This is a genomic window from Enterococcus sp. 12C11_DIV0727, from assembly GCF_002148425.2.
Classification (GTDB): domain Bacteria; phylum Bacillota; class Bacilli; order Lactobacillales; family Enterococcaceae; genus Enterococcus_L; species Enterococcus_L lemimoniae.
Window position 1 is genome coordinate 470,514 of record NZ_CP147248.1, and the last position, 57,671, is coordinate 528,184.

Sequence of the window (57,671 nt, forward strand, 5' to 3'; positions counted from 1 at the left end):
TACGACTTATTTACATACGAGACCGAAATTGATTGGCGGTACTCGTGCAGTCTATAAATAAAAAAGCGGAAGAGCAAACCTGTAAATAGAAGGTTGCTCTTTCGCTTTTTTTAGTAAGGTAGTTATTTTTTTCTATAGACTTTGATCTCAAAGATAGGTGCGTCAAAACTAATTTCAGCTTCATCGATCATCAAACCTAGCAGGTGATAATCTTCTTCTTCATGATGCGTTAGCCCTAATAATTCATCATAATAAGATTCAATACTTAGATCTCTAGGTGTGTTTAGCAATTCCAATAAATGTAGGACACTGTCAGGCTCTTGCTCTGTTTTCCCTTGGATTTCAACTGAAAAACCTTCAGATGTAAAGTTTACGCCGATCTGTATTTCTTCAATATCATTGGAAAAAAAGTAAGTTAATAACTCATCTACGATTCTCTTAGCTTTGTCTCTCTCTTGCATGTTGTTTCACCTTTCTAATCTGTAAAATATTATCAAGTAATGGTACCATGACCGCTGCTACAAAACCAGTAGAAAATCCATTATTATAAAGATTTAAGCCACCATGTAGATAACTGACATTTGTAACTAATGACATATGTAAAAATCCAGCAATCAAGCCAAAGGTAATGCCATAAAATCCAGCAATTGGAGCCAAGCCTGTAGCGAAGATCCCAGCAAGGACCACAGTAGTTTGATCCACTGCAAAAACAGAAGAGAATTGTGCTGTAAAAAAGACACTGACTAATAAAGGTAAGCTGTTGAGAATATGATTACCAAAAGCACTAAAACCAACTGCTGATAAAATTGCCCCAACAATTGGGCCATTAAGGGTAGAATGGCTAAATTGAGTATACCCAACGAGTAACAACCCCATCAAGGCCATATTCATCATAGTTGCTCCGATTCCTGCAACAGAAATAAAATCAGTAATCAATTTACCAGAGGTTTTGCTGATCTCCTTCATGCCTTTTAATGAAAAATGATTGACAACAAATCCAACAAAAAACATTAAAAGAAATAAAAAAAGTAAGAAAAAAAGAAGTTTGGTATGATAAGCAGTTGAAACTAAATTTTTCCCTTCAATTTTCCAACCAAACATCCTTAAGATACCAGTAAACATCATTGCAATAAGCCCAGATGTAAAACCAACATTGTACAAGGAAAATCCTTGATGAAAAGTAAGGACGTGAGAAGCTAAAGGAGGTAAAATCAATCCAATGAAAACGCCTACGAAGCATCCTAAGGGAATCGATTGTACCAATGGTAAAGAGATGCCAAATGTTAGATAGCTAATGATCGGAGAAAGCGCACTGCCAAACAAACTAACCACAATAAATTGAGAAAAAGATTTTTTCACAATTTTGGCATAGCAAAGTCCACCAATAATAATTGGAATCGAATTATATAGATTTTTTCCAAAAAAAGAACAACCAGATACCGTAAATAATGCAGCAATCATCGGTCCGTTGATTGGAATTTTTTCTTTTTTAGCAAGAAGGACGCTAATTAGAGTGAGTAGACCACTATTTACAAAGGCACTACCAAAGGTGCCAAGTTCAATGTAATCAGTCAGTAGATTGCTAGGGGAGGTTAAAATGCGAGTCATACCAGCCCATAAAGTAGTCACAGGCTCACTTAAAAAACCGATCATGATCAGAATCAAGCAATAGCCAATCAAAAAATAATAGCTTCTATTTTTTTCAGCCATATTCGATTGTTTTTTATCAGTATGTAAAAAAAGTGTTTGGCTGTTATTTTTAGCCATAAAAAATACCTCCGTTATTTGTCAATAGTGTAACTATAGCGTGTAAATAGTTCATCGGTCAATAACATTTTAGAAAAATCTGACAAATTATCATGTTTTTTTGATATAGCCATAATTATTGAGAAAATGAGTGACTAAAAGAGTGTAAAATAAAAGAATAAATAAAAAAATAAAATGATAAATTATCTCGTGGATAGCTTGAATTATGAATAGTAAAAGTTTCTACTAAATAAGGAGTGATTATTTTGGTTAGAAAAAAAGTATATAAAAAACAACATATTTTAGCAGCTGCTGAAGATTTGTTGATAGAAAAAGGTTTTTCTGCTATCACAGCAAGAAGGGTTGCCGAGTATATGGGGATTTCAACGCAACCAATCTATTTGGAATTTAAGAACATGGAAGAATTGAAGCTGACGTTGTTAAAAACAGTGTATGAAGGTTTGGAAAGGGAATTTTTTTCTATTGCACGAACGTCAAACAGCCTAGCAAATTTCGGTATCAGCCACATTGAGTTGGCTAGAGCAAAAAGCAATCTGTACATAGCTTTATTTGTAGATCAGCATTCATATGGCAAGGAGTTACACCAATTGTCTTTTAATTCCTTCAAAAAAACAATCCAAAGTGAAGTAGAGTATACTAATGTATCTCAAGAACAGCTAGAAAATGTTCATTTGAATTTATGGATAATTGCTATTGGAATGGCAACGTTAAGTATTTCTGGAATACTCAATAAAACGGAAGAACAACTCATAGCTGAATTCACATCTATCAAATTAAAGCACAATGCGACCTGGAGCTAAGCCACCAACTACTTTCTATAGTTATATCTAGTAAGTATACTAGTAGGATCGCTGAATAATAAAAGAGAGTCTGAGAACATTCTAGGCCAAAAGTCTTAAACAGAGTTCATCTATTTGACCGATTTTTTTTTGTTATTTCATTGCTAAAATGAGCTTATCAAATGAAATTTGGAGGAATTATCGTGAAAATAATCAAAACAATCGTTGTACTTGCTTTACTAGGAGGAGTTGCTCTTTTTGGGGCTAAACTATATACGCAAAATCAATCGGACGAACTTTCTGGTACGATCGACCAACTAAACCCACTCGTTACCAAAGGGGAAGTCTATGTTAAAACAAAAAAAGCCGATAGTATCAATAGCTACGGCATTACAACATATAAGCAACAAGCTGTAGATAAGGATGGGAAGAAAAAAGAACTAACGTTTACAGCAGATCACGAGTTGATCACAGATCGCTACCTAAAAATTTACAATAAAGGTGCACATGTTGAAACCTATGAAGAAGTTTCTGAAGAGGTTATCCCAGAAAAAGCCCTACAACAACTGAAGTAATAAAAGTACTGCCAACTATACCTCTGAAGAGATAGTTGGCAGTACTTTTTAGTGATCAATTCGTTCAAATAGCCTGAGGTATAAAGTCGATTGTACATAAATCGTTATGATGAAAATGAATTGTCGCTTGGATGCGCCCATCATCAATTAATTTTTGTGCAGTGTCTTTTACGTCTTCTTGGTCAAATTGCTGAAAATTGATTACGTTTGCTACAAAATGAGGAGATTTCCGATTGGAAGCCTCAAGTATGAGCGTTTCAATTTGTGGATTAAACGTCATGTGCTTTCACCTCTTTTGTCAACAGTACCACTTTATTTCAAAATTGGACAGTAATATTCGGTTAGATGAGGATAGGGAAAGAGTTTTTTTCACAATCAATCTGTTTGTCAATCATTTTTATAAGATGCATAGGCGTTTTTACTCGTTAATAGCGTTAGCTTCTTATGAGATGAGTCAGCTAATTGTTGTAATTCAAAAAGATTTTTTTCCTCAAAATGATGGTTCCAGATAAACATCATTTTTAATATATGAATAGTAGGTTTATAATGAGCTGTTTCTTGGTTCATTTTTTGTTTGATAAAGCGGTGAATAATACGATATAGACGAATACGATAGGGAGGCAGTAAGACAAAAATTATGTCTGCGGAGGCTATCGCAGGCTTGATCCAATTCTTAGTTGTCGTACCTTCGATAATCCAACTATCCTGTGCTAAAATGTCTTGGAGCTGTCGGGAAGATTCTTCTTCAGGGTAAGGTCGGTCTCCAGCAGGTCGGCGATCCCAAATAAGATTGTCTAGTTCGTAGTAAGGGATCGTCATTTTAGTGGATAATCGTTTTGCAAAAGTGGTTTTACCGCTGCCAACTGGTCCTGCGATCATTATTTTTTTCATGAGTAACCTCCAATCTGAAAGAAAAAAAGAATGGCACTGGTACACCATTCCTTTAAATGTTTATTTTTTTGCTTCTTGTAAAATGTTTATTTTTTCGATACGGATATCTTTTTTAGGCTTATCTTGTTCGGCTGTCTCAGCAGCAGCGATTTTATCTACAACGTCCATACCTTTAGTCACTTGACCGAAAACAGTATGTTTGCCATCTAGGTGAGGAGTACCACCCTTTTTATACGCGTCAATGATTTTTTCTGGATAATAATCCTTCAATAAGCCATCTGACATATCATCGCTATTTTGAACTATAAAGAATTGACTACCATTTGTCCCATTTCCTTGTGCATCCTTACCCGCATTAGCCATAGATAAGGCACCTCTGATATTATAAAGCTGATTAGAAATTTCATCATCAAATGAACCATTCCAAATACTTTCTCCACCAGTACCATCTCCTTTAGGATCGCCACCTTGAATCATGAAGTTTTCGATAACACGATGGAAAAGGACATTATCGTAATAGCCATCTTTGGCATGAGTTATAAAGTTCTCAACTGTTTTTGGTGCTTGTTTTGGAAATAGTTTGATTTCAATTGATCCCTCAGTAGTTACCATTTCAACTAAATCTTCATCTTCGCTGACTGTTTCAGAGAGTTGAGGCAATTCCAATGCGTTTAAATCAACAGATTCAGATGTTTTTGTTTCAGCAGCAGATGAGTCTGCGGTCTTTTTCTCATTTTTAGGTCCACATGCTGTGACTAATAGTAATGAAGTTATAAGAGCTGTGGTAGCTATGAATTTTTTTGTTTTCATAAAGTTAGATCTTCCTTTCAAAAATAGTTACATCTCATCATAACAAATCCTCATTATAACTACCAGTCCAAATCAGAAATTTTTAAGATTCGGAAAAGGTGTAGACCACTTTTTCTTATTCTGCTATAATGAAAATGGATACATTATAATCAATACAAATCTTAGGAGGCAGTAATCATGGGAAAATTAGGTATTTCGATTTATCCAGAACGTTCAACTTTTGAAAAGGACAAAGCATATTTAGACTTAGCACATAAATACGGATTCAAACGTGTTTTTACAAGTTTACTTCAAATTACAGAAGATAAAGAAAAGGTCTTAGCAGAGTTTAAAAGAGTCGTTGATTATGCCAATAGTCTTGGAATGGAAGTCATGGTTGATATTAATCCTGCCTTATTTGAACAATTAGAGATTTCTTATGACGATTTATCATTTTTTGATGAAATGGGTGCTTACGGGGTACGTTTAGATGTTGGGTTTACAGGTGCTGAAGAGGCGCGCATGACACGTAATCCATATGGCATCAAAATTGAGATCAATATGAGTTCAGGTACAAACTATGTTGACAATATCATGAGTTATTCACCAAATACAGATAATTTACTAGGCTCACATAATTTTTACCCACATCGTTATTCTGGTCTAGGTTATGATCATTTTGTTTATTGCTCTGAAAAATTTAGAAAATATAATTTAAATACTATGGCCTTTGTTAATTCCCATGACGCAACCTTTGGTCCTTGGCCAACGCAAGATGGTTTATGTTCTTTAGAAGATCATCGTGATTTAGAAATCGCCACTCAAGTGAAACATTTGGTGTTAACTGGCTTGATCGATGATATTTTAGTAGGAAATGCTTATGCATCAGAAGGGGAATTAAAAGCGATGGCTGAGGCCTTTAATGCAGAATATCCGTCTGTGAAAGTCGACGTTGCTCAAGATATCAGTGATGATGAAAGAGAAGTTTTATTCACAAGTCTTCATAGCTATCGCGGCGATCGTTCAGAATATATTTTACGTTCAACTATGACCCGAATTCACTTTAAAGATCGCGCGTTCCCTGCGCATAACACAAAAGACATGACAAAAGGGGATGTCTTGATCGACAATGTTGATTATGGACAATATAAAGGCGAAACTCAAATCGCTTTGAAACCAATGAAGAATGATGGCCGAGTGAACGTTGTTGGTCGGATCTCTGATGATGAGCTCTTCTTGTTGGATTTCTTAAAACCTTGGTCTAGTTTCAAATTAATTGAAAATAATAAATAAAAAATAATAAATCCAAGTAAAAATTTCACATGACTTTTACTTGGGTTTATTTTTTCTTCCTTAAGAATGTTCAGGTATACTGTAAAGCACAAGCGTCTTCGTTAAAATAGAAAGAAACGAGGTGAGTTTTATGGAAAAAGAATTAAGTATTTTATTGGCAAAGCTTCAAGGAATCGCTCAAACGGGAAAAAAATATGGCAAAGATATATTTGATCAAGAACGATATGAAGAACTTTCTCAAGTGACAAAACAGTTAATGAGCACACTGTATCCAAGTTTATCAGATCAAGTATTAACGATTCTTGTTGATCAAGATGAAGGGTATGCAACACCCAAAGTCGATATTCGTGCAGTCGTTTTTAATCAAGCAGGAAAATTATTACTGGTAAAAGAAAAAAGTGATAACTGTTGGTCTTTACCGGGAGGTTGGGCAGATATTGGCTATTCACCAAAGGAAATAGCTGAAAAGGAAACAATGGAAGAAGCTGGAATATCAGTGAAGGCGGAGCGGTTGATTGCCGTATTAGATATGTCAAAACATGATTTTCCTCCTGCATTGACATATGTCTATAAATTTTTCATTCGATGTGAGGCTGAAAATGAAATACTAAAGCCAGGCATAGAAACGAATGATGTTGGTTTCTTTTCACTACAAGAGATTTATTTACTGCCACTTTCTAAAGAACGGAATATCATCGATAATTTTGAGATGATTTTTGCAGACGAACGATCGAAAGAAAATGTTGTTATTTGTGATTAATATTGCGAAAAATCCAATAAAACATTATACTATTTAAGAATTTGAAAAAAGCTAGTATCATTTTTTGACCAGATAACCTGTTGGTTAATGATACTTTAAATGGGGAGTAATGGGATGAATCGCATAGTAAAAATTTTGATCGCTATCGTTGTTTTAATTGGCATTGTATTGACTGGAGCAGGCATGTATTTCTATAATTATGCTGTTGTACCGTCACAAAAAGATTTCTTAGCTGGAGATACGCCAGGAACAGATGTTGAAGTGAAAACGCCAGAAGAAAAATGGTTTAAAGAAGAAAAGAATCGTTCATACTGGGAGTTAACATCTAAGGATGGCTTGAAATTAAAAGCAATCTATTTGCCGGCAGAAGCAAAAACAGATAAAAATGTTATTATGGCGCATGGTTATATGGGCAGTGCCGAAACAATGGCCAGTTTTGCTAAAATGTATCATGATTGGGGCTATAATGTCTTAGTACCAGATGCTCGTGGACATGGCGAAAGTGAAGGGGATTATATTGGTTTTGGTTGGCCTGAGCGCAAAGATTATCTTCAATGGATTGATAAAGTGATCGCCGAGAATGGTAAGGACGCTCAAATTACTTTATATGGAATCAGCATGGGTGGCGCCACTGTAATGATGACTAGTGGGGAGGATTTGCCAATCAATGTTAAAGCGATTGTTGAAGACTGCGGTTATTCTACTGTTAACGGAGAACTCGCTTATCAATTGAAGGATATGTTTAATTTACCAGCCTTTCCGTTGATCCCAGTGACAAGTCTGATTACTAAAATTCGTGCTGGTTATTTCTTTGGCGAAGCAAGTTCAGTTGCACAATTGAAGAAAAATAAAGTACCGATGTTGTTTATTCATGGCGATGCAGACAAGTTTGTTCCATTTGAAATGTTAGATGAAGTATATGAAGCAACTGATGCACCTAAAGAAAAATTCGTTGTAAAAGGCGCAGCTCATGCAAAAGCTTATACAATTGATCCAAAAACCTATAAAGAAAAAGTTAGTAGCTTTTTAACAAAATACGTAAATTAACGATGAGAGCGGGACGAAACTAAAGATTAGTTTTGTTTCGCTCTCTAAACCCGATTAAACGGGGAGAAAAAGCAGCTACTACGCTTCAATCATATTGTTGTAAATTGCTGTGAATCACGAAGAACAATAGAATTCGATGATAAACAGTACCTACTTGGCACGAAGGACGAAGTGATTCGATGATGCATAATACAAGGTGTCTGAAAGACACGTAGCTTCCTTTGTCTATAAGCACTAAAGAGTGAAGGCATCAGAAATAAACACTTTTGTCTCGGCCTCTTTTAGAGCAATAGTCTATTTTAGCTAATTTTATGATTTCACTATACAGCTGCCAGAATTCTTTGATATGATAATAAAAAGAAATGAGGTAAAATAGATGGAAGAACAAATCATTGACTATCTCCATTACTTACAAATAGAACGAGGACTTTCTCTCAATACAAGGAAGAGTTACGAACGAGACTTACATAAATACAGCACGTTTCTAAACGAGCAAAAAATCGACACTTGGCAAAAAATCGATCGGTACACAATTATGGAATACCTACAAATGCTGCACAATCAAAACAATTCCTCTGCAACGATCATCAGAATGATTTCAAGCTTACGTGGATTTCATCAATTTCTAAGGCAAGAACGGATCACAGATCATGATCCAATGCAGCATATCGACTCACCTAAAAAGGCTCAAAAGCTACCTAGCACGTTATCTGTTGAAGAAGTCACTTTGCTGATTGAAACACCAGATACGTCTAAACCTTTAGGGATCCGGAATCGAACGATTTTGGAAGTAATGTATGCAACAGGGTTGCGGGTGAGTGAGTTAGTAGACTTGAAAATTGGAGACTTACATCTGTCGATTGGATTATTACAGACCATTGGTAAAGGGGATAAAGAACGAATTATTCCACTAGGGGATTATGCGATCAAGTGGATCGAAAAATACTTAGAAGAAGCGCGTCCAGTTTTGATAAAAAAAAATCAAAACGAGACTCATCTATTTGTCAATCATCATGGAAAACCGTTGTCTCGTCAAGGAGTCTGGAAGAATCTGAACCAAATTGTTGTGGCGGCTGGAATCCATAAAAATATCACACCGCATACACTACGCCATAGTTTTGCCACGCATCTGTTAGAAAATGGTGCTGATCTGAGAATTGTCCAGGAGCTTCTAGGTCATGCTGATATTTCTACAACACAAATCTATACACATATTACCAAACAACGGATGGCAGATGTCTATAAACAGCATTTTCCAAGAGCCTAATGAGGCTAAAAAAGAAAGAAGGTGAGGTCATGTTAAACTATTATCGAAAAGAGCAACGCAAGATTGCAATGGGACTATTAAGTTTTCACCAAAAATTGACTGAATATCAGGCACTACTAAAAGAAATCGATATGTATGAAACAGAGAATGATTTACATCTGTTATTTTGGACGCCAGCTGGGGAACAAAATATTCAAGGAATTGTGGGAATCGAAGTAGAAACATCTGAAGCGATGATTTTACATGATATATCAATCAACCCTTCTTTTAGAGGAGAAAAAATTGGCTTTGAATTGTTAGACGAAATTGTTGAACTCTATCCGGACACAAAAATATATGGTACATTAGCAACATCTGCCTATTTATCTAAATGGAAAGAACACAATGCTTGAGTTTTATGGTAAACTAAAGAGCTGAAAAAGAAAGTTGGATGATCTTGCAGGAAATTAATGTGAAATTGGATGTATTTGAAGGACCATTGGATCTTCTGTTGCATTTAATCCAAAAATTAGAAATCGATATTTATGACATTCCAATCGCTGCAGTAACGGAACAGTACATGAATTACATCCATACAATGAAAACCTTGGAATTAGAGATTGCTGGAGAATATATTGTGATGGCAGCAACATTGATGGCCATTAAAAGCAAAATGCTCTTGCCTAAACAAGAATTAGAGCTTACAGAAGATGATGAAATCTTGGATGGAGAAGATCCTCGGGATGCACTAGTTGCTCAATTATTGGAGTATCGTAAATTTAAATATGCAGCAGGACTCTTGCATGACAAAGAATCTGAACGAAGCCTTTATTACACAAAAGAACCAATGGATATCGACGAGTACAAAGAAGACAACCCATTATTAGAACCAAATCAATTGAATACAATTGATTTGTTCTTAGCATTTCATTCAATGTTAGAAAAGAAAAAGAGTCGCCAGCCTGTTGAAACGACTGTTAGTGGAGACGATGTATCGATTGAAGAGAAAATTGCAACGATTTCTCAAAAAATGTGCCAAATGGATCATAATACCCCCATTCATTTTGACTCATTTTTCGCTTCTTATTCTAAACAAGAGGTCGTTACGACTTTTATGGCATTGCTGGAATTAATGAAAAAAGGTGTTATCCATGTAGAACAAGAAGACAATTATAGTACAATTTTATTATATAATAGGTCTGAAGAGATTGAATCAAGTACGGAGGAAACAATGTGACCACAGTCAGCCAAATTGAAGCGATTCTGTTTGTTGTTGGTGAAGAAGGGATTGGGCTAGAAGAATTATCCTATCTGCTAAACCTTTCCACGGCAAAAACCTATGAAGCCCTGACCACTTTAAAAGAACGCTATGAATCAGATAAACAATCAGCTTTAAATATTTTAGAAGTAGGAAACCATTTTATTCTATCTACCAAAAAAAACTTTGCGCCGTTATTAAAAAAATATGCGCAATCGCCGATTTCAAATGCGTTGTCTCAAGCAGCACTTGAAACGTTGTCAATTGTGGCTTACAAGCAGCCAATTTCAAGAGTAGAAGTTGATGAGATCAGAGGTGTACAATCTGCTGGCTCGATGCAAAAATTAGTTGCGCGCCAATTGATTGAAGAAAAAGGTCGAGTAGATGGACCAGGTCGAGCTATTTTATATGGAACAACTGCTTATTTTATGGATTATTTTGGGTTAAGATCGCTAGAAGAATTACCTGATATTCATCAGATGGAAGAAGAAATCGCTGAAGAGCTACCTTTAGACCTCTTTTTCGATCGTTACAAAGAACTCAATGAAGAAGAAATAACAACGGATACAACCAAATCGGAGGAAGAAAATTAGATGGAAAGACTTCAAAAAGCAATTGCGCATGCAGGGATTGCCTCTCGCAGAAAAGCAGAAGAATATATCGTTAATGGACGAGTTAAAGTAAATGGAAAAATCATTCGCGAATTAGGAACCCAAGTTGGAAAAAATGACAAGGTTGAAGTTGATGATGTGCCAATCTATAAAGAAGAGTATGGTTATTATCTTTTTTACAAGCCAAAAGGTGTAATTTCCGCTGTTTCTGATGATAAAGGAAGAAAAGTTGTAACAGATTTTTTTTCACACATCAAAGAACGAATTTATCCAGTTGGGCGATTAGACTATGACACATCAGGTCTGTTGCTTTTGACGAATGATGGTGAGTTTTCTCAAAAATTGACCCATCCAAGTCATGAAATCGATAAAGTATATGTAGCAAAAGTAAAAGGCCTAGCCAAGAAACATGATTTGTTACCGCTAACCAGAGGAATGAAAATCGAAGGCTACAAAACTGCACCCGCTGCATTTGAGATCATATCTGTCGATTTAAAAACAAACACAAGTATTGTAGAACTGACAATCCATGAAGGACGCAATCATCAAGTAAAAAACATGTTGCAAGCAGTAGGCTACCCAGTTCAGAAACTAAAAAGAGAAAAGTATGGCGATTTGACTTTAAAAGGGCTGCGCCCAGGGGAATATCGTAATCTTAATAAAAAAGAAATCAGCGTTTTGATGAATCAATCAAAGTAGTAGAAGAAATTGATTCTATTTCTTCTGTTTTTAGCAACTAAAGGGTAAGATAAAAGTGTTTTTAACTTTTATCTTACCCTTTTTCTTTAACTTATCCATGTGAAGAACGTAACTATTGCTTTTTCATCTTTTAGATGTATAATAGGAGATGTACAAAAATTTAATAAAGGTTCGTCTTCAGGGGCAGGGTGAAATTCCCGACCGGTGGTTATAGTCCACGACCTACTTCATTTGAAGTGGCTGAATTGGTGAAATTCCAATACCGACAGTAAAGTCTGGATAAAGAAGATAGGGCTTATTTGAATTGGCATTTTTCAGATAAGATAACTCTACTCTATTTTCCCTGCTGGAAAATAGAGTTTTTGCTGTGAATCACTACGATTGGCCGAAGGACAGAGTAGATGATGAACAGTACTTGGCGAACAAAGAGAGCGAAGTAACCTAAGTACTGAATCACTACGCTGTGCTTTGATCTCATCAATTTCTAAGAGCTAAAGCTCTAAGAATTGAAGGGCGAAGATCGTTATCAAGCTATAGCAAATGATAAACAGTGCTTGGGCAAGAAAAAGAGAAGTTGAAAGCCATACTTAAGCAGAAACTAAAGGTGGTTAATTTCTTTCATTATGAAATACTGCAATATGCTTAAACACAGTTAAACAAGTACCAATGATTTGGTATAACCTAGCAGTATTTAACGACAGAATTCCGATCGTTCAACCAAGTAATCTTTCACAGCAGATCAAGAGCAATCACTGAAAAGCCAGTTTAGAGAAGTTCGTTTGAAGATGGGTCCTTAAACAGGAGGATTTCATATGCGAAACAACAAGGTACAAAAAATGGTAAGTGTAGCAATGTTAGCAGCAATCGGTGTGGTTTTACAATTTGTGGCGTTTCCGATCATACCATCATTAAGTTTTTTAAAAATCGATTTCAGCGACATTCCGGTTATGATCAGCATGTTTTTATTCGGACCATTAGCTGGAATAAGTACGGCTTTTATAAGATCTGTACTGCATCTATTCACAACGGGTGCATCACCACAAAATTTAGTTGGAGATGCGGCTAGCTTTTTTGCCACAACTGTCTTTACTTTACCGATGTATTACTTTTTCAAACGAGGAAGTGACAAGCTTTCAAATAAAGTTCTAGGTATTTCTACAGGAATAATCGCTTTAACAGTTTTCATGGGTGTAGCCAATTACTTTGTGATCACACCGCTTTATTTGAAACTGTTCGGCGTATCAGCGGGACAATTTTTAGGAATGTCATTAGCAAAATACGTTACGATTGGTATTATTCCATTCAACTTGATCAAAGGCGCAATTGTGAGTGCTGTTTTCTTGATTCTTCATGCCAAACTTTTGCCATGGCTTTCTAGAAAACAATATCAGTTGGGCAATAAAAAAACGATAACTAAATAATTGATTGATATAAACTAAAAAATATAGAGCGGACGCCTTGTTCTGCTTTATATTTTTTTAAACCATAATTGTCTGATTTTAACCAGATTTCTGATATTATAGAGTAGACGAGAATGAGGAGGACATAAAATGAAAAAATGGCAGAAACGTTTCCTGTGGTTTGTCGGTGTACTTATAGCTTTGGTTTTAATCGGCTTGTTCTACCTAAAAACCATTACATATACACCTACAACGAACGCTTCAGAAGTGTCAAAAAAAGCGATAGACGAAGATGGTGTATTACTTTTTAAGGGTGATCAAGAAAAACCGGCTCTTATTTTTTATCAAGGAGCTTTAGTTGAAGCTGCTAGTTATAGTGTTTGGGCTGAAAAGGTAGCAGAGGCTGGTTTTTCAGTCTATCTTGTAAAAGAACCGTTGAATCTAGCTGTTTTAGGGCAAAATAAAGCTGAACAAGTCATTGAGGCTAACCATCTAAGTAAGTATGTTATCGGGGGACATTCCTTAGGAGGCGTGATGGCCAGTCGGTTTGTTGCTGAATGGAAGAATCAAGAGGCAGTGAAAGGTGTATTTTTTTTAGCAAGCTATCCTGATAAAAACGGGAGCCTTTCAAATTTTGAAGGATCAGTCCTTTCGTTGACAGGTTCTGTTGATGGGGTTTTAAATTGGCAAGCGTATGATCAAGCCAAAAAATATTTACCTAAGCAAACAGTGTATCAAGAAATCAATGGAGGGAATCATGCTGGATTTGGTAGTTATGGTGAGCAAAAGGGGGATAACCCTGCTAAGATAAATAATGATGAACAGCAAGAAGAAGTTGCTCGTAAGATAGTCGAGTGGCTAAATACGATCAATTGACTACTAAAAGGAGAAGAGCTTATTTCAAAATAAGGATCTTCTCCTTTTAGTAGTTATAGATTTTTTATTTTTCTACAATCTCTATTGCACGAACGGGACATTTACGGTACGCTGTTAAAGCATTAGCTTGTTGATTTTCAGGAACAAATTCTTGATGAGCCTCGCTATCATTTTTCAAGATGACAATTCCGTCATCATTATAATCAAAAATTTCTGGTGCATAAACTTGACATAAGCCACAAGCAATGCATTTTTCAGGAATTATTTTACATAACATATAAGCACATCCTATTCTGTCATTGAAAGAGGTGGAGATATGGAGCCTTCCTTTATTTTAGCTTTATTTCAGCACGGATACAAGGTGCGTACCTCAACTTTGTATCATCTTTTAAAAGGGAAACGGACAAGTTCAGTTTTATTATATGGGTTTCTTTATGAAAACTTGCGCTTCTTCCAGTTATTTCCTGAGCTGTCTGAAAAACAGTTTGACATTTTATTAGATAATTTGGTGAAGCAAGAGCTATTGTCTAAAACAAGTGATAGTGAGGTTCAGATAACGGCTAAAGGGTTACAATCATTAACTCATGAAAAGGACCACTATTCTTGGATCGATAATTATCGTTTTGGTAAAACAGATGAAATGATTTGGCGTTTACTTCAATTTACTGTACAAGTTGTTTCTCAATTATCTTATAACAATAAAAATTATCTCCCTCTTGAACAATCGCCTTTATACCAAAAACAAATAAAAACGTATATAAAATCACTTCCAAAAGCGCGCTTGATTGAAACCGTCAAAAAGGAATGGAGTCAAATTTTTTCTGTACTCCCTGAAGAAGAAGCTGATTTTTTTGCACAGCAATTTTCAGGCTATCAAACAATTGGGAAGGCATCGTTTCAATTAATGAACGAACAAGAGACGGTCTTTAATCGATTGTTGATCAAAAAAGAAAAGCTTCATCATTTGATTGATACCATTTTGTTGATGCCAGATGTTTCTTTCCTAAAAAAACTGATTCTGCCATTAGTGAAACAAAATGAAAATAAAAGTATGAATGAAACGGCTCGATACCTGAGCACACAATTTTCAATAGACGCATTAGCTGTACAAAGGAAAGTGAAACTGAGCACGATTAAGGATCACCTAATGGAGTTAGCTTTAACAAAGGATTTTCCATTTGAGCGCTTTATATCGCAGCCGACTTATGCTTGTTTACGTGACTATTCAAAACCATATCAAGATTGGACCTATCGTGTGGTAAAACAAGAAAACCCAGAAGTGGATTACTTTGAGTTTCGTTTGTATCAAATTCAAAAATTAAGAGAAGAAAGAGAAGCTAGCCGATGAAGATCAATTTAGAACAAGTGCTGCAAGCTAAATTTGGATTCAATACATTTAAACCTGGGCAAAAAGAAGTAATCGAGCAATTATTAAGAAACCAAGATACGTTAGCTGTCTTACCAACAGGAACAGGTAAATCATTATGTTATCAATTCGTAGGACAGATACTAGTGGGTTCAGTGTTGATTGTTTCGCCGTTACTGTCCTTGATGGAAGACCAGGTGATCCAGCTTCAAAAAAAAGGAGAAACCAGTGTAATAGCAATCAATAGTAGTTTGTCTTTTTCAGAAAAGCAATATGCCCTAAACCATTTAAGGGAGTATAAGTATATTTTGATCAGTCCTGAAACGTTGACACAAAAAGAGGTTCGTACCAAAATAGCTCATGTAAAGATCGCCTTGTTTGTCGTTGATGAAGCGCACTGCGTTTCTCAATGGGGCGTTGATTTTAGACCGGAATATACCAAATTGGCTAAGATTCAAGCAGAGTGTGGTAATCCACTAACATTAGCATTAACTGCTACGGCAACGCCAGCAGTTAAAAAAGAAATCATCAATCAAGTTTTTAGCCATCGGACAAACATTTCTGAAGTGATTTATTCTGTAAACCGACCTAATATTGGTTTGCTTGTCAATCAGTGTACAGAAAAGAACGATACACTCATTTCTTATTTAACCCAACTTAAAAATAAAGGGCTCATTTATTGTGCAACTAGAAAAACAGCCGAAAAAATCAATCGTTTGATCAAAGAAGAAACTGATTTAAAGTCAGCCTTTTATCATGGTGGGTTGACTGCAAATGAACGTAGTTTATTGCAACAGCAGTTTGTAGCTAATCAATTAGATGTTTTATGTGCTACGAATGCCTTTGGTATGGGGATCGATAAACCTGATGTGCGTTTTATTATTCATTATGATTGCCCGGATAGCTTAGAGAATTATGTTCAAGAAATCGGGCGGGCGGGTCGCGATGGTCAAGCGAGCGTTGCAATTTTACTCTATCAAAAAGGGGATGAATCAATTCATTATTATTTCCAATCAGAAAGTAGACTAGATCGGACATTTTTAAATGAGTTCCCTACCAGCCAATCAGAGGATAAAGAAAATCGATTGCCGGTATTAAATGAAATTCAGCAAAAATGGCTGCAAGGATATTTAGAAAAAGAATATACAATTGAAGAGTTGGAACAAAGATTATTAAGAAAAGAGAAAGAAAGGCAACAACAATTAGCGGTTATGTTAAACTATATTAAAGAAGCAAAATGCCGTCGTGTGTTCATTCAGCAGTATTTTTCAGAAAAAATCACGGAAAGTACCCAAGAAAATTGTTGTGACCGTTGTGGCTTATCCTTTGACAAGTACAAAGCCCGAATAGTACAATCACCAGAAGAAAACGAAATCTCCAATCAGTGGGAGGACATTTTAATAAGATTATTTAAAGAATGAAAATAATCTTTTTTTAGACTGCAGTTGACAAAAAGCTGTGGTATAATAGCAAACGAGAGAATTTTAGGAGGAACGATACGTGAGTAAAAAAGATAAGAAAAACCCATCAGGTGCACGTGAACCTTGGGAGCAGTCAATTTATGAAACAGATAAAAATGCTGGGGGTTCCCGCTCAGAAAAACGTCAACAAAAAAAAGGCAACACGGTCTTTCTAACAATTTTAGTGATTCTTTTACTATTGATCATTACTTTACCAGTTGGAACATATCTTTATGTGATGAGAGATAAACCAAATGATAATAAAAATGCTAGTCAGCCTTCATCATCGGTGGTGGTTCAATCTTCTACAAAAAATAGCACCACTCAGCCATCATCTTCAAGTGCTGCGGCATCGCAAGAACAGCCTGCGTCTTCTTCTGAAGCGGTAGTTGATGGACAAAGTAGCGCGACAACACCAACAAGCGACTTGACAGAGCAAGCTGCAGCATACACAGAAGTGCTTAATGGTGAAGGACCAAACCAAGTAGCGTCAAGAAACGGTATAACGACAGAAGAATTGCTACAATTGAATGGACTAAATTTGAACTCTGTTTTACAACCTGGTCAATCTTTACGCGTTAAATAACAAAAAGTCGGGAGAAAAGCAAATGATGATTCACTTGTGATTCCTCGTTGTTAAGGGTCTGCAACAAAACAATCAATGTTTTGTGCCAGACTCTTTTACTATGTGATAAACAAAGGAGTTCGTTATGAAAAAGATAAGCATTGCCATTGACGGCCCAGCTTCTTCTGGGAAAAGTACGGTAGCCAAGATTTTAGCTAAAAAGTTGAATTACATTTATTGTGATACTGGTGCTATGTATCGAGCGTTGACCTATTTAGCAATCCAAAAACATATTGATTTTGAAGATGAAAAAGCGTTGAGTGATCTGTGTTTAGATCATACGATTTCATTCCAGCAAACTGAAAAAGATCAGCTAGTTTTTATTGATGGACTTGAAGTTACTGAAGCAATTAGGCAACCTGATGTGACGAATTCAGTCTCAATAGTTGCCAAACATGGCGCTGTTAGGGAGAAGATGGTTGAATTACAGCAAATGATTGGTCGGACTGGTGGCGTTGTAATGGATGGTCGTGATATTGGAACAGCTGTATTACCTGAGGCAGAAGTGAAAATTTTCTTAGTTGCCAGCGTGGTTGAGCGAGCTGAAAGACGCTATAAGGAAAATCAACAAAAAGGGATCACAACAGACTTTGAAACGCTAAAAGAGGAAATCGAACACCGTGATTATTTGGATTCAACAAGAGCAGTTTCGCCTTTAAAACAAGCAGCAGATGCTGTGAAAATCGATACAACGGGTATGAGTATCGAAGAAGTTGTAAATGCGATCGAAGAGGTTATTTCAAAGAAACGCTAAGCTTATTGTAAGCCAATTAGAATAGTTTTTAGGGGAGTATAACTGTGTCAAAGTTATACTTTCTTTGTCTTAAAGAAAGAAAATAACTTCTTATCTCAAATAAAAAAAAGAAAATGAGAGAAATCGCTTTATTTTTTTAGTAAAATCCCGTACTATTAAGGGAGTAGGTCAGTTTTTTACGAATTTTTTGGTGGCATAGGAGGATATATTCATGACAGAAGACAAAAAAGTGGAAATCAGCAACGAAACAATGGAAGATGCAATGAACAGTGTCCAAGAAGTAAGCGTCGGTGACATCGTTAAAGGTGAAGTGCTTGCAGTTGAGGACAAACAAGTCGTTGTTGGTATCGAAGGTGCAGGCGTTGAAGGCGTAGTACCAGCAAAAGAATTATCAACTACACAAGTAGAAGATATCAACGAATTAGTGAGTGTTGGTGACATTTTAGATTTAGTTGTCATCACATCGATTGGCAAAGATAAAGAAAATGGTAGCTATTTACTTTCAAAACGTCGTTTAGATGCTAAAAAAGTTTGGGAAGAAATCGAAGCCGATTTCAAAGCAGGCAAAATCATCGAAGCACCTGTTACAAATGTTGTAAAAGGTGGTTTAGTTGTTGATGTAGGTGTCCGCGGATTTGTTCCAGCGTCAATGGTTGAAGACCATTTTGTTGCTGATTTTTCAGAATATAAAGGCCAAACGTTAACGTTTAAAATCATCGAGATCGAGCCTTCAGAAAATCGCTTGATTTTATCGCATAAAGCAGTGGTTGCGGCTGAGAAAAATTCTAAGAAAAAAGATATCTTAGCTACTCTACATGATGGTGATATCGTTGAAGGAAAAGTTGCTCGTTTAACTGATTTTGGTGCGTTTATTGACTTAGGCGGTATCGATGGGTTAGTGCATGTTTCTGAAATTGCGCATCAACATGTGGGTAAACCAAGTGATGAGTTAACTGTAGGTGACGATGTAAAAGTTAAAATTCTTTCGATCAATCCAGATGAAGAACGTGTTTCTCTATCAATCAAAGAAACATTGGCTGGACCTTGGGAAGATATTGAAAACAAAGCGGCTGTTGGTTCTGTTCTTGATGGAACTGTCAAACGTTTAACTAGTTTCGGTGCATTTGTCGAAGTATTCCCAGGTGTAGAAGGATTAGTTCATATTTCTCAAATTTCGCATAAACATATTGCAACACCTCACGAAGTATTACAAGAGGGTGATGCTATTCAAGTAAAAGTATTGGAAGTTAATCCAGATGAACATCGGATTGCTTTAAGCATCAAAGCATTAGAAACAAAACCAGAATCTCAAGAAGAACCAAAAGATGTTCAAGAATATGAGTTGCCAGAAGAAAATACTGGTTTCACAATGGGTGATATCTTAGGTGAGGCATTAAAAGCACAAGATTCTGATTCAGAATAATGATATTTAAGATATAAGAGCGAGGGGAAACCTTCGTTCTTTTTTCGTTCCAATAATAAAAACCCTCACCAGTAAAAATCATTTAGTGGCTGAGGGTTTTGTTATAAAATTAATTATAAATCACACGCAAATCAGCAGGGGTATACTCTCCACGAAACTGTTTACGGAATTGATGAGGGGATTGCCCTACTTTTTTCTTAAATAACTTACTAAAATAGGTAGAATCAATGTAACCAACCGTACCAGAAATTTCATTGATAGATTCTTCTGTCTTCATCAGTAACTGCTTGGCTTTTTCAACGCGATAAGTAGTCAGGTAATCAATAAAATTCATCCCCACAGCCTCTTTAAAAAATCGGCTGACATAATGACGATTTAAATGCATAATATCAGCTAAAGTTGTCAAGTTGATTTCTTCATCATAATGTTCATGAATGTAATCCAAAATCGTATTAATTTGCTCTTTTGCTAAAACAGTTGGTTTATTATTCAAGACATCCATCAAAGAAACTTGGTTTAGCGATTTTACACAACGATCGATCGCGAATTTTAACTCATTAAAATCAATAGGCGTCAATAAATAATCGATTACGCCACATCGTAAAGCTTGATGGATACTTTGGAAGTTATCTCGCTCGGTCATTATGATTACTTTAATATTCGGCAGTTGTTGAACTATTTTACGTTTTACGATGAATCCATCAATATCTAAATGATCAATTGCAATCAACAGAATTTCTGGCAAGAGCTTTTCGGCTATTGCTAAGGCTTCTTGTTCCGTTTCGGCTGGAGGTAATACTTTTATATTCATAAATGAATCGTTGATAGATTGTTGAAGTATTCGTTGTTCGTTTGGATCGTTACTGACAATCAATAATCGGCACATAAATAAACCCTCTTTTATTTGATGAGATAATAGTCCTTTTTTGTTTGTGAAATTTTCTTTACTACTCTATGATACCTTGAATAAATTCAGCTTTCAAGTGTAATTGTTTGTGAAAAAAATCGAGAATAGGTAAATTTTGTCCATAATCTGCTTAAAATATTCCCTAACAAATTGATTTAAATAGATTAAACTTGATTTGTATGCGTTTAAGGCGCTAATAGAGAACGAACGACAAAAATAGAGGAGTGTTCAAAATGACTGAACTAAAAGTAAAAGAAATTGAAACACTAGTTGTAACAGCGAAAGAAGCTCAAAGTAAATATGAAAACTACACCCAAGAACAAGTAGATGCAATCGTAAAAAATGTATACCAAAAAACACTTGATAATGCAGAAAAATTAGCTATTTCAGCTAATGAAGAAACAGGCTTTGGGAAAGTTTCAGATAAAATCATCAAAAATACATTTGCTAGTGAGCAAGTTTATGAAAGTATTAAAGATCTTGCAACTGTTGGTGTGATCAATCGTCGTAAAGAAGATAAAATCATTGAAATTGGTATTCCTTTAGTTGTAGTAGCAGGATTGATTCCTTCAACAAATCCAACAGCTACAGTTATTTTTAAAGCATTGATTGCCTTAAAAACAAGAAATGCGATTATTTTTTCGCCACATCCAAAAGCTTTAAAATCAATTTTGATGGCAGCAGAAATTATTGAGAAAGCGGCAGTTGAAGCTGGAGCGCCAGCAGGATTAGTTCAAGTGATCCAAGAACCTACATTAGAAGCAACAAGTGCTTTGATGAAACATGAGGATATTTCGTTGATCCTTGCTACAGGTGGTAAAGCAATGGTACAGGCAGCTTATAGTTCAGGAAACCCAGCAATTGGAGTAGGTCCTGGAAATGTTCCAGTCTTGATTGATGCAACAGCTGATATCAACCATGCGATTGATTGCGTAGTTAGTAGTAAAACAATTGAAAATGGAATCATTTGCGCCTCAGAGCAAGCACTCGTGGTAGAGAAATCCGTAAAAGAAGCCGTTATCGAACAATTAAAGGCGAAGAAAGCTTATTTTATGAATGAAGAAGAATTGACAAAAGTCAGCCAATTTATTTTAAGAGAAACAGGGACACTAAACCCAGACATCGTTGGAAAAAGTGCTTCAGACGTTGCAAAATTAGTGGGAATTTCTGTACCAGAAGAAACATCTATTTTAATTTCAGAACAGACAGAGATTGGGCACCATAATCCTTACTCAAGAGAAAAACTAACACCAATCTTAGGCTTGTTCACAGTTGACTCATTCGAAACAGGTGTAGCAACTTGTAAGGCATTACTTGCGAATGAAGGAACAGGTCATACAGCAGTGATTCATACAACGACAGATGCGAATGCCGAAGTATTTGGCTTAGAAATGAGAGCTTCTCGTATTTTGGTCAATACTTTAGGTGCTTTAGGAGCAATTGGCGCAACAACAAAATTAGCGCCTTCGATGACTTTAGGCTGTGGTGCAATGGGCGGAAGTAGTACAACGGATAATGTAACAGCTCATCATTTAATTAATGTAAAACGTATCGCGTATGGTGTCGAATAAGGACGAAGTGAATTATTTGAAATAAAGTATCCTGTAATTGTCAAAACGTTTATGTGACAATTACAAGATTTATTTGTATTCGGCGCTTTAATTGACTGATTTCACCAGTTTTTCTTGCATCTTAGACAAGCTTTAGGTAAACTAGTAAAGATTGATAACTTGTCAAGGAGGTAATTTGAATGGCAAATCCAACAATTGCAATTGTCGGGCGCCCGAATGTAGGGAAGTCGACAATTTTTAACCGTATAGCTGGTGAGAGAATCTCTATTGTAGAAGATACACCAGGTGTAACAAGAGACCGTATTTATGCCACTGGGGAGTGGTTAGGACGTGAATTTAGTATTATTGATACAGGTGGTATCGATCTAAGTGACGAACCGTTTATGGAGCAAATCAAGCATCAAGCTGAAATTGCGATTGAGGAAGCAGATGTGATCGTATTCGTAACTAGTGGTAGAGAAGGCGTTACGGATGCAGACGAATTAGTAGCAAAAATCTTATATCGCAGTAATAAGCCAGTGATTTTAGCTGTCAATAAAGTGGATAATCCTGAAATGAGAAATGAAATCTATGAATTTTATTCTTTAGGTTTAGGCGATCCATTCCCAATTTCAGGGAGTCATGGATTGGGAATCGGTGATGTTTTAGACGAAGCAGTCAAACATTTTTCTACTGAAATCGAAGAAGAAGACGAAGATACGATCAAATTTAGTTTGATTGGACGTCCTAATGTTGGGAAATCTTCCTTGATCAATGCGATTCTTGGTGAAGACCGTGTCATTGTTTCAGAAATAGAAGGAACAACTCGTGATGCCATCGATACTCGTTTTGAATCTGAGAATGGACAAAAATTCTTGATGATCGATACAGCTGGTATGCGTAAACGAGGCAAAGTCTATGAATCAACAGAAAAATATAGTGTGATGCGTGCTATGCGTGCTATTGAACGTTCAGACATTGTTTTAATGGTTTTAAATGCTGAAGAAGGTATTCGTGAACAAGACAAGAAAGTTGCTGGATATGCACATGAAGCTGGTCGTGGGATCATTATCGTTGTGAATAAATGGGACACGATCGAAAAAGAAACAAATACGATGCGCGATTTTGAAGAAGAGATTCGCGAAGAGTTTCGTTATTTAGATTATGCGCCGATCATTTTTGTTTCTGCAGTAACGAAACAACGCTTGAATAAACTACCAGAATTGATTGAATTGGTAAGCATGAACCAAAATCTACGGATTCCGTCTGCGCTATTGAACGATGTAGTGATGGATGCGATTGCGATCAATCCAACGCCAACAGATAAAGGCAAGCGTCTAAAAGTATTTTATGGTACTCAAGTAGCGATCAAACCGCCAACATTTGTCATTTTTGTAAATGAAGAAGAATTGATGCATTTTTCATATGCAAGATTTTTAGAAAATCAAATTCGTAAAGCCTTCACGTTTGAAGGAACACCAATCAAAATTATCCCGAGAAGACGGAAGTAGCGCATTTTACCACACTTTTTTCAAATGTACAAATAAATTCATTGAGTTATAAAAAAAAATGATAGTTTTAGAAAAAACTGGTTAAAACGCATCAAAAACCTTGCTATTACAAGCTTCCTATGATATCGTGATAACAGAATATTGATCCAATTCAATATTTGTACGTGATTTTTGGACCACTCAAAAAGAAACGTAAATTCGATATCTTTTAGATATCCTATCCCTTGTGGAGGAGGTGAAATAATCCATGGCAAATAAAGCAGAATTAATCGAAAACGTTGCATCTTCAACTGGTTTAACTAAAAAAGACGCAACTGCAGCAGTGGATGCTGTATTTTCAACAATCCAAGAATCTCTTGCTAAAGGTGAAAAAGTTCAATTAATCGGTTTTGGTAACTTTGAAGTACGCGAACGTGCGGCTCGTAAAGGACGTAACCCACAAACTGGTAAAGAAATTCAAATCGCTGCAAGTAAAGTACCTGCGTTCAAACCAGGTAAAGCGTTGAAAGATGCTGTTAAATAAGACAGTTCTTAGAACCCTTGATTAATCAAGGGTTCTTTCTTTATCTAAGTGAGTATAGTTAGCGGATAATTCAGCCTAGGTAAAACATATAAATAGCCTCTTTTTGAGTTCGTGTATCCTTAAAAGTCAACATACTTATTCTATTCATCCTAAATATGAAACTTAATTATACCCAAAAGATTTTATGAATCAACTTTGGGTTTGGCTTTAAAATCAAAAAAAGTGGAACACAAATCAAAATATGATCATGTTTCACTTTTTAAAAGATAAAGAATAACTAGCTATGTTTAAACCAAGTGATAGAACTATGAACAGTGTAGCGTGCTAATTATTCAAATCATGACTGAATCACTTTGTTTCTTCGAACAGCAGTATTCTAAGAACTGCGCTATTTTTCTTAGAGGTTGGCTATTTTTTGAAACAAACCCAGTATAAGCTATAAATAAGTTTTTTTACATAAAAAAAGTAAAATATCTCTAGTAATTTATGAATCAATAATGTCTGTTCTTTAAGAAAATTAAAAGAACAACTGTCTTTGATCGAGGATCATTGCTTTTCCAAAATAAAAATCATCCCTCTTTCTGTTTTCCCTCGACTAATGGTAAAATGTAAGAGAGGGGTGTTATCGATGGAACTTGTTTATAAGAAAAATCAGTTGGAGACAACAATCATCTATGGTGAGACGTTTGCTTCTCAAATTAAATCAGCTTCAATTGAGTCGAAACATCTTTTTTTGCTGACTAATCAGCGATACTATGATTTATTTTCGGAAAAACTAATTCAGCTTTTTGATGACAAACAAGAAATAGATTGGTATATTTGTAAGAATGACGCTCATTGTAATAATCTGAAAGAGCTAGAGAGTCTGTTAACTTTTTTAGCTGATTTTGATCAGCAGCAAGACTTTCTTTTCTTAGGTGTTGGAAATGAAGGAGTTGTTCAGTTAACAAACTTTTTGTATGAAACATCCGTACTGACTTCTGATTGTTGGCTTTTGCCGTTATCTATTCAATCATTAAGCAAGAGTCTGATTCATGAAGTTCAAATAGAATTAAACAATCATCCTGTTTTGCAAAGTTTGGTTCTAGCAGATAAAATACTTTACGACCATACATTAACAACGGATCATGGAGATGGGAAACTAGTTGATTTTCTTGTTTTTATCCGCTGTGGTTTGGTTTGCAGCCATGATTTTTTGAGAATGCTTTTTAAAAACTACAGCGATGCAACACGTTTGAATCAGCAGTCTTTTAATGGTATGTTGGATGAGATGATTCGCTATTATGAAAAAGATGGACAAATGATCGATCAATTTGGTCGACTGTTTGAGCAGGGGTTTCTAGAAACGGCGAACGGACATCTATTATCCAGTCATATGAAACGATTTTTAGGCTGTTTGCTCCAGTTGCTTTGGTCTCAAGAAGTGAATCAGTTTTCGTTTCATTATAAAAACTTCATAATTTGGTTGATTCATCTAGGTTTCCCTGTAGATTTTCCAGAACAAATTTTGGTCAGTGACTATGTGGAAGGTGTTTTAAACTGTCTTGATCGTGGAGAGAAGGCTGCTCTTTTAAAAGAAGTCGGAGAATTTGATCGGATGGAGCAACCTAAAACAGAAGATTTATTAACAACTGTAGAAAAATATAAAACTATTTTAAAAGAAATTAGAGGGTAAATGATGACAACATATAGTGAGAAAATGCTACAAGCATTACATGAAGAAGAGTTGGCTCAAGCGCAGTTGATGTTGGCAGAAGCTATTAGAAAAGATGATGATGATACGCTTGCGGATTTAGGGGAAGAATTATTGTCACTTGGATTTTTGGAAGAAGCAAAACTAGTTTTTGACCATTTAGTAACGATTTTTCCAGAGGCTGATGGCTTGAATCTTCCATTAGCTGAAATTGCGATTGAAAATGATTTGATCGATGATGCATTTGTCTATCTAGAAAAGGTAGGCAAAGATAGTGATAGCTATGTTCAAAGTTTATTAGTAACAGCTGATTTGTATCAGGTCATCGGAATTCCAGAAGTCAGTGAAGCAAAATTAAAAGAGGCACAACGATTGATGCCGGACGAACCATTGATTTTATTTGCTTTAGGTGAGTTGTATTTTTCTAATGGTCAGTTTCAAGAGGCCGCTACAGCTTACCAAGAGCTACTTGAAGGGCAAGTTGCCGAAATTTCTAATGTCTCGATCAATGAACGTTTAGGTAGTACTCATAGCATGTCAGGCGATTTTGAAGGAGCGATCCCATTTTTAGAAAAGGCATTGGGAGAAGGTCAGACAGATGATCGTTTATTCCAATTAGCGTTCACTTACTTGCAACTCCATGAAAATCAAAAAGCAATTGCTTTACTGCAACAATTAAGAGCGTTGAATCCACATTATCAGTCGCTGTATTTATCTTTGGGTGAAGCGTTACAAGAAGAAGAACAACTTGAAGAAGCTCGTACTGTTCTAGCTGAAGGGATCAAAGAAAATCCATTCCAAGTGGATTTATATCAATTAGCCTCTGAAAATGCCTATCGATTGCATGATACAGAAAAGGCTGAAGCGTTATTGAAAGAAGCGTTGGAACTTGGCGAAAAAACGGATGAAACAAGACTTACGCTAAGTAATCTATATTTAAATGAACATAGATTTGATGAAGTGATCGATGTCGTTCAACAAATGGAAGAACAAGGGCATCCGTATGGCGAATGGAACTTGGCACATGCTTATAATGAATTGGAAGAGTTTGATTTAGCAAAAGTACATTATGAGCAAGCGTACCAAGAACTTTCCCATGAGCCTGAATTTTTAAAAGAGTATGCTGTATTTCTACGTGAGGAAGGTCAACTAGAGCAAGCAAAAGAGCTATTGCAACATTATCTTCACCACGAACCTGGGGATAACGAAGCGCAATCCCTGTTAGATGATATTGAAGAGAGATAGGTGATCATATGTTTGTCAATGTCGCAGATAAAAAGGATTTTTTAGTTTGGTTAGTCAATAATATTTCATTTAGCCAAAGAGAAGTATTATGGATTTTAAACTATTTAATCAATCACGAAGCCATTTTAAATAATGTGCATTTTATTGAACAAGCGGATAAAGCTGTTCGTGGACTAAAAGTCACGTCAAAAGAAATCGATGATGAACCCATTCGCTTATTTCTTTCAGGGAAAGAATTTACGGATACTGATCAGATTTTCCATGAAATTCGGATGAATTGGAAAGAAGCACTTTATGTTGAATGTATCTTTGATGGGTCTTGGCAAAATAGCCAGTATTTGTCTATTTTAGAGGATAATCCTTATGCCCGCTGGAATGAACAGGTGAGTGAAGAAGTAATTGAAAGTATTAATGAGTTTTTCGCTCATGAGGAAAAACAAGCGAAAATCGATTTACTCTATCGCCAAATCGATTTAGCTTTAGAAGATAAAAACCACGAAGCGTTTTTAGAGTTAACAGATGAATTAAACCGTTTGAAAAAATAAAAAAGAGACCGAGAAAAAAGTGTTGAGCTCCGAACACAAAGTCCTTCAATTCTAAGTGCTTTAGCACTTAGAAAATAAAGGAAGCAAGTTGTCTTTCAGACACCTTGTATTGTGCATCATCGAATCACTTCGTTCTTCGTGCCAAGTAGGTACTGTTTATCATCGAATTCTATTGTTCTTCGTGATTCACAGCAATTTACAACAATGTGATCGAAGCGAAGGACTTTACCGAGTAGGTACTTTTCTAGATCAACTCATCCTTCGTTGTCTATCAAAGAAATTCTAGCATATTTTATGCGTAGAAGTTAGTGAGATCGAAACAAAGTGTAGTTTAGTCGCCGCTTTTTTCTCGCCGTTTATTCAACTTTAAAGAGCGAAACAAAACTGATCTTTCGTTTTGTCCCGCTCTATTTTTGACTTAGTTAAGTTGTTTTTTTCTTTTGAAGAGCATTTTTGTCGGTCTAGAATAGGTGAACCCTTCTCCTATAGCTTCGTGAACATTAATAACAGAAATAAACGCTTTTGCATCCAGCTCATGAACGATTCGCTTGATTTCTATGATTTCACTAGGACTAACAACTACATAAAGGACTTTTTTATCGACTTGAGAATACCCACCTTGGCCCTCTAAATAGGTCACGCCACGTTCTAATAGGGACATGATTACTTCTCCAATATCTTCTGAATGATCAGAGATCACTAAGATTCCTTTGGCAGCATAGGCACCATCTAAAACCGAATCGACAACTTTACTGAAAACAAATGAAACAATCAAGGTATACATCATTCGTTTTACATCAATATAGCTCAAAGACAGAATCAAAACGAGAATATCAAAGATCAGCAAGGAACGGCCCATACTGATGCCGTAATTTTTTTCCAAAATACGAGCGATCACATCGGTTCCGCCTGTCGTCCCGCCGACTCGATAGACTAATCCGCTACCGATACCAGCAGCTAATCCAGCTAATAAAGAAGCAATCAACAAATCATGATCTAGATTAACTTCGATGGGGAATCGTTGCCATAACCATAAAAAGACAGATAAGGAAACGGTACCTAAAATTGTATAATAAAATGAGTGCTTGCCTAAAACTTTTCCCCCAATCAAAATCAACGGAATATTGATGATCAAAGTGGAGTATGCAGGATCAATATAAAAAAGTGCCCGTAAAATCAAGGTGATCCCAGTTACTCCGCCTTCTGCTAAGTCATTTGCAATATTAAAGGTGACTAAGCCAAACCCATAAAGACAAGTACCTGCTAGAATTAACAGAACGTCTTTAACATAAAACTTTTTTTCTTCAATCATTGTACTCACTCCTCGTATTTTAAAAGCGTAGCGAAACGCTAAGTTGCTGAACAATTTAGGAAATCAGCTTAAAGACGTTTTTGGTCTTCCAGATGATTTATCTAATCGTTGAGGATACTGTTTCGCGAAGCTGGCTAAAACATACTGGGTTGATGCTGTATAATTTCATCGTCAAGAACCCTTATCCAGTAATCACTTTATCATTCTCAATATAAAACAACAAGTAGAACCTTTTCAGATGGCGCAGTTTTTGATAAGATGTGTAGTAGAAAGGTTGGGGTAAAAATGAAAGACGAAAATCAATCTCTGCATTCCATGCAAGTAGAAGTGGATAACTATATCCAACAATTTAAAACGGGTTATTTTTCTCCATTAAGCCAGATGGCACGCTTAACAGAAGAAGTAGGGGAATTAGCCAGAGAGATCAATCATTATTATGGTGAAAAACCCAAGAAAACAGACGAAAAACCAAAAACGGTTTCAGAAGAGTTAGGGGATGTCTTGTTTGTCACGATGATCATGGCAAATTCTCTAGATATAGATTTAACAGAAGCATTTAAAAAAAATATGGAAAAATTCAATCAACGGGATAAATATCGTTTTGAGCGAAAGGACGGGCAAACAAATGATTAAAATTTTAGTCGCAGGATTTAAAGGAAAAATGGGGGCTACTGCAACCAAGATGGTTTTAGAGCACGTCGGATTTGAATTGGTTGGTGTGCTGGACCCATTTGAAGAAAAAGATAATCTTAGTGAATTAGTAGAATATCCAAATAATAATGCCCCGATTTTTAAAACAAAAGAAGAGGTTCTCTCTGTTCAGCCAGATGTTTGGATCGATTTTACGATTCCAAAAGTTGCCTATGAAAATACCCGATTTGCAATAGAGCATAAAATCGCGCCTGTTGTAGGAACGACTGGTTTAACGGAGGCACAATTAGCAGAATTGACTGATCTATCAGAGCGTTTGAAAGTTGGCGGCTTGATTGCACCAAATTTTGCCGTGGGTGCTGTCTTGATGATGCAATTTGCTCAAAAAGCTGCTGAATATTTTCCAGATGTTGAAATCATCGAGTTGCATCATGATAATAAGTTAGATGCACCAAGCGGAACGGCAATCAAAACGGCCGAAATGATGAGTGAAGTGCGCTCGAAAAAAACGCAAGGCCATCCAGAAGAAAAAGAGTTGATCGCTGGTGCACGCGGTGCTGATTTTGAAGGGATGAAAATTCATAGCGTTCGCTTACCAGGCATGATAGCCCATCAACAAGTACAATTTGGTGGTGTTGGAGAAGGGTTAACAATCAGACATGATTCCTATGACCGTAGTTCGTTTATGACAGGCGTTGCTTTGGGCTGTGAAAAGGTGGTTCACTTAGATAAATTAGTCTATGGACTGGAAAACTTATTATGAAATTAGAAATAATACCTGACGAATTTACCAAAGCAGCTGGAGTGCTACAAGAAATTCAAGCACATGGATTTGAAGCATATTTTGTTGGAGGCAGTGTTCGTGATGCCTTGTTGGATCAACCAATCCATGATGTAGATATAGCAACTAGCGCTTATCCAGAAGAAATCAAACAGATTTTTCATCGAACCATTGACGTAGGAATCGATCATGGGACTGTGCTTGTTTTAATCGGTGAAGAACAATATGAAATCACAACTTTTAGAACAGAATCAACCTATCAAGATTTTAGACGTCCCGACACAGTGACGTTTGTCCGTTCATTAAAAGAAGACTTAAAACGCAGAGATTTTACAATCAATGCATTGGCGATGGATGTGAATGGTGAAATCATTGATCTATTTGATGGTATGGATGATTTAGAACAAAAAATTATTCGAGCCGTAGGAAACCCTAAAGAGCGATTTCATGAAGATGCTTTACGTATGATGCGTGGCTTGCGTTTTGCCAGTCAGTTAGATTTTATGATTGAAACCAATACATTGTCTGCGATTGAAGAATTTCATCCATTATTAGGTAAAATTTCTGTAGAGCGAATTGCAGTGGAATTTATCAAACTATTATTAGGAAAAAATCGGCGCGCCGCTTTATTACCGTTTATTGAGACTAAATGTTATCAATATTGCCCAGGTTTAAAAAAATCAGGGGAAGCATTGCTGAACTTTTCAGATCTTCCAAATAAACAGATCGAAAGTGAAAGCCAAGCATGGGCCTTATTGATTCAGATAATGGGCTTAAAAGAGAATGATATTCGCAGCTTTCTAAAAGCTTGGAAACAGTCTAATCAAATGATCCACGAAGTACAATCGTTGATTTATGGATTAAATCAACGTCTCATTGGAGACTGGAAACGAATGGATTTGTTTAACTTGGGATTGGATGCGGTTTTGTCTATAGAAAAACTATTGTTTTATTTTGGTCAAAAGAGTACACTTGAAGAAGCAAAAGAAGGTTATTTAGATTTGCCGATTCATGATAGAAAACAGTTAGCTCTAACAGGTAATGATTTATTGGCTTATTTTGATAAAAATCCTGGGAAATGGCTAGGAAATATGCTTAATATGCTTGAAATTGCTGTTGTGAACGGTCAAATAAGCAATACTAAAGAAGCACTAATTGCATATGCAAAGGATAGGATTGATAAGGAGTGAAAGCCGTGAAAGAGTTTTCAAAAAAGTTTGTTGTTGGTTTAAACGATACTGCAAAAGAGATTGGTTCTGGTGATTTAGAGGTCTTAGCTACGCCAGTTATGATCACAATGGTGGAGAATACGGCAAAAGAGTATTTGCATAAACAATTAGCCCCAGAAGAAACCAGTGTTGGCACATTGATCGAAGCGAGACATTTACGCCCTTCTGTAGTAGGAGCCCAAATGACTATTAAAGTTAAGGTCGCTTCACAGGAAAAAACAAAAATCAATTTTTCTTTCGAGGTATTTGACAATGAACAAGTCGTAGCGACAGGGATTCATCAAAGAGCTGTTATCTTAACGGATGTTTTTTTAGAGAAATTAGCTCATCCTAACTAAAGAAGCTAATAGTGTGACCTAACATGAAAGTTATGCTAAACTTAACTTTGTAGAAATTATTTTAGATAAGGAGACTTATATTATGAGTAGAGAAATGACAGGATTGAAATTTTATTTTAGAAATGGTGAAACTTGGACGATTGGTCGTCGTTTTATCGGAGATTTATGGATCAAACAAATCACAACTAGTTTTGGTCGTATCCACGGAAGCGAATTTATGGAAATCCATCCATGTGAAGGCTTTAAAATCGAAATTTTCCAAGAAGGAGATCACGTTCAAACTCATGATATCAATCTTGGTGGTCTTGAATTAGGAATGTTTGCTCGTGCTTTGAAATATGAAGATATTGAACGTATGGAAATTTTATACAAAACAGGTACACCAGATTTAGTTTACTTCCCATACAAAGATAAAACGGACGAAGGATTAGATAATGTTTACCAATCTACTAAAGTCAGCGAAAAAACAAAAAGCTTATATATCGTAATCGACCCAGAACAAACAGTTGATGATGTATATGGTGAAGAATTTTAATATGTAACTAATTGACCGTGGACTTCTTTTTAAAAGATTCTACGGTTTTTTGTGAGATTGGGCGAGGTGTATTGGATGAAAGCAATGGAACTATCTTTTAAAGAAAACCAAGCTATTTTAACCTTAAATAAGGAAACTACGATACCAGTTAGAGAAAAAGGCCAGCTTTTGATCAAAGTTGCGGCAGCTGCTGTCAACCGGACGGATTTAGTCGCTAAAGAAACTGGAAACTTACCCAAAGGCAATGCGATTTTAGGTGTAGAAGTTTCTGGAATAGTAGTAGAGAGCGACACAGAACTTTTTCCATGTGGCAGTCGTGTGATGGGGCTTGTCAATGGTGGTGGTTATGCGGAGTATGTCGCGATGAATGTCGGAAATGCCATGCCATTATTAGATCAGTTGACCTTTGAAGAAGGAGCGGCCATTCCAGAAGTTTTTCTTACGGCTTATCAAACACTATTTTGGCTTGGAAATTTGACTGCTGCTCAAACCGTATTAATTCATGCCGGTGCTAGTGGAGTTGGGACAGCTGCGATTCAGTTAGCCAAACAATTAAGTTCCGCTAAAATCGCTATCACGGCAAGTTCCGCAGAAAAACTCGCGTTATGTCGGACACTGGGAGCAGATAGTTTAATTAACTATCGAGAAGAAGCGTTTAGTCAAAAAATCATAGAAGAGACAGATGGTCGTGGTGTTGATTTGATTTTAGACTTTATCGGAGCTTCTTATTGGGAGAAAAATCTAGCCAGTCTCGCTGTTGATGGGTACTTGATTCTAATTGGCATTTTAGGTGGGACAATTGTTAAAGACGTGAACCTGATGACGTTATTACAGAAAAGAATCACAGTCAAAGGCACGTTACTTACCCCTAGAAGTGATGATTATAAGGCTAAACTAACAAAAGAGTTTGTTGCAAGGACAAATAAGTTATTTGCGGCAGGTCAGTTAAAGCCGATCATTGATTCTGTATTTCAGCTTGAAAATGTAGAAAATGCGCATCGCTATATGGAAAGTAATAAGAATAAAGGGAAGATCATTTTAAGCATTAATTGAGGTTGAAAATAATCGAAGTAAGCCTTGGAAACGGAAGATTGTGCAATTAAAAAGTCCCTTGATTTTAAATTTAAAAGAAAAAAATGTTGACACTTAGTTTTAGTAGGTATATACTGAGAACAATTCTTAAATAAATCAGTTACGGAGTGATTCATATGACAACCATGAAGCATAACCAATTAAAACTGAATAATTATTACTTTAGCTATTTTAGATGAGTTTGTATTCATAAACATTATGGATGCAGACTAGCAAGTTTGTATCTATGATGGCTAAGGGATTTTGAGATGACTTTCAGCCGCGTAGATGATAAAATCTATAGTGGCTTTTATATTACCTATTTTTGTGAGGTGTTCACTGTAGATTTTTCTAAAAATTTACGTGAATACCTTTTTTATTTGACGAAAATCACATTTTGAGGAGGAAATAACATGGAGAATAAGATCACAGGCCACACGAGACTGGCTGCACTATTTGCTACACCGATTCGTCACAGTGTTTCACCCATGATCCATAATACAGCTTTTCAAACACTAGGAATCGATGCGGTATATCTTGCTTTCGAAGTGGGAACAGAGGGATTAAAACAAGCAATCGATTCAATCAAAAATTTGGATATGATGGGCGCTAACCTATCGATGCCAAACAAAATCTTAGCAGTAGAGTATATGGATGAGCTAAGTGAAGCAGCTCGCTTGATCGGCGCTGTCAACACGATTACGAATCATCAAGGTAAACTGACAGGTCATAATACAGACGGCACCGGATTTATGAGAAGCTTGCAAGATATTGAAGTTGATCTTATTGGTAAAAAAATGACAATCATCGGTGCAGGTGGTGCAGCTACAGCAATTATTGTCCAAGCAGCTTTAGATGGAGTTAAGGAAATCACTGTTTATAATCGAAAAGATGATTTCTACGATAAAATCAAAGAAAAATTAGCGTATATTTCTGAAAATACTAACTGTACAATTAACTTACATGACTTGTCTGATGAAGCCGCTTTGGCTGAAGATGTAGCAGAAAGTGCCTTATTACTAAACGCAACTGGTGTGGGAATGAAGCCGTTAGAAGGTCAAACACCGATTCAAGATTATTCGATCATTCGGCCAGACTTAGCTGTCTGCGATGTTATTTATACACCCAGAGAAACAGAATTTCTTAAACAAGCCCGCTTACGTGGTGCAAAAACAAACAATGGATTAGGTATGTTGCTTTATCAAGGCGCCGCTGCTTTTGAAAAGTGGACCGGACAAGAAATGCCCATAGCAATCGTAAAACCAATTATTGAAAACAACTAACTTATAATTTGACTGAAGGAGAGAACAACAATGATCGTAATTATGAAATCAGAAGCAACAAAAGCACAAATTAAATCGGTGATCGAACGAGTGAAAAAAGAAGGTCTAGAAGTTCACTTAAGTGAAGGGAAAGAACAGACGATCATTGGTTTGGTTGGAGACACAAGAAAAATGCAAGATGTGGCGTTTAATAGTTACGATGGTGTTGAAAATGCGGTAAGAATTTCACTGACATACAAATTAACAAGTCGGGAATTTCACCCAGAAAATACAGTTGTCAACGTTGACGGGATTAAAATAGGTGATGGTAGCATGACCATGATGGCTGGTCCTTGTTCGATTGAAAGTTTAGATCAAATCCGCGAATGTGCCAGAATTGCTAAAGCTGGTGGTGCAACGATTTTACGTGGTGGAGCATTTAAACCTAGAACTTCTCCTTACGCGTTTCAAGGATTAGAAGAAGAAGGCTTGAAGTACATTCGTCAAGCAGCCGATGAATTTGACATGAAAGTTATTACAGAAGTCATGGATGAAGCGCATATTGATATGATTGCTCAATACAGTGATATTTTGCAAATTGGTGCGAGAAATATGCAAAACTTCAAATTATTACAAGCAGTTGGAAAAACAGGTAAACCAATTGGCTTAAAACGTGGTATTTCTGGTACAATTGATGAGTGGTTAAATGCTGCGGAGTACATTGCGGCACAAGGTAACTTCAATGTTATTTTCATTGAACGTGGGATTCGTACCTACGAAACAGCCACACGTAATACGTTAGATTTGAGTGCTGTACCACTAATTAAAAAGCTAAGCCATTTTCCGATTATTGTTGACCCTAGTCACGGAGTTGGGATTTGGGATCTAGTTCCTCCAATGGCACGAGCAGGAGTTGCTGCTGGTGCAGATGGATTAATCGTTGAAATCCATCCAGATCCAGTTAATGCTTGGTCTGATGGTCCACAATCACTAAATGAAAAAACTTACATGCGTATGATGCAAGAAGTTCATATTATGGAAAATGCAATGAAAGAAATCAATGCTCTAGGTGAATAAAGTAACGAAATTAAAGCATATCTGAAGGTTAGTATTTCTTCTTAATAAAAAATAGGAGTTGAAAAAATGAAACTCACGGTAAATTTACCAAACCATTCTTATGATTTAACCATTGAAAAAGGGTTGTTGAAAAATATCGGTCCTTGGGCAAAAGCGTTATGGGCACCGCAAAAAGTTGTAATCATAACGGATACTAATGTTCAGCCTTTGTATGGTGAAGAAGTCTCCAAACATTTACAAGAAGCTGGCTTTGAGCCTGCAACTTTTGTGATCGATGCAGGTGAACAGAGTAAAAGCCTAACTGTCGCTGCTGAAATTTACGATTTTCTAGCTGATAAAGGATTGACTCGAAGTGATGGGATTATCGCTTTAGGTGGTGGTGTTGTGGGTGATTTAGCAGGGTTTGTTGCTTCAACGTATATGCGTGGATTGCATTTTTTACAAGTTCCAACAACCTTGTTGGCACAAGTAGATAGTAGTATTGGCGGTAAAACAGCCGTCAATACTTCTAAAGCCAAAAATTTAGTTGGAACATTTGCTCAACCAGATGGCGTTTTAATCGATCCTGATACATTGAACACATTAGACGTTCGACGAGTGAGAGAAGGGATAGCTGAAATCATTAAATCAGCTGCGATTGCAGATAAGCACTTATGGCAAAAACTGGCTGATTTGACTGATGAGCATGATTTGATTATACATGCAGTAGAGATCATTGCTGATTGCTGTAAAATAAAACGAAAAGTGGTAGAAGAAGATGAATTAGATAATGGTGTTCGTTTACTTCTCAATTTTGGGCATACAATCGGTCATGCGTTAGAAAATACAGCTGGTTACGGTAAATTAACTCATGGTGAAGGGGTTGCAATCGGGATGAGCCAAATCACCAGAGTTGCCGAAAGTAAAAAATTAACGCCGAGCGGTACGACAGAACAATTGAATAAAATGATCCAAAAATTCCATTTGCCGATCACATCAGAGCTGTGGGATCAAGAACAATTGTATAGTGCGTTGACACATGATAAAAAAGCGCGCGGTGGAAAAATCAATATTATTTTATTAGAAACGATCGGGAATGCAAAAATTGTTCGTATTCCAATTGAAGAAATGAAGAGTTATTTAGACTAGCCAGCAATGTGTGTTAGCTTTTCGGGGTGAAGGTAAAAATCGAATGTGATAAAAAGTGTTACATTCAATTTTTACTATTTTTCAGTTAAGACTAAACGAGCCTGCTACGCTTTTGCTTTGAAACATGCCAAGAAACACAACGAGGAACTGAGTTGATGTTGATTGGTACAAGGTGAAGCAAAGCAGAACGTTGTTACCATGCATTATCTAGCTTCAAGAGCTAGCTTCTCGAGAAAAAGATAAAAACTGAATGAGGCAAAAATCACCTCAGTCATTTTTGCCTATTTTCTTGTCGAAGCTGAACGAGCTCTTTCAGCTTTTAAAATTAGGAGGAAATCATATGCGTTTTATTACTGCGGGAGAATCACACGGACCAGAATTGACAGCAATTATCGAAGGCTTGCCAGCAGGGTTGCCATTGTCACCTGAGGATATTAATTTAGAGCTAGCAAGAAGACAAGGTGGATATGGTCGTGGCGGCAGAATGTTGATTGAGAAAGATCAGGTAAGAATCACTTCAGGTATTCGTCACGGAAAAACATTAGGTTCGCCAGTGACATTGGTCGTTGAGAACAAAGACTGGAAAAACTGGACTTCTGTTATGTCAATCGAAGAAGTCACAGAGAAAGAGAAAAAGATCCGCCGTGTTAATAAGCCACGTCCTGGTCATGCAGATTTGGTTGGCGGCATCAAATACCAACATGATGATCTTAGAAATGTCTTAGAGCGTTCCTCAGCACGTGAAACAACTATGCGTGTGGCAATTGGAGCCATTGCTAAGAAATTGTTGAAAGAGCTAGATATCGAAGTAGCGGGGCATGTGGCCATATTGGGTGGAATCAAGGCTGAAATTCCAGATAATTTAACTGTTCAAGAAATTCAAGAACGTTCAGAAAAATCCGACGTTCGAGTTCTTGATTCTTCGGTTGAACAAGAAATTCGTGATCTGATAGATAAAACTAAGAAAAACGGCGATACGATCGGTGGAGTGGTCGAAGTTGTTGTCGGCGGTGTGCCGATTGGATTAGGCAGTTATGTCCAATGGGATCGCAAGTTAGATGCTAAAATTGCTCAAGCTGTTACCAGTATCAATGCTTTTAAAGGGGTTGAATTTGGAATCGGTTTTGAAATGGGCTTTAAACCAGGTAGCCAAGTTATGGATGAAATTGTTTGGGATCAAGCAACCGGGTATACAAGAACTTCAAACAATCTAGGCGGTTTTGAAGGTGGTATGACAAATGGAATGCCAATCGTTGTTAGAGGTGTTATGAAGCCGATTCCGACATTGTATAAACCTTTACAAAGTGTCAATATCGATACAAAAGAGCCTTACAAAGCAAGCGTAGAACGTTCTGACAGTACAGCTGTGCCAGCTGCAAGTGTTGTTTGTGAAGCGGTTGTGGCAACAGAAGTTGCTCAAGCAATGTTGGACAAATTTGGTAGTGATGCTTTTGAACAAATGAAAGCAGAAGTTGACTCTTACCGCTGCTATACTCAAACGTTTTAATTGAAATTAAAAAATGGAGAGTGAAGCGGAATGGATAAAAAGGTTTTAATCATTGGATTAGGTTTGATCGGCAGTTCAATTGCTTTATGTATAAAAAAAGAGCATCCAGCTGTAATGATCATCGGGATAGATAATCAAGAAAGTTCTGTAGACTTTGCGTTAAAACGAAAAATCATTGATCAAAAAGAGAGCACAATTGAAACAGCAGCGGTACAAGCAGATATTATTTTTTTATGTACGCCTGTTAAGAGTATGTTGAAGCAACTAAAACTATTAGGAACCTTGTCATTAAAACCAGAGGTAATCATAACAGATGTTGGCAGTACGAAATTAGAAATTATTGAAACAGCTCAAGCAGCTGGCTTAAAAACGTTTATCGGTGGACATCCTATGGCGGGCTCACATAAATCTGGTGTGACGGCAGCAGATGAAAACTTATTTGAAAATGCGTATTATATTTTAACCACTTCAGAAGCAGGGACACAAAAGCAAGTCCAGCAATTACAAACCATTTTACAAGGAACACGAGCAAAATTTGTGGTTCTTACAGCAAAGGAACATGATCAAATTACAGGAATGCTCAGTCACTTACCACATATTATTGCAGCGGGTCTAGTTAACCAAAGTAAGGTTTTCAATGAAGAACATCCCCGCTCACGACAATTAGCGGCTGGTGGTTTTCGCGATATTACCCGGATTGCTTCGTCTGATCCGCAAATGTGGACCGATATTTTGCTAAGTAATAAAGAGGCGTTATTAGCGCTGATGGGTTCATGGCAAACTGAAATGAAACAAGTTTCCGATTGGATCCAAAATGAAAATAGTGAAGCGATTTATCAGTTTTTCTACGAAGCAAAAGAAACAAGAAATCAAATGCCTGTTCATAAAGAAGGCGCAATTCCAGCCTTCTATGATTTATTTGTTGACGTACCGGATGTCCCTGGTGTGATTGCAGAGATTACAGGTTTATTAGGTAAAGCAAACCTTTCATTGATTAATTTGAAAATTCTTGAAACTCGGGAAGATATTTACGGCATTTTACAATTAACCTTTAAAAGGCAGGATGATCTAGAAAAAGCTAAAGTGACTATTAAAAAAGAGACAGAATATTTGTGCTATGAAAAATGAGATTTTGTACAATAGTTGCTTTGAAACATGTCAAAAAATATGCCAAGAAACACAACGAAGAACTGAGTTGATGTTGATTGGTACAAGGTGACTGAAAGGCACGTTGCTACCATGTGTTATCTAGCTACGTGGGCTAGCTCCGACTGGAAAAAGAAAAAAATAGTCTGTGGTAAAGAGCACCACAATCGATTTTTTTCTATTTTCCTGTCAGAGCTGGACGAGCCCACTACACTTTTAAATTTAGGAGGGATTTTTTGGATTTAGTTATTAATAAAATTGGTTTGAATGGGGTAATTGATATTCCAAGTGATAAATCGATTTCTCATAGAAGTATTATGTTTGGTGCTATTGCTGAAGGGAAGACGACGATTCGCAACTTTTTACGTGGTGATGATTGTTTAAGCACTTTAAAAGCTTTTCAAGATTTGGGTGTTAAAATTGAAGATGATGGGGAAGTTATAACCGTTCATGGTAATGGTTTTTCAGGGTTGAAACCTGCGAAGCAAGCAATCGATGTTGGAAATTCAGGGACTACGATTCGCTTGATCATGGGGATTTTGGCAGGAACATCTTTCACTACGGAATTGTTTGGTGATCATTCGATTGCTAAACGGCCTATGAATCGAGTGATGCTACCAATCAATCAAATGGGCGCTGTTTGTGCAGGGCATGATGGGACAGAGTTTCCGCCACTGACAGTGAAAGGTGCTGAAAAATTAAACCCTATTTATTATCAAATGCCTGTTGCGAGTGCTCAAGTTAAGTCCGCCATTTTATTTGCTGCTTTACAAGCCCATGGTGAATCCGTTATTGTAGAAAAAGAGAAGACGCGTGATCATACAGAAGATATGATTCGTCAATTTGGCGGTGAAATTTCAGTTTCAGGGAAAGAAATTAGAATCAGTGGACCGCAAAAATTAGTTGGACAAGAAGTTGTGGTACCAGGGGATATTTCATCAGCGGCCTTCTTCCTTACGGCAGGACTGATCATTCCAGATAGCAAAATCACGTTAAAGAACGTTGGCTTAAACCCAACTCGTACGGGAATCATTGATGTTATCCAACAAATGGGCGGAAAGCTACTAGTACAAGAAGCGAATAGTGAAGCCAATAAAGCTGGAACTTTAACTGTCGAAACAAGTGCTCTTAACGGAATTGAAATCGGTGGAGAAATTATTCCAAGATTAATCGATGAACTGCCAATCATTGCTTTATTAGCCACTCAGGCTGAGGGAACCACAATTATTCGCGACGCTGAAGAGTTGAAAGTAAAAGAAACGAATCGGATCGATGCAGTAGCAACTGAGTTAAATAAAATGGGTGCTAAAATCGAGCCAACTGAGGATGGATTAATCATTCATGGTAAAACACCGCTATACGGTGCGAACGTAACTAGTTATGGAGACCATCGTATTGGTATGATGCTGCAAATTGCGGCTCTTTTAGTAGAAAGCGGCACAGTCGAATTAGATAAAGCAGAAGCAATTTCAGTTTCTTATCCAAGATTTTTTGATGATTTAACTAAATTATATCGATAAACGGAGGAACGAAGATGAAGGGGATTATTTTAATTGGTTTTATGGGAGCAGGAAAAACCACTGTGGGAAAACTGCTTTCAGAAAAAACGGGTATGGAACACATCGATTTTGATGATAAAATCGTTGAAGAAATAGGAATGACAATTCAAGAATATTTTGATTTACACGGTGAAGAAGCATTTAGAGAACGAGAAACGAATGTCTTAAAACGTTATCTTGATCATAATCAAGTTGTATCAACCGGTGGCGGCATTGTCATGAGACCAGAGAATCGAGAACTGTTGAAACAAATGGCACCTGTTATCTATTTACAAACAAAGCCAGAAGTGTTTATTCCGCGTTTAAAACACGATCATACCACTGTTAGACCTTTGGTTGTGTCAAAATCCCCAGAGGAAATTAGACAGGTTTTTGAACCACGTATCCCTTTTTATGAAGAGAGTGCTAGCTTAGTTGTTGCGACAGACGATCGAACACCTGAAGAGATTGTTCATGAAATTTTAGAAAATATATAGGTAGGTGAGTCAATGAAAGTTGGTTATTTAGGTCCAGAAGCTTCTTTTACTCATAATGCAACTAGAACAGCTTTTCCTAATGAAGAATTGGTTTCGTATCATTCGATTCCCGCTTGCATTAAGGGGGTTGAATTTGGAGAGGTCGATCTAGGCGTCGTGCCGATTGAAAATACGATTGAGGGCTCGGTTAATACCACAGTAGACTATCTATTTCATCAGACGACCATTCCGGTCGGAGCCGAAATCGTACTGCCGATCTATCAACAATTGATGGTATCTAAAAAGAATCAAGAGCGGTGGCTTGAAACAACGAAAATCATGTCACATCCGCAAGCTTTAGCGCAATCACAAGAATTTATTCGTACTTATTTTCCACTGGCTGAGCTTGAGGCAACACCATCCACTGCTTATGCAGCAAATTTTGTTGCAAGTCATCCAGACCAAAAAATCGCAGCAATTGCACCTAAATTGTCTGCTGAAACGTATGATCTTGAGATTGTTGGGAAAGATATTCAGGATGTAGAAATCAATCAAACACGATTTTGGGTTTTAGGCGCCGAAAAAATTGAGTTACCAATTCAATCAGAGCAACAGAAGCTGACAATAGCTTTGACGATGCCAAATAATATGCCAGGTGCACTGCAAAAAGCATTATCAGCATTTAGCTGGCGAGATATTGACTTGAGCAAAATCGAGTCACGTCCATTAAAAACAACATTGGGAGAATATTTCTTTTTAATTGATATCAACGTTCAAAAACCACAATTATTATTGGATAACGCTTTAGAAGAAATACGTTTAATGGGTGGAACTGTAAAAATATTCGGAAATTATGCGATTCATCCAATCAACGGGGTATAAAGATCTGAAAAGGTCTTTTTATTTTTTGTTAAATTTCAACTAACTAATAGGAATTTCTATTAAAATAAGGTATGCTTATAACTGTTGTTAATTGATAGTGAGGTGGAAATAATGAGTCGCGTGGATCGTTATAAACATATACATGATAAAGCAAAACCAATAGAAGAGAAAAATTCCTTTAATCCTAGAAAAGAAAAAAATCATTCTGAAGAACCTAGACAAAGCTATTATCGAGGACCAGAAACATTTCCTGACCAAGAGCCAACAGAGCATCAGGAACAGTATTTGGGGCAAGACTATTCAAATGGTCCTTCAAAACAGATACCCAAAAAAGAAAAAAAACCAAAAAAAATCAGAAAAAAGAGAAGATTTAGCTGGCCTAAAAGAATTGCATTATTCTTTGTCTTGCTAATTGTTTTAGCTGTTGGGTTCTTTTTTAAAGGCAAATCATATGCAGAAAATGATGCATCTTTACCTAAAGAAGCACTTGAAACGTTTAATGGTGTGAAAAGTGCAAATGGCGCCAACAATATTTTGATTTTGGGTAGTGATACAAGAGGAGAAGATGCTGGACGTGCGGATACTATAATGGTACTACAATTAGACGGACCATCTAAAAAGCCCAAATTGATTTCATTTATGCGAGATATATTCGTTGATATTCCAGGCTATGATGCAAATAAAATCAACGCTTCTTATGCTCTAGGCGGTGCGGATTTAGTTCGCCAAACATTAGCGGAAAATTTCAATATTCAATGTAGATATTATGCGAAAGTTGATTTTCAATCCTTTGAAAAAATTGTTGATTCGATGTTCCCAAGTGGAGTTAAAATCGATGCTGAAAAAGACTTGAATTTAGATGGTGTTGATATCGCCAAAGGGCAGCAAAGTATGGACGGGCATACACTTCTACAATATTCTCGTTTTAGAAAAGATGAGGAAGGCGATTTTGGTCGTGTTCGCCGTCAGCAACAAGTGATGTCAGCGGTTATGGGTCAATTAAAAAATCCTTTAGCATTACTTCGCACACCTGAATCTTTAGGACGTTTAGTTGGTTATATGTCTACAGACATCCCAACAACGTTTATGTTGAAAAACGGTCCTTCTTTGATGCTAAAAGGTGGAAGTGGGATTGAACGCCTAGCGGTTCCAGTAGAAGGTTCATGGAGTAACGATGAAAACTACTATGCTGGGAGTATTCTTCAAATTGATTTAGAAACGAATCAAAAGGCGGTTCAAGAATTTCTTGGGCAATAAGGATTTTATTTAAATATTAACTGATTTATGCTATATTTATACTAACGTGCAAAATTAGTGAAACGAGGTTACAAAATGAAAATTGCTGTTGTGACAGATAGTACAGCCTATTTACCCGAGCGAATTAAGAACTCTCCTAATCTGTTTATTATTCCCATTCCAGTTATTTTAGATGGTAAGATATATAACGAAGGTGTCGATATCGAAGCTGATGAATATTATGAGCTATTAAATAATAGTAACGAGTTTCCAACAACTTCTCAACCTGCATTAGGCGAAGTGATTGAACTCTACAAAGAAATTGCCGCTAAGGGATATGATACGATTATCAGTATTCATCTTTCTTCTGGGATTTCAGGTTTTGTGAATACCTTATTTTCACTAACAGATTCAATCAATGGTGTTACACTTTATCCTTATGACTCTAAAATTACAAGTGTGCCAATGGGGCATATGGTAGAAGCTGCTTTAGATTTGATCAAAGAAAATGCTAGTCTAGAAGATATTTTTGCTAAGCTAGACATCATTCGTGATAACACGTACGCTTATTTAATTGTTGAAGATTTGAACAATTTGGTACGTGGTGGTCGTTTAACGAATGGAGCAGCTCTGATTGCCGGTTTATTAAAAATCAAGCCGATTTTGACTTTTGAAGATGGTAAAATTGTCTTATTTGAAAAAATCCGTTCAACTAAAAAGGCCTTTGCTCGTGCAGAGGCAATTATCGGCAAACGGGACAAAGAAATTGGCCGACCCGTTAAATTATATGTGATTCATGCCAACAACTTGGCAGTTGCTGAAGAAGAAAAAGCAAAACTTCAAGTTAAGTATCCAAATGCAATTATTGAAATTGGTCATTTTAACCCTGTTATTGGGACTCATTTAGGTGAGAAAGCTATTGCACTTTGTATTTCAGCGCAATAAATAAATTATGCTAAAATAAGGATGAAGCAAAACTAATCTTTAGTTTTGCTTCATCCTTATTTCGATTTTTAAAAAGTTTTTTTGAGGTTAACCATCAACTATCAATGTGTTACTAAACGTATACTTCAACTAAAAAGAAATAGTATGCTACAATAATATAAAGAGAATTCTTTTTACTATAATCAATAAAAAATAACAATTCAATAGTCATTTTTCTTTAAAAGTAAGGTATACTTAAAGAAAAGGAGGGCGAGTGGATGAATCTAACAGAAGAACGTTTACAGAAAGAAAAAATGAAACAAGTTCAACTGCTCGCTGCATATTATCAAGTAGTTAATCGTTTGCCGCTTGGCGTTAAGCGCGATCAAATGATTCGTGATATATTAGCTTGTAAAGATAAAATAAAAAAAATCAATCAACAACTAACAGAGTTAAATAAAAGTTGAAATTCTATTTTTAAGAGGAGCGTATTTTGGGTATAGATTTTTTTACAGTATTACTCACAGTTTTTGTTGTGATCATGTATGTTTATTTAATCTTGGTTAGAAAAAGTATTTTGATCAAGAGTGTCAAAAGAAAACTTATCTATGGATTAGTGATTGGGGTAAGTCTATTTATCCTTATTAGTACGTTATTTATTGAACAATCGCTCGATCAAAGACTGCGTAGTTTCTTAGCAATGTTACTTGTTTTGAGTTTTTTACTAGATGCAAAAGGTCTTTCTGATGATCGACTCATTTTAGGACCGTTTGATAAAAATGGTGTGATGTATCGAGATGTAGAAAAAATGGCGTTATTGCTTAAGGAAAATGAAATTCGTTTGAATTATTTTAAAAATGGTCGTCGTGGCCCTATGATGAAATTTTCAATTCCATTAGAAGATCTATTGGCGTTTCTTTCTGGTCGTTTGAATGAAGAGGCTGAAATCAGTATTTTAGTTGAAGAAGACAAGTAGTAATCAACCACTTAAAGGAGAATTTAGATAGTTACTTTCTCTTTTGATTTCATTTTGAGAGTCAGAAATTACATTCATAAAGTTTTTCTAAAATAATAGTCAATTTTAGTAGGTATTTCTTAAACAATTTGCTATAATGTGCAGAGAAATTCTGAAAGGAAGTATTGTTGTGAATAAAGAAATAGAGCAACGAATTGCTGAATTACGTGAAAAATATAAAGAGTTGCCACCAGAGAAAAAAGCAGAGTGGGAACGGCATATAAAAAAGAGAAATTTTTTGAACTATAAAAAAATAGAATTGATTAAATCTGAGTTGCTCCGTTTAGAAGCTCGTCGTGCACAATTAGAACTATGTGATAAGGAAAAAGAGCTTGGATTAATAGAAAAGAAAATTACCTGTAAAAAAGAAAAATTATTACGGTATTTAGGGAAACAACTCAATCAGTAATGAATAAGGGGGATACGAGATGGAGTTTGTTTATTTAATTATTGTATTTGCTTTTGCGATCACATTTTCAAATGTCTTTAATCGAATCGTACCGATTATTCCATTACCGATCGTACAAATAATTGTAGGGGTTTTGATCGGCGTTACCTCTATTGGTCGAGAAATTGTATTTGAACCAGAAATATTTTTAGTGATGATCATTGCGCCATTATTGTTCCGAGAAGGTGAACGAAACGATACTGCGGCTACTATGAAAAACTTTAGTGTCATTTTATTTTTGGCTTTCATTGGTGTTTTGATTACGCTTGTGAGCGTAGGCTGGGCCTTGCATATGGTAATACCGGCTTTACCGATTGCCGCTTGTTTTGCATTAGGTGCAGCATTAGGACCTACAGATGCAGTTGCTGTAGGTTCTTTATCTGGAAAAATTCAGATTCCGCCTAAAGCGATGCATATTTTAGAAGGTGAAGGCCTAATCAATGATGCTTCTGGCGTTACAGCATTCCAATTTGCGTTAGCCGCTTTATTGACTGGGAGTTTTTCAGCTGCCGATGCAGGAATTACTTTAGTTGTCTCCAGTATTGGAGGCGCTTTTGTAGGTGCTGTCTTAGTGATGATCAAACGTCAAGTTGTTATGATTTTAGAAAAAGCTTCGGCAAGAGATGTTACAGGTTATTTACTGCTAGAACTATTGTTGCCTTTTTTAGCCTATATGGTAGCTGAATTATTTCATGTTTCTGGAATCATCGCAGCTGTTGTAGCAGGCGTTATGCAAGCAGCGAGTTTTAAAAAGGTCTCTTTGTTTGAAGCAGAGCTTTCTAGCGTCTCTGAAAGTACTTGGGGCACAATTACGTTTATGCTAAATGCCCTTGTTTTTCTATTTTTAGGAATTGAATTATCTCAAGTCTTTTCGCCGATTTGGAATAGTGAAACATATTCTAACAGCTTTTTGATGTTGGTTATTTTGATTTTAAGTGTTACGTTGTTTGTTGCTCGATTTTTCTCCATTTTTGTGATTTATAGTGTAAAAAATGGTTTGAAGAACGTTTGGCATTCGATGAATGAAATGCTGATTTTAACGTTTGGTGGTGTCAAAGGAACGGTTAGTTTGGCGACTATTTTTATTTTGCCTTTGACTTTAAATGGACAAGATTTTCCTGAACGATCGTTACTCTTATTTATCACGGCTTGTGTGATTTTAGTCACGTTAGTTGGAGGGATTCTTGTTTTACCATTTTTAACTGACTCAGATGAGATTGAAAATACAAACATGCAAGGCATAATGCTGTTGCAAGAGGTTATCGAAAAACTTAAAAAGATAAATCAAGAAGATCCACATGTTGAAATGAATGTTGTGATTGAAAATTATCAAGATCGCGTAAAAGAACTGTATACAGAGCAACTCCCATCAGATCAACGACAAGAAGTACAGGAGTTACGTGCATTGATTGTTTCGATTGAACGAGATGGTTTGGAGGAGAGCTTTCGCCAAAAAGAAATCGGAATCGAAGGTTATCGGTTATATGAACGTTTGATATCAAGAATGGAACGATCAATTGCCAGGCAGTTACTATCGATTATCGGTTTTTGGTTACTGTTTGTTCGCCAAATTATTGCGTTTTTTATTCATCCAAAGCATTTATTCGCTAAGAAAGATGAAGAAAATAGACGAGAATTTCAAAAAGAAGAACTAGAAAATGTTCGCCAAGTCTTTTTACAAAATACAGAAGTTATTTTGAAGAGTTTGGATAATCTAAATGGTGTTTACGATGAGGAAATCATTCGTTTCTTTATTGAAGGACGGCTACAATTGGCGCATAGGCTAGAAGATGGGACTTTTATTGATTCTTTTATTGTTCGCTCTCAATCTAACTATGTAAAAGAACTATTGATTGGCTATCAGGAAGAACGAAAAGTGATCGATGAATATGAGATCTCTGGAAAAATATCTTCTCTTGAAGCAAATGAATATCGGAAAAATGTCAATTTGCTAGAATCCTATTCGATCAACGATATTTCAAGTGCTGTTCCACTAAGGAAACTGACAAGAGAATTAAAAAAAGAAGCAGACTAAGAAAACTAGCTTCTTTTTTTTACATTTTTTTGATACAATAAGCAGGATGAAAAGGGCGTGAGCAGATGAATGAGTTAAAAGTAACTGAATTAACGAAAACATATGGAGAGAAAACATTATTTGATCACATTTCTTTCCATATTCATGATAAAGACCGGATTGGCTTGATCGGGACAAATGGCACTGGAAAAACTAGTTTGTTGAATATTCTTGCGGGTAAGGCTGGTGGAGATGGTGATGGTCAGGCGATCCAACAGCCAAATGACTATCAAGTCGGCTATCTTTCTCAAGATAAAGAGTTTGATCCAGAGCTATCCGTTGTAGAAGCCGTGTTCCAAGGAGAAACGCCAATTATTCAAGCAGTTAAAAACTATGAGTTGGCGCTACTTGCATTAGCGGAAGACGGACTAGATCCTACCGTTCAAAAACAATATGCTCAAGCAGAAGAACGCATGAATAAAGAAGATGCGTGGACAGCAGATACAGATGCTAAAATTATTTTACAAAAACTAGGGATTGAAACCTTGCACAAAAAAATAGGTGAGTTATCTGGTGGACAAAAGAAACGTGTCAGTCTTGCTCAAGTATTGATTGAATCACCTGATTTACTATTATTGGATGAACCAACCAACCATCTGGATTATGAAGCGATCAATTGGCTAGAAAGCTTTTTGAACGGTTACCGCGGAGCTATTTTGATGGTGACTCACGATCGTTACTTTTTAGATCGGGTCACAAATCGAATCTTCGAACTTTCTTTTGGAAAACTATACGAATACAAGGGGAATTACGAGGCGTATATCATTGCTAAGGCTGAACGTGAACGAGTTGGTGTTGAACAAGAAGAAAAAAGAAAACAACTCTACAAACAAGAACTGGAATGGATGCGAGCCGGTGTTAAAGCTCGAGGAACCAAACAACAAGCGCGGCAAGATCGTTTCCATGACCTAAAAGAAAATCTCCATCAAGTCAATCAAAAAGGTCAGCTAGAAATGGATATTGCAACCCAGAGATTAGGTAAAAAAGTCTTAGAAATTCAAAATGGTGACTATCAAATCGAACATAAAACAATTTTAAAAGAATTTGATTTGCTTATTCAAGCAAAAGATCGGATTGGGATTACTGGAAAAAATGGTGCTGGCAAATCAACATTATTAAATATCCTTGCTGGTCGTCTAGAGTTAGACGGTGGATTCTATTCAATTGGTGAAACAGTTAACTTGGCTTACTATACGCAACAAAATGAAGCGATGGACCCTAACCAACGCATGATTTCTTATTTACAAGAAGCGGCGGAACAAGTGCAACGGGGCGATGGAACAACCATCGGTGTGGCTGAATTATTGGAACGGTTTTTATTTCCTCGTTTCATGCATGGAACAGTTATTGGGAAACTATCTGGTGGTGAAAAACGTCGGCTGTATTTATTAAAACTTTTGATTGGTCAACCAAATGTGTTATTATTGGACGAGCCGACAAATGATTTAGATATTGATACCTTAACTCTTTTAGAGGATTATATTCAAACATTTAAAGGTGCTGTGATCGCTGTTTCTCATGACCGTTATTTTCTTGATAAAACAATGGATAAACTACTGGTTTTTCAAGGAGAAGGTCACATCACGACTTATTTTGGATCGATGAGCGACTATTTAGCGGTAAGTAAAGAGCCAGCGAAAAAAGTAACGAAGGCAGAAGTAAGACCGACTAGCGAAGTTGAAAAGAAAGCAAAAACAAAGTTAACTTACATGGAACAAAGAGAATGGGAAACAATTGAAACAGATATAGCACATCTTGAAGAGCAATCAGCTAAAATTACAGAAGAGATGAATCATCAAGGTGATGACTTTACGAAACTACAACAGCTTCAAACAGAATTGGCAAGAGTGGAAGAAGAGCTGGATGAAAAGATGGAACGCTGGGAATATTTGAGTGAATTTGCAGAAAACTAGGAGGCACAAACTATGGAAGAAGCATACTTAGCATTAGGCCGTAAAATTTTAGAGGAAGGTCATCTAAAAGAAGACCGGACTGGAACAGGGACGCGGAGTATTTTTGGGCATCAAATGCGTTTTGATTTATCTGAGGGATTTCCCTTATTAACGACTAAACGAGTGCCTTTCGGCTTGATCAAAAGCGAACTTTTATGGTTTTTGAATGGTGACACCAATATTCGTTACCTCTTACAACATAACAATCATATTTGGGATGAATGGGCATTTGAACGTTATGTAAAAAGTGATGATTACAAGGGTCCAGATATGACTGATTTTGGTCATCGTGTCCTAACAGACGAAGTATTTAAGCAAAATTACGAAATAGAACATAAAAAATTCTGTGAGGCGATTTTATCGGATGAGGTATTTGCTGCCAAACATGGTGAATTAGGCAACATTTATGGTGCGCAATGGCGCCATTGGGAGACCAAAGAGGGTGGATTTATCGATCAATTAAAAAATGTTATTACGATGATCAAAAAAACACCAGATTCAAGACGCTTGATCGTCTCGGCTTGGAATCCAGAAGATGTTCCTTCGATGGCGTTACCGCCATGTCATACGATGTTTCAATTTTATGTAAATGATGGAAAATTAAGTTGTCAATTATATCAACGTAGCGGGGATGTTTTTCTAGGTGTACCCTTCAACATTGCTAGTTATGCTTTGTTGACTCATTTGATTGCGCATGAAACAGGTTTAGAAGTAGGCGATTTTGTTCATACGATTGGCGATGCTCACTTGTATACTAACCACATCGAGCAAATGAATGAACAACTGGTTCGAGAAGTTCGAGCTTTCCCGACATTAAAATTAAATCAAGAAAAAAAATCGGTATTTGATTTTGAAATGGAAGATATTGTCATTGAAGGATATGAACCGCATCCTGCAATCAAGGCGCCAATTGCCGTTTAATTTGAAAGGAGTTCCCCGATGTTAGCAGCCATATGGGCACAAGATGAACAAGGAACGATTGGAAAGAAAAATCGCTTACCTTGGCATTTGCCAAATGATCTGAAGTTTTTTAAACAAATGACGGAAGATAACACTATTGTGATGGGTAGAAAGACTTTTGAGGGAATGGGTAGCCGCCCGTTACCAAATCGTCAAACAATTGTTTTAACCAGAGATAAAGGATACCAAGCAGAAGGAGTCACTGTATTTCATACTGTGGGAGAGGTGCTCGAATACGCAAGATCTTTTGCTGGAATTACGTTTATTTCAGGTGGTTCAGCGGTATATGAGGATTTTTTACCTTATTGTGATGTGTTGTATCGCACTGTTATTGATCATTCATTTGAAGGTGATACCAAATTTCCTGCTGTTGCTTGGGATGATTGGACATTGATCAACTTAAGTGAAGGGGAGCAAGATGAAAATAATCGTTATGCTTACCAATTTGAGACCTATCAGCGTAAAGTGACTGCAGAGTAAAATTATTTATGCTACTTATATAAAAGAAACAAATAGCCTGATACATAACTCTTCACGTTATGTATCAGGCTATTATTATCCGAATAAACGGTAGGTAGCAGCGATCTTTCTTATTTTTCAGAATTAGCCGCTTTTGTCCCAACCTCTTTGTTTCTAAATATGATTGCGATATAAACCAACAACTTTACCTAAGATACTGACATTATTTAAAATAATTGGATCCAAAGCATCATTTTCTGGCTGAAGACGAACATGATCCGTTTCTTTAAAGAAACGTTTACAGGTTGCTTCATCTTCATCAGTCATAGCGATAACGATATCACCGTTTGAGGCAGTACTTTGTTTGCGGACAATGACTTGATCACCATCTAATATCCCAGCATTGATCATACTTTCTCCTCGAATCGTCAGCATGAATAAAGCATTTTCTTCTGTTCTTAGATCAGGTGGAAGCGGGAAGAAGTCAGATGCTTCTTCAACTGCTAAAATAGGTTCACCAGCTGTAACAACACCAAGCATAGGGATCACAGTAGGTTTGACCCCAATTCTTTCTAGACCGTCCGCTGTTAACTCAATGGCTCTTGGCTTTGTAGGATCACGCAGGATCATCCCTTTTTTCTCTAAACGGGCTAAATGGCCATGGACAGTGGATGTCGAGGAAAGGTCAACTGCTTTTCCAATCTCTCTTACAGTTGGAGGGTAGCCTTTAAGTTCAACTTGTTCATATATATATTTTAGTACTTCGATTTGTCTTGTGTCTGTACGTTTCACCACAATCCGCACCTTCTTTCAATTTATATTTTTAGTGTACCATAGTTTTGTACAGGAATCAAACAAGCGTTCGTGTTTATGATAAACATGGATTTAGGTTATTTTTACTAAAAAGTAAGTAGGTTTTTCAATACTAATTTCTGTATCTAATAGTTTTTGTTTTCCTTTTTTATTAAGAATATAGTTGTATTTTTGGCGCTCATCTTATAAGATAGACATGGAAAGTAAAGGAGGCAAAAGCATGTTATCATCAGAAAAAATGAACCGTATCAACGAACTTGCCAAAAAAGCAAAAGAAAATGAGTTGACTGAAAAAGAAAAAGAAGAACAAAAAGTTCTTCGTCAAGAATATCTAGCTGCTTTCCGCGGCGGTATGCGTCACCATATCGAAGGCATGAAAGTCGTTGATCCTAAAGGAAACGACGTTACACCAGAGAAGTTAAAAGAGATCCAAAAGGCAAAAGGCCTGCATAATAGAAAATAATTTCAGTTTTTTTTACTAAAAGTAATTGCTTTCATAAACGAAATACGCTAAACTATAGTTAATAAAGGTAAAAAAAACCTAAATAGGAGATGATTTTTTTGTTTGACAACACTGATCAGTTAGGCGTCAACACGATTCGTACATTGAGTATTGAAGCGGTACAAAAAGCAAACTCAGGCCATCCTGGCTTACCAATGGGTGCTGCACCTATGGCATATGCACTTTGGACAAAACATTTGAAAGTTAACCCAAAAACTGCTAGAAATTGGGTAGATAGAGACCGCTTCATTCTTTCTGCAGGTCATGGTTCTGCAATGCTTTATAGCTTACTTCATTTAGCAGGATACAGTGTAACAATGGATGATTTGAAGAGTTTCCGTCAATGGGGTAGTAAAACTCCAGGGCATCCTGAAGTCCATCATACAGATGGTGTTGAAGCGACTACTGGTCCTTTAGGTCAAGGGATTGCAATGGCAGTTGGAATGGCGATGGCTGAAGCGCACACTGCTGCGACATATAATCGCGATAGTTTCCCTGTGATCGATCACTATACGTATGCTTTATGCGGCGATGGCGATTTGATGGAAGGTGTTTCTCAAGAAGCGAGCTCGATGGCTGGGCACATGAAATTGGGCAAACTGATCGTATTATACGATTCAAATGATATTTCTTTAGATGGGCCAACTTCAAAAGCCTTCACAGAAAATGTTGGAGCTCGTTATGAAGCATACGGTTGGCAACATATTTTAGTGAAAGATGGTAATGATTTAGAAGAAATTTCTAAAGCAATTGAAACAGCTAAAGCTGAATCAGATAAACCAACCTTGATCGAAGTCAAAACAGTTATTGGTTATGGTGCTCCAAAAGAAGGCACATCTTCTGTTCATGGTGCCCCAATCGGAGCAGATGGTATTACTGCGGCTAAAGCTGTTTATGGTTGGGAATATCCTGATTTTACTGTTCCGGAAGAAGTTGCTGCTCGTTTTAAAGAAACAATGATAGAAAAAGGCGGCAAAGCTGAAACTAACTGGAATGACATGTTTGCAAACTATACAAAAGCACATCCTGAATTAGCAAAACAATTCAAACAAGCTTTTGCGGATGAACTTCCTGAAAATTGGGATAACGAATTACCAACTTATGAGGTAGGGTCAAGTGCTGCAAGTCGCGTAACAAGTAAAGAAACAATTCAAGCAATCTCTAAAGCTGTTCCAGGTTTTTGGGGCGGTTCCGCTGATTTATCTGCATCAAACAATACAATGGTTGCAGCAGAAAAAGATTTTGAACCAGGTCAATATGAAGGCCGCAATATTTGGTTTGGCGTTCGTGAGTTTGCCATGGCTGCAGCGATGAACGGAATTCAATTACATGGTGGTAGCCGTGTATATGGTGGAACATTCTTTGTCTTTACTGATTATTTACGTCCTGCGGTTCGTTTAGCAGCGATTCAAAATACTCCTGTAACTTATGTACTGACGCATGATTCTGTAGCGGTAGGGGAAGATGGCCCAACGCATGAACCTGTTGAGCAATTAGCAAGTATTCGTTGCATGCCTGGTGTTCAAGTAATTCGTCCAGCTGATGGAAACGAAACAGTTGCTGCATGGAAAATAGCTATGACGACTAAAGATGCTCCGACTGTTTTAGTTTTAAGTCGCCAAAACTTACCAGTTATTGAAGGAACTAAAGAACATGCTGGAGAGCTAGTTCAAAAAGGTGCATATGTGATTTCTAAGCAAAAAGGGGACAAACCAGAAGGAATCCTAATTGCAACTGGTTCAGAAGTGAACTTAGCCATTGAAACTCAAAAAGCATTGGCAGAACAAGGTCAAGATGTTTCAGTCGTTTCAATGCCAAGTTTCGATTTATTTGAAAAGCAAACAGCAGAATATAAAGAATCTGTTTTACCTAAAGCTGTGACTAAGCGTGTGGCAATCGAAGCGGCTTCACCATTTGGGTGGGAACGTTATGTTGGTACAGCCGGTACAACTGTGACGATCAATCACTTTGGCGCTTCTGCTCCTGGCGATTTAGTCTTAAAAGAATTTGGCTTTACAGTTGAAAATGTCGTAACAAAATATAATGAGTTATAAATAGCAAGTATTTAGTTAGTGAAAAAGCAAAAGTCCTAATCAGCTGGACTTTTGCTTTTTTTGTTGGGTAAATAGATTGTATGATTTGTAAAAAACTAAATAGAAGAGAGAATGTAATATTTGTGTAATATTTGCAATAGTTTTCTATTTATTAGAAAAAAGTTAATAAATAGAAAAATAAAGGATTCTTGCCGGAAAATCCAGTCGAAAAACAGACACTATGTAAACTGAACAAAACAATTGCACCTGAAATTATAAAACAAAAATTTCAGCTAGATTACGCTCACTTTAAAACTTCAAATTTCAGGAGTAAATAATTGTTTATAAAAAATTCCACGAGTAAAATGATGTTACGATGTTCTATTGAGGAGGAACAAATGAATGGACGAGATCAAAACAAGAAGTAGTAGACACCAACAAAAAACACAGAAGAATAATCATAAAAGAATGGTTTCTGTGATTGGGACTTCATTAGTATTTCTTCCTGTCGCAGGGAATCTGTTACCATTGGGTGTTCAAGCAACAGAAGTTGAAACTCAAGGAGCAGTTTCACAACAAGCATTTATTGATTCTATTGGATACTCAGCTGCTTCAGTAGCGGATGCAAATGATTTATATGCCTCTGTCATGATTGCTCAAGCATTATTAGAGAGTAGTTATGGAACTTCAGGTTTAGCCGCGGCTCCAAACTATAATTTATTCGGTGTCAAAGGAAGCTATGGCGGACAAACAGTTTATATGCCTACAGCTGAATATTTGAATGGTGAATGGGTCACTGTAACCGAACCATTTAGAAGTTATCCATCCTATACTGAGTCGTTTCAAGACCATGCTAACGTGCTTAAAACAACGATAGCTTCAAGTGGTAACTATCATTACTCTGGTGTATGGAAAAGTAATACAACGAGTTATATGGATGCAACAGCGGCTTTAGCTGGTCGCTATGCAACGGATCCTAACTATGCAAGTAAATTGAACTGGTTGATTTCTGCCTACGGTTTAACAGCGTACGATAGTGGTAGTACCGTAGCCACTACAGGTTATGAAAACCAAGCAAGTAGCGATCAAACAGCAATTGGACAGAGTAGTGCTACAGTTGCTGGGCAAACATACACAGTAGCCTCTGGTGACACTCTTTGGGGAATCGCTGAAAAATACGGAGTTTCAGTGGATCAATTGATGGCTTCAAATGGTATTACAGCTGAATTGATCACTGTAGGACAAGTGTTACAAGTTGCCTAAGAAAAGCTATCAACAATTCGTCATCTGGATGACGAATTGTTGATAGCTTTATTTTTATCGTTTTCCAGATCGCAATTCTTCTAAACGACGTTGACGATTTTTAGTTAGATCTTTGATTCTCGGGCGAGGTAGAATCGACTCCGAAGTTGTAGTTGACTCCATTGAATGTGTTAAAGAATTATTTACATCAAACTGTTTTAAATAGTCAAGAACTTCGCGGACAATTTGTGTTGGAGTAGAAGCACCTGCCGTCACGGCTACTTGCTCCACATCATATAACCATTTAGGATCGATTTGTGATACATCAGATATGCGGTGGGCAGGAACACCAGCCTGTTCAATGGAAACTTGAGCTAAACGATTGCTGTTATTACTTTTAGGATCACCAACAACGAGCGTTAAGTCACAACCTTGTGCTTGCTCAACAACGGCTTCTTGGCGAACTTGAGTTGCTTTACAAATATCTTTATGAATAAGCACATTACGATATTTTTTTTGAATCAATTCCATCAAATCGCTAACATCCCATTGGCTCATGGTTGTTTGGTTGGTGACAAAAATTTTATCAGAGTGTAAGTCTAAATCAGCAATATCTGCTTGATTAGCGACTAAATGAACATGTTCTGGCGATACACCCAAAGCGCCTTCAGGTTCAGGATGATTTTTTTTACCAATATAAATGATTTCATAGCCTTCTGTAACCTTTGTTTCAATCAACTCATGGGTGATCGTCACATCAGGACAAGTTGCATCAATCACGGTCAAGCCTTTTTCAACCGCTAATCGTTTGACTTTTGGTGAAGTTCCGTGAGCTGTAAAGATAACCGTTCCTTGATCAACTTGTGCTAAAATATCTTTACGACTAGCTCCATCTAAAGTGCGGATCCCGATGCTTTCAAAGGCGTCAGTCACATGTTTATTATGAACGATCATCCCTAAGATATAAATCGGGCGAGGCAAATTTTCATCAAGCGAGGCATTTCTAGCGATGACCATTGCATCAACAACCCCATAACAATAGCCTCGCGGACTAATATTAATAATTTTCATAAATAAAATAACTCCTACTTTACTATTTTTAAAGTCTCCTATACTATACAACATTACAACATGTTTGTTAAATTTGTTTAAAGAGAACTTATCAATTGACTAACAGTTGCAAAATGATAGCCAGATAAGTTGATATAAGCTATTATAAACACAAGACAGATTTTTTAGCTATATGAATATCAAACTGGAGGAATGAATCATGACTCAAATTTTTAACTCAGTTACTGAATTGATAGGGAAGACACCCATTGTAAAGTTAGGTCAGATTGTCCCAGATGGAGCGGCTGACGTTTTTGTGAAACTTGAATTTTTCAATCCCGGTGGAAGTGTAAAAGATCGGATTGCTTTAAGTATGATCGAGACTGCTGAAAAAAATGGCCAACTGAAAGCGGGAGATACAATTGTAGAACCTACTA

61 protein-coding genes and 1 riboswitch (2 of these 62 cut by a window edge) are annotated in these 57,671 nt (G+C 36.7%); of the genes, 51 read left to right on the forward strand and 10 right to left on the reverse strand.

Annotated features, from left to right (window positions below; genetic code table 11):
- A protein-coding gene (locus A5866_RS02350) for a TIGR01440 family protein (protein ID WP_086279514.1) crosses the window boundary here: on the forward strand, positions 1-61 show its 3' end. It extends 485 nt beyond the left edge of the window; only the last 61 of its 546 coding nucleotides appear in the window; its start codon lies beyond the left edge, outside the window; it ends in the stop codon at positions 59-61.
- 61 nt (positions 62-122) lie between these two features.
- Here A5866_RS02350 and A5866_RS02355 read toward each other — a convergent pair whose 3' ends face one another.
- The gene (locus A5866_RS02355; protein ID WP_086279513.1) at positions 123-461 is read right to left on the reverse strand and encodes a hypothetical protein; all 339 of its coding nucleotides are present in this window, start codon (positions 459-461) and stop codon (positions 123-125) included.
- Positions 439-1,767 carry a DUF1576 domain-containing protein gene (locus tag A5866_RS02360; RefSeq protein WP_086444483.1) on the reverse strand — a complete coding sequence of 443 codons (1,329 nt, stop codon included), beginning with the start codon at positions 1,765-1,767 and terminating at the stop codon, positions 439-441. The genes A5866_RS02355 and A5866_RS02360 overlap by 23 nt, the downstream gene beginning before the upstream one ends.
- A gap of 245 nt (positions 1,768-2,012) precedes the next feature.
- Here A5866_RS02360 and A5866_RS02365 point away from each other — a divergent pair, with 245 nt between their 5' ends.
- Positions 2,013-2,567, forward strand: coding sequence for a TetR/AcrR family transcriptional regulator (locus A5866_RS02365; protein ID WP_086279511.1), 555 nt, complete (start codon positions 2,013-2,015; stop codon positions 2,565-2,567).
- Between the two features lie 182 nt (positions 2,568-2,749).
- Positions 2,750-3,121 carry a YxeA family protein gene (locus A5866_RS02370; RefSeq protein WP_086279729.1) on the forward strand — a complete coding sequence of 124 codons (372 nt, stop codon included), beginning with the start codon at positions 2,750-2,752 and terminating at the stop codon, positions 3,119-3,121.
- A gap of 64 nt (positions 3,122-3,185) precedes the next feature.
- Here A5866_RS02370 and A5866_RS02375 read toward each other — a convergent pair whose 3' ends face one another.
- The 3 genes from A5866_RS02375 to A5866_RS02385 all read right to left on the reverse strand — a co-directional run bounded on the left by A5866_RS02375 (position 3,186) and on the right by A5866_RS02385 (position 4,822).
- Complete coding sequence (locus A5866_RS02375; protein ID WP_086279510.1) at positions 3,186-3,401, reverse strand: hypothetical protein; 216 nt, start codon at positions 3,399-3,401, stop codon at positions 3,186-3,188.
- A gap of 107 nt (positions 3,402-3,508) precedes the next feature.
- Positions 3,509-4,012, reverse strand: a complete 504-nt coding sequence (locus A5866_RS02380) for a hypothetical protein (RefSeq protein WP_086279509.1) — start codon at positions 4,010-4,012, stop codon at positions 3,509-3,511.
- 60 nt (positions 4,013-4,072) lie between these two features.
- Complete coding sequence (locus A5866_RS02385) at positions 4,073-4,822, reverse strand: peptidylprolyl isomerase (RefSeq protein ID WP_086444482.1); 750 nt, start codon at positions 4,820-4,822, stop codon at positions 4,073-4,075.
- A 177-nt stretch (positions 4,823-4,999) separates the two neighbouring features.
- Here A5866_RS02385 and A5866_RS02390 point away from each other — a divergent pair, with 177 nt between their 5' ends.
- From A5866_RS02390 to A5866_RS02435, 10 genes are all read left to right on the forward strand, one after another.
- Complete coding sequence (locus A5866_RS02390; RefSeq protein WP_086444481.1) at positions 5,000-6,094, forward strand: DUF871 domain-containing protein; 1,095 nt, start codon at positions 5,000-5,002, stop codon at positions 6,092-6,094.
- A gap of 130 nt (positions 6,095-6,224) precedes the next feature.
- Positions 6,225-6,854, forward strand: a complete 630-nt coding sequence (locus tag A5866_RS02395; protein WP_086444480.1) for an NUDIX hydrolase N-terminal domain-containing protein — start codon at positions 6,225-6,227, stop codon at positions 6,852-6,854.
- Between the two features lie 114 nt (positions 6,855-6,968).
- On the forward strand, positions 6,969-7,901 hold the full coding sequence (locus A5866_RS02400; RefSeq protein ID WP_086279506.1) for an alpha/beta hydrolase: 933 nt from the start codon (positions 6,969-6,971) through the stop codon (positions 7,899-7,901).
- Positions 7,902-8,277: 376 nt separating this feature from the next.
- Positions 8,278-9,168: a site-specific tyrosine recombinase XerD gene (xerD, locus tag A5866_RS02405; RefSeq protein WP_086279505.1), complete on the forward strand. Its 891-nt coding sequence runs from the start codon at positions 8,278-8,280 to the stop codon at positions 9,166-9,168.
- 29 nt (positions 9,169-9,197) lie between these two features.
- A complete protein-coding gene (locus tag A5866_RS02410; RefSeq protein WP_086279504.1) occupies positions 9,198-9,560 on the forward strand; it encodes a GNAT family N-acetyltransferase in 363 nt (120 codons plus the stop codon).
- A gap of 44 nt (positions 9,561-9,604) precedes the next feature.
- The gene (locus A5866_RS02415) at positions 9,605-10,384 is read left to right on the forward strand and encodes a segregation/condensation protein A (protein WP_176271439.1); all 780 of its coding nucleotides are present in this window, start codon (positions 9,605-9,607) and stop codon (positions 10,382-10,384) included.
- A complete protein-coding gene (gene scpB / locus A5866_RS02420) occupies positions 10,381-10,998 on the forward strand; it encodes an SMC-Scp complex subunit ScpB (protein WP_086279502.1) in 618 nt (205 codons plus the stop codon). The genes A5866_RS02415 and scpB overlap by 4 nt, the downstream gene beginning before the upstream one ends.
- Positions 10,999-11,715, forward strand: coding sequence for a pseudouridine synthase (locus tag A5866_RS02425; RefSeq protein ID WP_086279501.1), 717 nt, complete (start codon positions 10,999-11,001; stop codon positions 11,713-11,715).
- A gap of 169 nt (positions 11,716-11,884) precedes the next feature.
- A riboswitch (FMN riboswitch) is annotated at positions 11,885-12,009 on the forward strand.
- Positions 12,010-12,527: 518 nt separating this feature from the next.
- Positions 12,528-13,136 carry an ECF transporter S component gene (locus tag A5866_RS02430; protein WP_086279500.1) on the forward strand — a complete coding sequence of 203 codons (609 nt, stop codon included), beginning with the start codon at positions 12,528-12,530 and terminating at the stop codon, positions 13,134-13,136.
- A 129-nt stretch (positions 13,137-13,265) separates the two neighbouring features.
- Positions 13,266-13,991 (forward strand): alpha/beta hydrolase, encoded by a 726-nt coding sequence (locus tag A5866_RS02435; protein ID WP_086279499.1) that lies wholly within the window; start codon positions 13,266-13,268, stop codon positions 13,989-13,991.
- Positions 13,992-14,055: 64 nt separating this feature from the next.
- Here the strand turns inward: A5866_RS02435 and A5866_RS02440 are convergent, their stop codons facing one another.
- Positions 14,056-14,268 (reverse strand): ferredoxin, encoded by a 213-nt coding sequence (locus A5866_RS02440; RefSeq protein WP_086279498.1) that lies wholly within the window; start codon positions 14,266-14,268, stop codon positions 14,056-14,058.
- Between the two features lie 39 nt (positions 14,269-14,307).
- Here A5866_RS02440 and A5866_RS02445 point away from each other — a divergent pair, with 39 nt between their 5' ends.
- From A5866_RS02445 to rpsA, 5 genes are all read left to right on the forward strand, one after another.
- Complete coding sequence (locus tag A5866_RS02445; RefSeq protein WP_086279497.1) at positions 14,308-15,339, forward strand: helix-turn-helix domain-containing protein; 1,032 nt, start codon at positions 14,308-14,310, stop codon at positions 15,337-15,339.
- On the forward strand, positions 15,336-16,778 hold the full coding sequence (locus A5866_RS02450) for a RecQ family ATP-dependent DNA helicase (protein ID WP_086444479.1): 1,443 nt from the start codon (positions 15,336-15,338) through the stop codon (positions 16,776-16,778). The genes A5866_RS02445 and A5866_RS02450 overlap by 4 nt, the downstream gene beginning before the upstream one ends.
- Before the next feature lie 79 nt (positions 16,779-16,857).
- Positions 16,858-17,403 (forward strand): SAG1386/EF1546 family surface-associated protein, encoded by a 546-nt coding sequence (locus A5866_RS02455; protein WP_086444478.1) that lies wholly within the window; start codon positions 16,858-16,860, stop codon positions 17,401-17,403.
- 124 nt (positions 17,404-17,527) lie between these two features.
- Positions 17,528-18,196, forward strand: a complete 669-nt coding sequence (cmk, locus tag A5866_RS02460; protein WP_086444477.1) for a (d)CMP kinase — start codon at positions 17,528-17,530, stop codon at positions 18,194-18,196.
- Positions 18,197-18,407: 211 nt separating this feature from the next.
- Positions 18,408-19,619: a 30S ribosomal protein S1 gene (gene rpsA / locus A5866_RS02465; RefSeq protein WP_086444476.1), complete on the forward strand. Its 1,212-nt coding sequence runs from the start codon at positions 18,408-18,410 to the stop codon at positions 19,617-19,619.
- 109 nt (positions 19,620-19,728) lie between these two features.
- On the opposite strand, the gene A5866_RS02470 is transcribed toward rpsA, so the two are convergent.
- Positions 19,729-20,505, reverse strand: coding sequence for a helix-turn-helix domain-containing protein (locus tag A5866_RS02470; protein ID WP_086444475.1), 777 nt, complete (start codon positions 20,503-20,505; stop codon positions 19,729-19,731).
- Positions 20,506-20,759: 254 nt separating this feature from the next.
- Here A5866_RS02470 and A5866_RS02475 point away from each other — a divergent pair, with 254 nt between their 5' ends.
- The 6 genes from A5866_RS02475 to A5866_RS02500 all read left to right on the forward strand — a co-directional run bounded on the left by A5866_RS02475 (position 20,760) and on the right by A5866_RS02500 (position 27,593).
- On the forward strand, positions 20,760-22,097 hold the full coding sequence (locus tag A5866_RS02475) for an aldehyde dehydrogenase family protein (protein ID WP_086444474.1): 1,338 nt from the start codon (positions 20,760-20,762) through the stop codon (positions 22,095-22,097).
- Between the two features lie 179 nt (positions 22,098-22,276).
- On the forward strand, positions 22,277-23,587 hold the full coding sequence (gene der / locus A5866_RS02480; RefSeq protein WP_086279492.1) for a ribosome biogenesis GTPase Der: 1,311 nt from the start codon (positions 22,277-22,279) through the stop codon (positions 23,585-23,587).
- Between the two features lie 247 nt (positions 23,588-23,834).
- Positions 23,835-24,110: an HU family DNA-binding protein gene (locus tag A5866_RS02485; protein WP_010761417.1), complete on the forward strand. Its 276-nt coding sequence runs from the start codon at positions 23,835-23,837 to the stop codon at positions 24,108-24,110.
- A 628-nt stretch (positions 24,111-24,738) separates the two neighbouring features.
- On the forward strand, positions 24,739-25,785 hold the full coding sequence (locus A5866_RS02490) for a hypothetical protein (RefSeq protein WP_086444473.1): 1,047 nt from the start codon (positions 24,739-24,741) through the stop codon (positions 25,783-25,785).
- A gap of 3 nt (positions 25,786-25,788) precedes the next feature.
- Positions 25,789-27,048: a tetratricopeptide repeat protein gene (locus tag A5866_RS02495; RefSeq protein ID WP_086445524.1), complete on the forward strand. Its 1,260-nt coding sequence runs from the start codon at positions 25,789-25,791 to the stop codon at positions 27,046-27,048.
- Between the two features lie 8 nt (positions 27,049-27,056).
- A complete protein-coding gene (locus A5866_RS02500) occupies positions 27,057-27,593 on the forward strand; it encodes a ReoY family proteolytic degradation factor (protein ID WP_086279490.1) in 537 nt (178 codons plus the stop codon).
- A gap of 418 nt (positions 27,594-28,011) precedes the next feature.
- On the opposite strand, the gene A5866_RS02505 is transcribed toward A5866_RS02500, so the two are convergent.
- A complete protein-coding gene (locus tag A5866_RS02505) occupies positions 28,012-28,905 on the reverse strand; it encodes a YitT family protein (RefSeq protein WP_303393680.1) in 894 nt (297 codons plus the stop codon).
- Between the two features lie 285 nt (positions 28,906-29,190).
- Between A5866_RS02505 and A5866_RS02510 the strand changes: the two genes are divergently transcribed.
- From A5866_RS02510 to A5866_RS02620, 23 genes are all read left to right on the forward strand, one after another.
- Complete coding sequence (locus tag A5866_RS02510) at positions 29,191-29,538, forward strand: nucleotide pyrophosphohydrolase (protein WP_086279489.1); 348 nt, start codon at positions 29,191-29,193, stop codon at positions 29,536-29,538.
- Complete coding sequence (gene dapB, locus A5866_RS02515) at positions 29,531-30,319, forward strand: 4-hydroxy-tetrahydrodipicolinate reductase (protein ID WP_086444472.1); 789 nt, start codon at positions 29,531-29,533, stop codon at positions 30,317-30,319. The genes A5866_RS02510 and dapB overlap by 8 nt, the downstream gene beginning before the upstream one ends.
- Positions 30,316-31,527, forward strand: a complete 1,212-nt coding sequence (locus A5866_RS02520; RefSeq protein WP_086279487.1) for a CCA tRNA nucleotidyltransferase — start codon at positions 30,316-30,318, stop codon at positions 31,525-31,527. The genes dapB and A5866_RS02520 overlap by 4 nt, the downstream gene beginning before the upstream one ends.
- A gap of 5 nt (positions 31,528-31,532) precedes the next feature.
- On the forward strand, positions 31,533-31,904 hold the full coding sequence (locus A5866_RS02525; RefSeq protein WP_086444471.1) for a thioesterase family protein: 372 nt from the start codon (positions 31,533-31,535) through the stop codon (positions 31,902-31,904).
- Positions 31,905-31,986: 82 nt separating this feature from the next.
- A complete protein-coding gene (locus A5866_RS02530) occupies positions 31,987-32,439 on the forward strand; it encodes a hypothetical protein (protein WP_086279485.1) in 453 nt (150 codons plus the stop codon).
- Between the two features lie 75 nt (positions 32,440-32,514).
- Complete coding sequence (locus A5866_RS02535) at positions 32,515-33,492, forward strand: NAD(P)H-quinone oxidoreductase (RefSeq protein ID WP_086444470.1); 978 nt, start codon at positions 32,515-32,517, stop codon at positions 33,490-33,492.
- A 431-nt stretch (positions 33,493-33,923) separates the two neighbouring features.
- Positions 33,924-34,793, forward strand: coding sequence for a shikimate dehydrogenase (gene aroE / locus A5866_RS02540; protein ID WP_086444469.1), 870 nt, complete (start codon positions 33,924-33,926; stop codon positions 34,791-34,793).
- A gap of 30 nt (positions 34,794-34,823) precedes the next feature.
- The gene (aroF, locus tag A5866_RS02545) at positions 34,824-35,849 is read left to right on the forward strand and encodes a 3-deoxy-7-phosphoheptulonate synthase (RefSeq protein ID WP_086279482.1); all 1,026 of its coding nucleotides are present in this window, start codon (positions 34,824-34,826) and stop codon (positions 35,847-35,849) included.
- Positions 35,850-35,915: 66 nt separating this feature from the next.
- On the forward strand, positions 35,916-36,977 hold the full coding sequence (gene aroB / locus A5866_RS02550) for a 3-dehydroquinate synthase (protein ID WP_086279481.1): 1,062 nt from the start codon (positions 35,916-35,918) through the stop codon (positions 36,975-36,977).
- 340 nt (positions 36,978-37,317) lie between these two features.
- Positions 37,318-38,484: a chorismate synthase gene (gene aroC / locus A5866_RS02555; RefSeq protein ID WP_086444468.1), complete on the forward strand. Its 1,167-nt coding sequence runs from the start codon at positions 37,318-37,320 to the stop codon at positions 38,482-38,484.
- 30 nt (positions 38,485-38,514) lie between these two features.
- Positions 38,515-39,612 carry a prephenate dehydrogenase gene (locus tag A5866_RS02560; protein ID WP_086444467.1) on the forward strand — a complete coding sequence of 366 codons (1,098 nt, stop codon included), beginning with the start codon at positions 38,515-38,517 and terminating at the stop codon, positions 39,610-39,612.
- 254 nt (positions 39,613-39,866) lie between these two features.
- Positions 39,867-41,150 carry a 3-phosphoshikimate 1-carboxyvinyltransferase gene (gene aroA, locus A5866_RS02565; RefSeq protein ID WP_086444466.1) on the forward strand — a complete coding sequence of 428 codons (1,284 nt, stop codon included), beginning with the start codon at positions 39,867-39,869 and terminating at the stop codon, positions 41,148-41,150.
- A gap of 14 nt (positions 41,151-41,164) precedes the next feature.
- Complete coding sequence (locus A5866_RS02570) at positions 41,165-41,665, forward strand: shikimate kinase (protein WP_086279477.1); 501 nt, start codon at positions 41,165-41,167, stop codon at positions 41,663-41,665.
- A 12-nt stretch (positions 41,666-41,677) separates the two neighbouring features.
- A complete protein-coding gene (gene pheA, locus A5866_RS02575) occupies positions 41,678-42,526 on the forward strand; it encodes a prephenate dehydratase (RefSeq protein WP_086279476.1) in 849 nt (282 codons plus the stop codon).
- Positions 42,527-42,637: 111 nt separating this feature from the next.
- Positions 42,638-43,783 (forward strand): LCP family protein, encoded by a 1,146-nt coding sequence (locus tag A5866_RS02580; RefSeq protein ID WP_086444465.1) that lies wholly within the window; start codon positions 42,638-42,640, stop codon positions 43,781-43,783.
- Between the two features lie 75 nt (positions 43,784-43,858).
- The gene (locus A5866_RS02585; RefSeq protein ID WP_086279474.1) at positions 43,859-44,707 is read left to right on the forward strand and encodes a DegV family protein; all 849 of its coding nucleotides are present in this window, start codon (positions 43,859-43,861) and stop codon (positions 44,705-44,707) included.
- 257 nt (positions 44,708-44,964) lie between these two features.
- Positions 44,965-45,153, forward strand: coding sequence for a hypothetical protein (locus tag A5866_RS02590; RefSeq protein WP_086444464.1), 189 nt, complete (start codon positions 44,965-44,967; stop codon positions 45,151-45,153).
- Between the two features lie 26 nt (positions 45,154-45,179).
- Positions 45,180-45,662 (forward strand): hypothetical protein, encoded by a 483-nt coding sequence (locus tag A5866_RS02595; protein ID WP_086444463.1) that lies wholly within the window; start codon positions 45,180-45,182, stop codon positions 45,660-45,662.
- Positions 45,663-45,831: 169 nt separating this feature from the next.
- Positions 45,832-46,110, forward strand: coding sequence for a hypothetical protein (locus tag A5866_RS02600; RefSeq protein WP_086279471.1), 279 nt, complete (start codon positions 45,832-45,834; stop codon positions 46,108-46,110).
- A gap of 19 nt (positions 46,111-46,129) precedes the next feature.
- Positions 46,130-48,184 (forward strand): cation:proton antiporter, encoded by a 2,055-nt coding sequence (locus tag A5866_RS02605; protein WP_086444462.1) that lies wholly within the window; start codon positions 46,130-46,132, stop codon positions 48,182-48,184.
- Positions 48,185-48,249: 65 nt separating this feature from the next.
- The gene (locus tag A5866_RS02610) at positions 48,250-50,136 is read left to right on the forward strand and encodes an ABC-F family ATP-binding cassette domain-containing protein (protein ID WP_086444461.1); all 1,887 of its coding nucleotides are present in this window, start codon (positions 48,250-48,252) and stop codon (positions 50,134-50,136) included.
- 12 nt (positions 50,137-50,148) lie between these two features.
- On the forward strand, positions 50,149-51,096 hold the full coding sequence (locus A5866_RS02615) for a thymidylate synthase (protein ID WP_086279468.1): 948 nt from the start codon (positions 50,149-50,151) through the stop codon (positions 51,094-51,096).
- Positions 51,097-51,114: 18 nt separating this feature from the next.
- On the forward strand, positions 51,115-51,615 hold the full coding sequence (locus A5866_RS02620) for a dihydrofolate reductase (RefSeq protein ID WP_086279467.1): 501 nt from the start codon (positions 51,115-51,117) through the stop codon (positions 51,613-51,615).
- Between the two features lie 153 nt (positions 51,616-51,768).
- Here A5866_RS02620 and lexA read toward each other — a convergent pair whose 3' ends face one another.
- Positions 51,769-52,389, reverse strand: coding sequence for a transcriptional repressor LexA (lexA, locus tag A5866_RS02625; protein ID WP_176271438.1), 621 nt, complete (start codon positions 52,387-52,389; stop codon positions 51,769-51,771).
- Between the two features lie 238 nt (positions 52,390-52,627).
- Between lexA and A5866_RS02630 the strand changes: the two genes are divergently transcribed.
- The 3 genes from A5866_RS02630 (at position 52,628) to A5866_RS02640 (ending at position 56,205) form a co-directional block, all read left to right on the forward strand.
- Positions 52,628-52,870: a DUF896 family protein gene (locus A5866_RS02630; protein WP_069654912.1), complete on the forward strand. Its 243-nt coding sequence runs from the start codon at positions 52,628-52,630 to the stop codon at positions 52,868-52,870.
- Positions 52,871-52,968: 98 nt separating this feature from the next.
- On the forward strand, positions 52,969-54,963 hold the full coding sequence (gene tkt / locus A5866_RS02635; protein ID WP_086444460.1) for a transketolase: 1,995 nt from the start codon (positions 52,969-52,971) through the stop codon (positions 54,961-54,963).
- Positions 54,964-55,344: 381 nt separating this feature from the next.
- Complete coding sequence (locus A5866_RS02640; RefSeq protein WP_086279464.1) at positions 55,345-56,205, forward strand: glucosaminidase domain-containing protein; 861 nt, start codon at positions 55,345-55,347, stop codon at positions 56,203-56,205.
- 54 nt (positions 56,206-56,259) lie between these two features.
- On the opposite strand, the gene A5866_RS02645 is transcribed toward A5866_RS02640, so the two are convergent.
- Entirely contained in the window at positions 56,260-57,255 is a 996-nt protein-coding gene (locus tag A5866_RS02645; protein WP_086444459.1) for a 4-hydroxy-3-methylbut-2-enyl diphosphate reductase, read from the reverse strand.
- Positions 57,256-57,454: 199 nt separating this feature from the next.
- Between A5866_RS02645 and cysK the strand changes: the two genes are divergently transcribed.
- Positions 57,455-57,671, forward strand: partial view of a cysteine synthase A gene (gene cysK, locus A5866_RS02650; RefSeq protein WP_086279462.1) — the 5' end (the start) only. Its footprint extends 713 nt past the window's final position; only the first 217 of its 930 coding nucleotides appear in the window; its start codon is at positions 57,455-57,457; its stop codon lies off the right edge, out of view.

Bases quoted from the DNA above. Each gene is read 5' to 3' on its own strand.
- A5866_RS02450 (WP_086444479.1), top strand. From the start codon at position 15,336: ATGAAGATCAATTTAGAACAAGTGCTGCAAGCTAAATTTGGATTCAAT.
- A5866_RS02560 (WP_086444467.1), top strand. From the start codon at position 38,515: ATGGATAAAAAGGTTTTAATCATTGGATTAGGTTTGATCGGCAGTTCA.
- aroF (WP_086279482.1), top strand. From the start codon at position 34,824: ATGATCGTAATTATGAAATCAGAAGCAACAAAAGCACAAATTAAATCG.
- A5866_RS02630 (WP_069654912.1), top strand. From the start codon at position 52,628: ATGTTATCATCAGAAAAAATGAACCGTATCAACGAACTTGCCAAAAAA.
- aroC (WP_086444468.1), top strand. From the start codon at position 37,318: ATGCGTTTTATTACTGCGGGAGAATCACACGGACCAGAATTGACAGCA.
- A5866_RS02425 (WP_086279501.1), top strand. From the start codon at position 10,999: ATGGAAAGACTTCAAAAAGCAATTGCGCATGCAGGGATTGCCTCTCGC.
- A5866_RS02485 (WP_010761417.1), top strand. From the start codon at position 23,835: ATGGCAAATAAAGCAGAATTAATCGAAAACGTTGCATCTTCAACTGGT.
- A5866_RS02605 (WP_086444462.1), top strand. From the start codon at position 46,130: ATGGAGTTTGTTTATTTAATTATTGTATTTGCTTTTGCGATCACATTT.
- der (WP_086279492.1), top strand. From the start codon at position 22,277: ATGGCAAATCCAACAATTGCAATTGTCGGGCGCCCGAATGTAGGGAAG.
- cmk (WP_086444477.1), top strand. From the start codon at position 17,528: ATGAAAAAGATAAGCATTGCCATTGACGGCCCAGCTTCTTCTGGGAAA.
- A5866_RS02615 (WP_086279468.1), top strand. From the start codon at position 50,149: ATGGAAGAAGCATACTTAGCATTAGGCCGTAAAATTTTAGAGGAAGGT.
- A5866_RS02410 (WP_086279504.1), top strand. From the start codon at position 9,198: ATGTTAAACTATTATCGAAAAGAGCAACGCAAGATTGCAATGGGACTA.
- A5866_RS02500 (WP_086279490.1), top strand. From the start codon at position 27,057: ATGTTTGTCAATGTCGCAGATAAAAAGGATTTTTTAGTTTGGTTAGTC.
- A5866_RS02470 (WP_086444475.1), bottom strand. From the start codon at position 20,505: ATGTGCCGATTATTGATTGTCAGTAACGATCCAAACGAACAACGAATA.
- A5866_RS02390 (WP_086444481.1), top strand. From the start codon at position 5,000: ATGGGAAAATTAGGTATTTCGATTTATCCAGAACGTTCAACTTTTGAA.
- A5866_RS02530 (WP_086279485.1), top strand. From the start codon at position 31,987: ATGAGTAGAGAAATGACAGGATTGAAATTTTATTTTAGAAATGGTGAA.
- aroB (WP_086279481.1), top strand. From the start codon at position 35,916: ATGAAACTCACGGTAAATTTACCAAACCATTCTTATGATTTAACCATT.
- A5866_RS02385 (WP_086444482.1), bottom strand. From the start codon at position 4,822: ATGAAAACAAAAAAATTCATAGCTACCACAGCTCTTATAACTTCATTA.
- A5866_RS02380 (WP_086279509.1), bottom strand. From the start codon at position 4,012: ATGAAAAAAATAATGATCGCAGGACCAGTTGGCAGCGGTAAAACCACT.
- dapB (WP_086444472.1), top strand. From the start codon at position 29,531: ATGATTAAAATTTTAGTCGCAGGATTTAAAGGAAAAATGGGGGCTACT.
- A5866_RS02495 (WP_086445524.1), top strand. From the start codon at position 25,789: ATGACAACATATAGTGAGAAAATGCTACAAGCATTACATGAAGAAGAG.
- A5866_RS02610 (WP_086444461.1), top strand. From the start codon at position 48,250: ATGAATGAGTTAAAAGTAACTGAATTAACGAAAACATATGGAGAGAAA.
- A5866_RS02440 (WP_086279498.1), bottom strand. From the start codon at position 14,268: ATGTTATGTAAAATAATTCCTGAAAAATGCATTGCTTGTGGCTTATGT.
- A5866_RS02375 (WP_086279510.1), bottom strand. From the start codon at position 3,401: ATGACGTTTAATCCACAAATTGAAACGCTCATACTTGAGGCTTCCAAT.
- aroE (WP_086444469.1), top strand. From the start codon at position 33,924: ATGGAGAATAAGATCACAGGCCACACGAGACTGGCTGCACTATTTGCT.
- xerD (WP_086279505.1), top strand. From the start codon at position 8,278: ATGGAAGAACAAATCATTGACTATCTCCATTACTTACAAATAGAACGA.
- A5866_RS02430 (WP_086279500.1), top strand. From the start codon at position 12,528: ATGCGAAACAACAAGGTACAAAAAATGGTAAGTGTAGCAATGTTAGCA.
- A5866_RS02490 (WP_086444473.1), top strand. From the start codon at position 24,739: ATGGAACTTGTTTATAAGAAAAATCAGTTGGAGACAACAATCATCTAT.
- A5866_RS02435 (WP_086279499.1), top strand. From the start codon at position 13,266: ATGAAAAAATGGCAGAAACGTTTCCTGTGGTTTGTCGGTGTACTTATA.
- A5866_RS02360 (WP_086444483.1), bottom strand. From the start codon at position 1,767: ATGGCTAAAAATAACAGCCAAACACTTTTTTTACATACTGATAAAAAA.
- A5866_RS02645 (WP_086444459.1), bottom strand. From the start codon at position 57,255: ATGAAAATTATTAATATTAGTCCGCGAGGCTATTGTTATGGGGTTGTT.
- rpsA (WP_086444476.1), top strand. From the start codon at position 18,408: ATGACAGAAGACAAAAAAGTGGAAATCAGCAACGAAACAATGGAAGAT.
- A5866_RS02445 (WP_086279497.1), top strand. From the start codon at position 14,308: ATGGAGCCTTCCTTTATTTTAGCTTTATTTCAGCACGGATACAAGGTG.
- A5866_RS02570 (WP_086279477.1), top strand. From the start codon at position 41,165: ATGAAGGGGATTATTTTAATTGGTTTTATGGGAGCAGGAAAAACCACT.
- A5866_RS02585 (WP_086279474.1), top strand. From the start codon at position 43,859: ATGAAAATTGCTGTTGTGACAGATAGTACAGCCTATTTACCCGAGCGA.
- A5866_RS02535 (WP_086444470.1), top strand. From the start codon at position 32,515: ATGAAAGCAATGGAACTATCTTTTAAAGAAAACCAAGCTATTTTAACC.
- A5866_RS02620 (WP_086279467.1), top strand. From the start codon at position 51,115: ATGTTAGCAGCCATATGGGCACAAGATGAACAAGGAACGATTGGAAAG.
- pheA (WP_086279476.1), top strand. From the start codon at position 41,678: ATGAAAGTTGGTTATTTAGGTCCAGAAGCTTCTTTTACTCATAATGCA.
- A5866_RS02510 (WP_086279489.1), top strand. From the start codon at position 29,191: ATGAAAGACGAAAATCAATCTCTGCATTCCATGCAAGTAGAAGTGGAT.
- A5866_RS02580 (WP_086444465.1), top strand. From the start codon at position 42,638: ATGAGTCGCGTGGATCGTTATAAACATATACATGATAAAGCAAAACCA.
- A5866_RS02475 (WP_086444474.1), top strand. From the start codon at position 20,760: ATGACTGAACTAAAAGTAAAAGAAATTGAAACACTAGTTGTAACAGCG.
- A5866_RS02590 (WP_086444464.1), top strand. From the start codon at position 44,965: ATGAATCTAACAGAAGAACGTTTACAGAAAGAAAAAATGAAACAAGTT.
- A5866_RS02355 (WP_086279513.1), bottom strand. From the start codon at position 461: ATGCAAGAGAGAGACAAAGCTAAGAGAATCGTAGATGAGTTATTAACT.
- A5866_RS02520 (WP_086279487.1), top strand. From the start codon at position 30,316: ATGAAATTAGAAATAATACCTGACGAATTTACCAAAGCAGCTGGAGTG.
- A5866_RS02505 (WP_303393680.1), bottom strand. From the start codon at position 28,905: ATGATTGAAGAAAAAAAGTTTTATGTTAAAGACGTTCTGTTAATTCTA.
- A5866_RS02395 (WP_086444480.1), top strand. From the start codon at position 6,225: ATGGAAAAAGAATTAAGTATTTTATTGGCAAAGCTTCAAGGAATCGCT.
- A5866_RS02400 (WP_086279506.1), top strand. From the start codon at position 6,969: ATGAATCGCATAGTAAAAATTTTGATCGCTATCGTTGTTTTAATTGGC.
- A5866_RS02640 (WP_086279464.1), top strand. From the start codon at position 55,345: ATGGACGAGATCAAAACAAGAAGTAGTAGACACCAACAAAAAACACAG.